Origin of the sequence: Streptomyces sp. V1I1 (assembly GCF_030817355.1) — a bacterium.
GTDB lineage: Bacteria > Actinomycetota > Actinomycetes > Streptomycetales > Streptomycetaceae > Streptomyces.
This window is the reverse complement of the sequence record NZ_JAUSZH010000001.1, coordinates 4,156,850-4,214,520: the sequence shown is the minus strand read 5'-3', so window position 1 is coordinate 4,214,520 and position 57,671 is coordinate 4,156,850. Positions and strand designations below refer to the sequence as shown.

At 69.3% G+C, this 57,671-nt stretch carries 51 protein-coding genes, 2 tRNA genes, 1 pseudogene and 1 riboswitch (2 of these 55 running past the window's edge); of the genes and pseudogenes, 27 read left to right on the top strand and 27 right to left on the bottom strand.

All coding sequences use genetic code 11. The annotated features are described in order from the left end of the window. The 4 genes from QFZ67_RS19795 to QFZ67_RS19780 all read right to left on the bottom strand — a co-directional run. Positions 1-467, bottom strand: the 5' end (the start) of a protein-coding gene (locus tag QFZ67_RS19795; RefSeq protein ID WP_307662415.1) for an acyl-CoA dehydrogenase family protein. Its footprint begins 565 nt before the window's first position; 467 of the gene's 1,032 nt are visible here — the first part of the coding sequence; the start codon lies at positions 465-467; its stop codon lies beyond the left edge, outside the window. Further along, positions 467-1,414 (bottom strand): bifunctional MaoC family dehydratase N-terminal/OB-fold nucleic acid binding domain-containing protein, encoded by a 948-nt coding sequence (locus tag QFZ67_RS19790; protein ID WP_307665898.1) that lies wholly within the window; start codon positions 1,412-1,414, stop codon positions 467-469. Before QFZ67_RS19790 ends, QFZ67_RS19795 begins: the two co-directional genes overlap by 1 nt. Positions 1,415-1,422: 8 nt before the next feature. Further along, a complete protein-coding gene (locus tag QFZ67_RS19785; protein ID WP_307662414.1) occupies positions 1,423-2,613 on the bottom strand; it encodes an acyl-CoA dehydrogenase family protein in 1,191 nt (396 codons plus the stop codon). Between the two features lie 224 nt (positions 2,614-2,837). After that, the gene (locus QFZ67_RS19780; RefSeq protein WP_307662413.1) at positions 2,838-3,143 is read right to left on the bottom strand and encodes a hypothetical protein; all 306 of its coding nucleotides are present in this window, start codon (positions 3,141-3,143) and stop codon (positions 2,838-2,840) included. Positions 3,144-3,456: 313 nt separating this feature from the next. Between QFZ67_RS19780 and QFZ67_RS19775 the strand changes: the two genes are divergently transcribed. Further along, a complete protein-coding gene (locus tag QFZ67_RS19775; RefSeq protein WP_307662412.1) occupies positions 3,457-4,332 on the top strand; it encodes a bifunctional DNA primase/polymerase in 876 nt (291 codons plus the stop codon). 389 nt (positions 4,333-4,721) lie between these two features. Here the strand turns inward: QFZ67_RS19775 and QFZ67_RS19770 are convergent, their stop codons facing one another. Both QFZ67_RS19770 and QFZ67_RS19765 read right to left on the bottom strand, forming a co-directional pair. Beyond that, positions 4,722-5,942 carry an FG-GAP-like repeat-containing protein gene (locus QFZ67_RS19770; RefSeq protein WP_307662411.1) on the bottom strand — a complete coding sequence of 407 codons (1,221 nt, stop codon included), beginning with the start codon at positions 5,940-5,942 and terminating at the stop codon, positions 4,722-4,724. 591 nt (positions 5,943-6,533) lie between these two features. After that, positions 6,534-7,086 (bottom strand): annotated as a pseudogene (locus QFZ67_RS19765) (tyrosine-type recombinase/integrase); the annotation flags it as partial. A gap of 197 nt (positions 7,087-7,283) precedes the next feature. Here QFZ67_RS19765 and QFZ67_RS19760 point away from each other — a divergent pair. Next, a complete protein-coding gene (locus tag QFZ67_RS19760; protein ID WP_373430234.1) occupies positions 7,284-7,481 on the top strand; it encodes a hypothetical protein in 198 nt (65 codons plus the stop codon). 282 nt (positions 7,482-7,763) lie between these two features. On the opposite strand, the gene QFZ67_RS19755 is transcribed toward QFZ67_RS19760, so the two are convergent. Beyond that, positions 7,764-7,850, bottom strand: a tRNA-Ser gene (locus QFZ67_RS19755). Positions 7,851-7,895: 45 nt separating this feature from the next. Beyond that, positions 7,896-9,395 (bottom strand): trypsin-like peptidase domain-containing protein, encoded by a 1,500-nt coding sequence (locus QFZ67_RS19750; RefSeq protein ID WP_307662409.1) that lies wholly within the window; start codon positions 9,393-9,395, stop codon positions 7,896-7,898. A gap of 241 nt (positions 9,396-9,636) precedes the next feature. Between QFZ67_RS19750 and QFZ67_RS19745 the strand changes: the two genes are divergently transcribed. The 3 genes from QFZ67_RS19745 (at position 9,637) to QFZ67_RS19735 (ending at position 12,366) form a co-directional block, all read left to right on the top strand. Beyond that, positions 9,637-10,437 (top strand): glycerophosphodiester phosphodiesterase, encoded by an 801-nt coding sequence (locus QFZ67_RS19745; protein WP_307662408.1) that lies wholly within the window; start codon positions 9,637-9,639, stop codon positions 10,435-10,437. 53 nt (positions 10,438-10,490) lie between these two features. Further along, positions 10,491-11,090, top strand: coding sequence for an ATP-binding protein (locus tag QFZ67_RS19740; RefSeq protein ID WP_307662407.1), 600 nt, complete (start codon positions 10,491-10,493; stop codon positions 11,088-11,090). A 307-nt stretch (positions 11,091-11,397) separates the two neighbouring features. Then, positions 11,398-12,366, top strand: a complete 969-nt coding sequence (locus QFZ67_RS19735; protein WP_307662406.1) for a DUF5926 family protein — start codon at positions 11,398-11,400, stop codon at positions 12,364-12,366. A gap of 195 nt (positions 12,367-12,561) precedes the next feature. Here the strand turns inward: QFZ67_RS19735 and QFZ67_RS19730 are convergent, their stop codons facing one another. Together QFZ67_RS19730 and QFZ67_RS19725 are read right to left on the bottom strand one after the other, a co-directional pair. After that, positions 12,562-13,185, bottom strand: a complete 624-nt coding sequence (locus QFZ67_RS19730; RefSeq protein WP_307662405.1) for a hypothetical protein — start codon at positions 13,183-13,185, stop codon at positions 12,562-12,564. A 190-nt stretch (positions 13,186-13,375) separates the two neighbouring features. Beyond that, a complete protein-coding gene (locus QFZ67_RS19725; RefSeq protein ID WP_307662404.1) occupies positions 13,376-14,059 on the bottom strand; it encodes a bifunctional DNA primase/polymerase in 684 nt (227 codons plus the stop codon). Between the two features lie 454 nt (positions 14,060-14,513). Between QFZ67_RS19725 and QFZ67_RS19720 the strand changes: the two genes are divergently transcribed. Continuing rightward, on the top strand, positions 14,514-16,064 hold the full coding sequence (locus QFZ67_RS19720) for a PP2C family protein-serine/threonine phosphatase (RefSeq protein ID WP_307662403.1): 1,551 nt from the start codon (positions 14,514-14,516) through the stop codon (positions 16,062-16,064). Between the two features lie 88 nt (positions 16,065-16,152). Then, positions 16,153-17,610, top strand: a complete 1,458-nt coding sequence (locus tag QFZ67_RS19715) for an aminopeptidase P family protein (RefSeq protein WP_307662402.1) — start codon at positions 16,153-16,155, stop codon at positions 17,608-17,610. Positions 17,611-17,689: 79 nt separating this feature from the next. Here the strand turns inward: QFZ67_RS19715 and QFZ67_RS19710 are convergent, their stop codons facing one another. Then, a complete protein-coding gene (locus tag QFZ67_RS19710) occupies positions 17,690-18,148 on the bottom strand; it encodes an ATP-binding protein (protein ID WP_307662401.1) in 459 nt (152 codons plus the stop codon). Positions 18,149-18,340: 192 nt separating this feature from the next. On the opposite strand from QFZ67_RS19710, the gene QFZ67_RS19705 reads away from it, so the two are divergent. From QFZ67_RS19705 to QFZ67_RS19665, 9 genes are all read left to right on the top strand, one after another. Continuing rightward, positions 18,341-19,126 (top strand): hypothetical protein, encoded by a 786-nt coding sequence (locus QFZ67_RS19705; RefSeq protein WP_307662400.1) that lies wholly within the window; start codon positions 18,341-18,343, stop codon positions 19,124-19,126. A 97-nt stretch (positions 19,127-19,223) separates the two neighbouring features. Beyond that, positions 19,224-19,970 (top strand): YcnI family protein, encoded by a 747-nt coding sequence (locus QFZ67_RS19700; protein WP_307662399.1) that lies wholly within the window; start codon positions 19,224-19,226, stop codon positions 19,968-19,970. A gap of 44 nt (positions 19,971-20,014) precedes the next feature. Beyond that, positions 20,015-20,668 carry an SCO family protein gene (locus tag QFZ67_RS19695; protein WP_307662398.1) on the top strand — a complete coding sequence of 218 codons (654 nt, stop codon included), beginning with the start codon at positions 20,015-20,017 and terminating at the stop codon, positions 20,666-20,668. Next, positions 20,665-21,144: a copper chaperone PCu(A)C gene (locus QFZ67_RS19690; RefSeq protein WP_307662397.1), complete on the top strand. Its 480-nt coding sequence runs from the start codon at positions 20,665-20,667 to the stop codon at positions 21,142-21,144. Before QFZ67_RS19695 ends, QFZ67_RS19690 begins: the two co-directional genes overlap by 4 nt. A 22-nt stretch (positions 21,145-21,166) precedes the next feature. Further along, complete coding sequence (locus QFZ67_RS19685; RefSeq protein ID WP_307662396.1) at positions 21,167-23,098, top strand: copper resistance CopC/CopD family protein; 1,932 nt, start codon at positions 21,167-21,169, stop codon at positions 23,096-23,098. A gap of 43 nt (positions 23,099-23,141) precedes the next feature. Further along, positions 23,142-24,398 (top strand): iron uptake transporter deferrochelatase/peroxidase subunit, encoded by a 1,257-nt coding sequence (gene efeB / locus QFZ67_RS19680; RefSeq protein ID WP_307662395.1) that lies wholly within the window; start codon positions 23,142-23,144, stop codon positions 24,396-24,398. A gap of 27 nt (positions 24,399-24,425) precedes the next feature. Next, positions 24,426-25,361: a prephenate dehydratase gene (pheA, locus tag QFZ67_RS19675; RefSeq protein WP_307662394.1), complete on the top strand. Its 936-nt coding sequence runs from the start codon at positions 24,426-24,428 to the stop codon at positions 25,359-25,361. A 590-nt stretch (positions 25,362-25,951) separates the two neighbouring features. After that, positions 25,952-27,229 (top strand): serine--tRNA ligase, encoded by a 1,278-nt coding sequence (serS, locus tag QFZ67_RS19670; RefSeq protein ID WP_307662393.1) that lies wholly within the window; start codon positions 25,952-25,954, stop codon positions 27,227-27,229. Further along, positions 27,226-28,029: an HAD family hydrolase gene (locus QFZ67_RS19665; RefSeq protein WP_307662392.1), complete on the top strand. Its 804-nt coding sequence runs from the start codon at positions 27,226-27,228 to the stop codon at positions 28,027-28,029. Before serS ends, QFZ67_RS19665 begins: the two co-directional genes overlap by 4 nt. A gap of 77 nt (positions 28,030-28,106) precedes the next feature. Here the strand turns inward: QFZ67_RS19665 and QFZ67_RS19660 are convergent. Beyond that, positions 28,107-28,194, bottom strand: a tRNA-Ser gene (locus tag QFZ67_RS19660). Positions 28,195-28,474: 280 nt separating this feature from the next. On the opposite strand from QFZ67_RS19660, the gene QFZ67_RS19655 reads away from it, so the two are divergent. Beyond that, the gene (locus QFZ67_RS19655) at positions 28,475-28,642 is read left to right on the top strand and encodes a hypothetical protein (protein ID WP_307662391.1); all 168 of its coding nucleotides are present in this window, start codon (positions 28,475-28,477) and stop codon (positions 28,640-28,642) included. 273 nt (positions 28,643-28,915) lie between these two features. Here QFZ67_RS19655 and QFZ67_RS19650 read toward each other — a convergent pair whose 3' ends face one another. Genes QFZ67_RS19650 through QFZ67_RS19635 form a run of 4 tightly spaced genes read right to left on the bottom strand, consistent with a single transcriptional unit; the run spans position 28,916 to position 32,425 of the window. Beyond that, positions 28,916-29,635: an ABC transporter permease subunit gene (locus QFZ67_RS19650; RefSeq protein WP_307662390.1), complete on the bottom strand. Its 720-nt coding sequence runs from the start codon at positions 29,633-29,635 to the stop codon at positions 28,916-28,918. A 17-nt stretch (positions 29,636-29,652) separates the two neighbouring features. After that, complete coding sequence (locus QFZ67_RS19645; RefSeq protein WP_307662389.1) at positions 29,653-30,564, bottom strand: ABC transporter ATP-binding protein; 912 nt, start codon at positions 30,562-30,564, stop codon at positions 29,653-29,655. Next, a complete protein-coding gene (locus tag QFZ67_RS19640; protein ID WP_307662388.1) occupies positions 30,561-31,463 on the bottom strand; it encodes an ABC transporter permease in 903 nt (300 codons plus the stop codon). Before QFZ67_RS19640 ends, QFZ67_RS19645 begins: the two co-directional genes overlap by 4 nt. Next, positions 31,460-32,425, bottom strand: coding sequence for an ABC transporter ATP-binding protein (locus QFZ67_RS19635; protein ID WP_307665897.1), 966 nt, complete (start codon positions 32,423-32,425; stop codon positions 31,460-31,462). The genes QFZ67_RS19640 and QFZ67_RS19635 overlap by 4 nt, the downstream gene beginning before the upstream one ends. A gap of 279 nt (positions 32,426-32,704) precedes the next feature. On the opposite strand from QFZ67_RS19635, the gene QFZ67_RS19630 reads away from it, so the two are divergent. The 5 genes from QFZ67_RS19630 to QFZ67_RS19610 all read left to right on the top strand — a co-directional run bounded on the left by QFZ67_RS19630 (position 32,705) and on the right by QFZ67_RS19610 (position 37,890). Beyond that, positions 32,705-33,550, top strand: coding sequence for a M24 family metallopeptidase (locus tag QFZ67_RS19630; protein ID WP_307662387.1), 846 nt, complete (start codon positions 32,705-32,707; stop codon positions 33,548-33,550). After that, a complete protein-coding gene (locus QFZ67_RS19625) occupies positions 33,547-35,316 on the top strand; it encodes an SDR family oxidoreductase (RefSeq protein WP_307662386.1) in 1,770 nt (589 codons plus the stop codon). The genes QFZ67_RS19630 and QFZ67_RS19625 overlap by 4 nt, the downstream gene beginning before the upstream one ends. Beyond that, entirely contained in the window at positions 35,313-36,230 is a 918-nt protein-coding gene (locus tag QFZ67_RS19620) for a metal-dependent hydrolase (RefSeq protein WP_307662385.1), read from the top strand. The genes QFZ67_RS19625 and QFZ67_RS19620 overlap by 4 nt, the downstream gene beginning before the upstream one ends. 36 nt (positions 36,231-36,266) lie before the next feature. After that, positions 36,267-37,208 (top strand): MerR family transcriptional regulator, encoded by a 942-nt coding sequence (locus tag QFZ67_RS19615; protein WP_307662384.1) that lies wholly within the window; start codon positions 36,267-36,269, stop codon positions 37,206-37,208. 124 nt (positions 37,209-37,332) lie between these two features. Continuing rightward, complete coding sequence (locus tag QFZ67_RS19610; RefSeq protein WP_307662383.1) at positions 37,333-37,890, top strand: RNA 2'-phosphotransferase; 558 nt, start codon at positions 37,333-37,335, stop codon at positions 37,888-37,890. Between the two features lie 51 nt (positions 37,891-37,941). Here the strand turns inward: QFZ67_RS19610 and QFZ67_RS19605 are convergent, their stop codons facing one another. Next, on the bottom strand, positions 37,942-38,841 hold the full coding sequence (locus tag QFZ67_RS19605) for an LLM class flavin-dependent oxidoreductase (protein ID WP_307662382.1): 900 nt from the start codon (positions 38,839-38,841) through the stop codon (positions 37,942-37,944). 93 nt (positions 38,842-38,934) lie between these two features. Here QFZ67_RS19605 and QFZ67_RS19600 point away from each other — a divergent pair, with 93 nt between their 5' ends. Beyond that, a complete protein-coding gene (locus QFZ67_RS19600) occupies positions 38,935-39,783 on the top strand; it encodes a Cof-type HAD-IIB family hydrolase (RefSeq protein ID WP_307662381.1) in 849 nt (282 codons plus the stop codon). Positions 39,784-39,793: 10 nt separating this feature from the next. Here QFZ67_RS19600 and QFZ67_RS19595 read toward each other — a convergent pair whose 3' ends face one another. From QFZ67_RS19595 to hisC, 5 genes are all read right to left on the bottom strand, one after another. Further along, positions 39,794-40,843 carry a M23 family metallopeptidase gene (locus QFZ67_RS19595; protein WP_307662380.1) on the bottom strand — a complete coding sequence of 350 codons (1,050 nt, stop codon included), beginning with the start codon at positions 40,841-40,843 and terminating at the stop codon, positions 39,794-39,796. Positions 40,844-41,046: 203 nt separating this feature from the next. Next, on the bottom strand, positions 41,047-44,619 hold the full coding sequence (cydD, locus tag QFZ67_RS19590) for a thiol reductant ABC exporter subunit CydD (RefSeq protein ID WP_307662379.1): 3,573 nt from the start codon (positions 44,617-44,619) through the stop codon (positions 41,047-41,049). A 15-nt stretch (positions 44,620-44,634) separates the two neighbouring features. Continuing rightward, a complete protein-coding gene (gene cydB, locus QFZ67_RS19585) occupies positions 44,635-45,636 on the bottom strand; it encodes a cytochrome d ubiquinol oxidase subunit II (RefSeq protein ID WP_307662378.1) in 1,002 nt (333 codons plus the stop codon). A gap of 22 nt (positions 45,637-45,658) precedes the next feature. Then, positions 45,659-47,167 (bottom strand): cytochrome ubiquinol oxidase subunit I, encoded by a 1,509-nt coding sequence (locus QFZ67_RS19580; protein WP_307662377.1) that lies wholly within the window; start codon positions 47,165-47,167, stop codon positions 45,659-45,661. A gap of 246 nt (positions 47,168-47,413) precedes the next feature. After that, positions 47,414-48,493, bottom strand: coding sequence for a histidinol-phosphate transaminase (gene hisC / locus QFZ67_RS19575; RefSeq protein WP_307662376.1), 1,080 nt, complete (start codon positions 48,491-48,493; stop codon positions 47,414-47,416). Between the two features lie 361 nt (positions 48,494-48,854). Between hisC and QFZ67_RS19570 the strand changes: the two genes are divergently transcribed. The 3 genes from QFZ67_RS19570 (at position 48,855) to QFZ67_RS19560 (ending at position 52,342) form a co-directional block, all read left to right on the top strand. Then, positions 48,855-49,967, top strand: coding sequence for a LacI family DNA-binding transcriptional regulator (locus QFZ67_RS19570; protein ID WP_307662375.1), 1,113 nt, complete (start codon positions 48,855-48,857; stop codon positions 49,965-49,967). 173 nt (positions 49,968-50,140) lie between these two features. Beyond that, complete coding sequence (locus tag QFZ67_RS19565) at positions 50,141-51,367, top strand: metallophosphoesterase (RefSeq protein WP_307662374.1); 1,227 nt, start codon at positions 50,141-50,143, stop codon at positions 51,365-51,367. Positions 51,368-51,514: 147 nt separating this feature from the next. Continuing rightward, a complete protein-coding gene (locus QFZ67_RS19560) occupies positions 51,515-52,342 on the top strand; it encodes a hypothetical protein (protein WP_307662373.1) in 828 nt (275 codons plus the stop codon). A 49-nt stretch (positions 52,343-52,391) separates the two neighbouring features. Here the strand turns inward: QFZ67_RS19560 and thiC are convergent, their stop codons facing one another. Beyond that, positions 52,392-54,194, bottom strand: coding sequence for a phosphomethylpyrimidine synthase ThiC (thiC, locus tag QFZ67_RS19555; protein WP_307662372.1), 1,803 nt, complete (start codon positions 54,192-54,194; stop codon positions 52,392-52,394). Continuing rightward, positions 54,187-54,345, bottom strand: a riboswitch (TPP riboswitch). It overlaps the preceding gene by 8 nt. Before the next feature lie 71 nt (positions 54,346-54,416). On the opposite strand from thiC, the gene QFZ67_RS19550 reads away from it, so the two are divergent. Beyond that, the gene (locus tag QFZ67_RS19550; protein WP_307662371.1) at positions 54,417-55,760 is read left to right on the top strand and encodes a YibE/F family protein; all 1,344 of its coding nucleotides are present in this window, start codon (positions 54,417-54,419) and stop codon (positions 55,758-55,760) included. 13 nt (positions 55,761-55,773) lie between these two features. Here QFZ67_RS19550 and QFZ67_RS19545 read toward each other — a convergent pair whose 3' ends face one another. The 4 genes from QFZ67_RS19545 to QFZ67_RS19530 form a co-directional block, all read right to left on the bottom strand. Beyond that, on the bottom strand, positions 55,774-56,205 hold the full coding sequence (locus QFZ67_RS19545; protein ID WP_307665896.1) for an SsgA family sporulation/cell division regulator: 432 nt from the start codon (positions 56,203-56,205) through the stop codon (positions 55,774-55,776). Between the two features lie 119 nt (positions 56,206-56,324). Next, positions 56,325-56,939 carry an IclR family transcriptional regulator C-terminal domain-containing protein gene (locus tag QFZ67_RS19540; RefSeq protein ID WP_307662370.1) on the bottom strand — a complete coding sequence of 205 codons (615 nt, stop codon included), beginning with the start codon at positions 56,937-56,939 and terminating at the stop codon, positions 56,325-56,327. 197 nt (positions 56,940-57,136) lie between these two features. After that, on the bottom strand, positions 57,137-57,349 hold the full coding sequence (locus QFZ67_RS19535; RefSeq protein ID WP_307665895.1) for a DUF5326 family protein: 213 nt from the start codon (positions 57,347-57,349) through the stop codon (positions 57,137-57,139). Positions 57,350-57,476: 127 nt separating this feature from the next. Then, positions 57,477-57,671 carry the 3' portion of a cupin domain-containing protein gene (locus QFZ67_RS19530; protein ID WP_307662369.1) on the bottom strand. It continues 123 nt past the right edge of the window, so the window shows 195 of its 318 coding nt (coding positions 124-318); the start codon falls outside the window, past its right edge; its stop codon occupies positions 57,477-57,479.

Sequence of the window (57,671 nt, the reverse complement as noted above, 5' to 3'; positions counted from 1 at the left end):
CACAGCGCCCGGTCGGCGTCGGGGACCAGCACATGCGTGGCGTCCCGCAGCCACGGCACGAACGGCAGGGCGCCGCTCAATTGCCCCGGCGCGGTGGCCCGTATCCCACCTCCGCGCGCCGGGAACGCCCCGGTCGCCACCGCCGTGCCGTCCCGCAGTGCGGGCAGCAGCCGGACGCGCTGCTCGTCCGTGCCGTGCGCGGCCACCGCCAGCAGTCCGTACACACAGGTCGCCGCGAAGGGCACCTGTGCGGTGGTCCGCCCCTGCTCCTCCAAGAGCAGCACCAGACCGAGCACGCCTATGTCTTCGGCGGCCCCGACAAGCCCCGCCGCACACAGCGCCTTCCACAACTCGGCGTCCGTCCCGCTCCCGGCGGCGGCCAGCCGCTCATGTGTGGAGAGGTCACCGAAGATCCGCGCGGCCAGCTCCTGCGCCGCGGACTGCTCCTCGGTGGGTGTGAAGTCCATCAGCCCGCACCCCCGCCCGAGCCTCTGAAAACCGGCAGCTCCAACTCCTTGTCGACCCGCAGGAATTCAAGCTGAACGGGCATCCCGATCCGCACCTTGTCGTACGGCACGCCGACGACATTGCTGACCATCCGCACGCCTTCCTCGAGCTCGATCAGCCCCACCGCGTACGGAGGGTCAAAGGCGGGGAAGGGCGGGTGGTGCATCACGACGTACGAGTAGACGGTCCCCGCGCCGCTCGCCTCGACCGTGTCCCACTGCGGCGAGCCGCAGGCGGCGCACCCCGGCAGCCAGGGAGAGCGCAGCGCCCCGCACCCCGCGCACCGCTGTATCAGCAGCCGGTGCTCGGCCACCCCGTCCCAGAATCCGGCATTGTCCCGGTTGATCACTGGCCGTGGCCGCTCACCCTTGGTCTTCCCCCTGGGCTTCCCCTTCGCCGCCGGGGCGTACTTCAGGATCCGGAAGCGGTGGGTGCCCGCCTGCTCCCCGTCCGCCCGGACGTCCATCCGTGTCGTGACGAAATGCCCCGTCCCCAGCTTCGTCGTCTTGAGCTCCGACACCGACTCGATCACCGCGTCGAAGGTGATCCGGTCCCCCGGCCGCAGCGGCCGCAGATACTCCTGCTCGCAGTCGGTCGCGACCACCGAGGTGTACCCCGCCCCGTCGAGCAGGGCGAACAGCTCGTCCTGCGCAGCCGACCGGTCCGTGTGCCCGGACAGACCGCCCATCGTCCACGCCTGCAGCATGGTCGGCGGCGCTACTGCGTCAGGGCCGGTGTAGGCGGGGCTGGCGTCCCCCATCGCCTCGCACCAGTGCCTGATCATCGGTTCGTTGACCAGGTCCTTGCCGACGCCCGCCGTGGCCGCGGCCCTCCCCTCGTACGCCTTCAGGCGTCCGTAGAAATCCCCGCTCACCGCTTCCTCGCTCACCACCTGCCCCCTCACCACTTCCCCGCTCACCTCTTTCCCCTCTTCATGCCGAGCCGCATCGTGGCGACGATCTCCCGCTGCACCTCGCTCACCCCGCCCCCGAAGGTGTTGATCTGCGCCGCTCTGTTCATCCGCTCCAGCTCCCCGTCACCCAGAGCTCCGATGTCGAGCGAGCCGGGCGATCCGCCCCGGATCAGCCCCGCCTCCCCCGTGATTTCCTGGCACATTCGATACACCTCGACCGCGGATTCGGTTCCCGCGAACTTCACGCCGCTCGCATCGCCGGGCGCCAGCCGGCCCGCCCCCACATCCCCCACCAAACGCCAGTTGAGCAGGCGCGTTGCCGCCAGCCGGGCGTGCACTTCAGCCGCTCTGAATTGCACCCACGGCTCGTCAATCCGGCGTTCGCCCGTCACTGGATCGGGTGTACGCGCCCGCTCCAGCGCCGCCTCGTAGAAGTCCTCGGCCTGCATCCCGATCGCCGCGAGCGCCACCCGCTCATGGTTGAGCTGGTTGGTGATCAGCCCCCAGCCGCCGTTCTCCTCGCCGACCAGGTTCGCGGCGGGCACCCGTATCCCGTCGTAGTACGTCGACGTCGTGGTCAGCCCGCCCACTGTCTCGATCGGCGTCCACGCGAATCCGGGCGCGTCCGTCGGCACCAGGATGATCGAGATGCCCTTGTGCTTGGGCGCCTGCGGGTCCGTACGGCAGGCGAGCCAGATCCAGTCCGCGTTCTGGCCGTTGCTGGTGAAGATCTTCTGCCCGTCGACGACCCAGGAGTCGCCGTCAGCAGTGCGTTCCCGCACGGCGCGCGTACGCAGCGAGGCGAGGTCCGTCCCGGCCTCCGGCTCGCTGTAGCCGATCGCGAAGACGACGTCGCCGCTGAGGATGCGCGGCAAGAAGTACGACTTCTGCTCCGCGGTCCCGTACTTCATCAGGGTCGGGCCTACAGTGTTCAGCGTCACCATGGAGACAGGCGCACCCGCCCGGTACGCCTCGTCGAAGAAGACGAACTGTTCGTCGGGGCCCCGCCCCTGGCCTCCGTACTCAACGGGCCAGCCGAGTCCGAGCAGCCCGTCCGCGCCGATCCGTCGCAGCAGCCGGCGCTGCCCCGTCTCGTCGTCGGCGGGCGGCGGTCCGTCCGGCATCACATCTCGGAAGTACGAACGCAGTTCGGCGCGCAGCCGCTGCTGCCGCTCCGTCGGGGCGAGGTGCACGGGGGCCGCCTCCCGGGCGTACGGGTCAGGATTTCTGACTGTCCGTCAGATGCGCGCCCGCTGTCAAGGTCGGCGGCCGGACGCGGCCACCCCGTACAGCGGCAGGCACAGCCGCACGCACAACCACAGCAGACGGCCACGACGCACAACCGCCTGCGCGGAGGCACCGAAGTGCCGCCGCGCAGGCAGTCGTTCACCCCTTGATCGAACCCCCCTCGGGCCGGTCACCACCACAGACTCGTGAAGTTCACCACCGTGTTGGACTGGTCGATCGCAGTGAAGCCGGAGCCGTTCACACTGGCGGTGTTGTTCTGGTTGGACGCGCCGGCGCCGCTCGCCACCTGCTGAGTGGTGGTCGAATTGCCCCAGTTGTCGCCGCCTACGCCGCTGACGACCGACGCCACCGTCGCGTTCGATCCGTCGTCCGCGAACGCGCCGTTGTCGGCCTGGGCAACACCCGAGAAGAGGGCGGCAGCGAGTGGCAGGGCGGCGACAGCGGCGATGGCGCGGGCGGTGCGGATGCTTGCCATGTCATTTCCTCCATGAACCGGAACTGCAGAAGTACGGCTTGTTCCAGGGCAGTTGGCCGACCGCCCCGGATCGTGGTCACGACGTCGCGAGATCAGAGTTGCCCACCGAATCCCCGGCGAACCACGCCGGAGCACCCAATTCGCCCTCAAGCGTGATGACATGCCGATAAACCCCCTTCGCGCCCGCAGAGCCCCCAGTTCACATCGGCGCACACCACACAGCCCGGCCAGGACAAGGGGTGAAGCGTTTCGGCATGTTTTCGGCCAGTCTTTCCCTCTTCCCTTCTTCGAACGCTTGTACGAAAATAGAGCCATGGCCATCACCGACCGGCAGACCGCCACCCTGGCCCTCGCCCACGCTCTTTCCGCCGCCGAGCGCGGGCTCCCCGTCATCCCCCTGTCCCCCACCAAGCTCCCCGCCCTGCGCTCACCCCACCGGGGCGACCCCGAGCCGGTCCTGTGCCGCGGAGAATGCGGCCTGCCGGGCCACGGCGTCCACGACGCCACCACCGACCCGGCGGGCATCCGCGCCCTGTTCGCCGCCGCCCCCTGGGCCACCGGCTACGGCATCGCCTGCGGCCGGCCGCCGCACCATCTGATCGGCATCGACCTCGACACCAAGTCCTCGACCGACTCCGTGGCCGCGCTGCAGCACCTGGCCCTGCGCCATCTGTTCACGATCCCGGAGACGGTCACCGTCCTCACCCCGAGCGGCGGCCGCCACCTCTGGCTGACCGGCCCGCCGGACGTCGTCGTCCCGAACTCCGCGAGCCGGCTCGCCGCCGGCATCGACGTCCGCGGCGCCGGGGGCTATCTCGTCGGCCCCGGTTCGGTGAGCGCCCACGGCGCGTACCGACTCGCGCCCGGCACGGCCGAGCTGTCCCCCGCGCCGTGCCCCCGCGCGCTCCTGCGCCTCATCACACCCCCCGCACGCCCCCACCACCCCACGCACGCCGCTCCCTCCCGTCCGTTCCAGGGCCAGGGCCTGGTCCAGTTCGTCCTCGCGGCCCACGAAGGCCAGCGCAACACCCGGCTGTTCTGGGCGGCTTGCCGCGCCTACGAGAACGGCTTCGGCGACGACCTCGCGGACGCCCTCACCGAAGCGGCGGTCCGCGCGGGCCTGAGCGAGCACGAAGCCCGCGCGACGATCGCCTCGGCGGACCGGCTCACCTCGGGCCGGGGCCGCTGACGGGAGGGCACGGGGGCTGGGGAAACGGGGGCTGGGGAAACGGGGGCTGGGGAAACGGGGGAGCTGCGTCCGTTCGTCAGGTACGGAGCCAGATGACCAGGGCCGCCGCCATCGCATTGCCGAGGTAGGCATAGCCGCGTTTGTCGTATGGGGTGGCGACCGCAGGGGCCTGCTTCAAGCGGTTGCGGCGGCCGCCGGCGACCTGGACATCCTGTTGCCGCTGCCGCCACGGAGGCCTTTCCCCTCGATGTGGGTTTCCGCGGCCCGTACGGGCTGCTTGCACTCCTCGGCGTGGTGCAGGCGGGGTGCACCCGAGGTTGGTACCAGCGCGGCCCGGCGCCACACATGCGAAAGGACCTCCACCCGGAAGCGGAGGCCCTTTCCCTCGGTCAGAAGAAGCCGTTCAGGTTCCACCAGTCGGTGGCCGTCTCCTCGCGCGAGTCCAGCGCGCCGTTGCCGCGGCCCGGGTACACGAGCTGGCAGCCGACGCCTCGGCAGCCTTGGCCGACATAGCTGCTCTTGGTGGTGGTGACGAGGTCGGCACGGCCGTCGCCGGTGACATCGCCCAGGCCCAGGAACGTGTCCATGCCGTTCCAGCCGCTGTTGCCGATCAGCACACGGGACCCGAGGGCCCCGGCCTTGCCCGGGTACAGCCACAGCTCCCCGGTGGAGGCCTTGCGGGCGATCAGGTCCGCACGGCCGTCACCGTTCATGTCACCGGCCCCCACCAGGGCGCTCATGCCGGTCCAGCCGCTGCTGCCCATGAGCTTGCGGGCACCGAGGCTGCCGGCGCCGGTGCCGGGGTACAGCCAGAGCTTGCCCGTGGCCTTCTCGACGGCCAGCACATCCGAGCGGCCGTCGCCGGAGAGGTCACCGAAGGCGACGATCCCGCTCATGGCGTTCCAGCCGCCGTTGCCCATGAGCTTGCGCGCACCGAGGCTGCCGGTGCCGGCGCCCGGGTACAGCCACAGCGTCCCGGTGGACGCCTCGCGGGCGATCACGTCCTCGCGGCCGTCACCGCTGAAGTCGCCGTGGCGGACGAGGACGTTCATGGCGTTCCAGCCACTGTTGCCGACCAGCTGCCCGGTGCCGTCGCCGCGCAGGAACCACAGCCGGCCCGCCTTGTCCCGGACGAGGACGTCGGCCCGGAGGTCGGCGTTCAGGTCACCGAAGCCCGCTGCCTGGGGCGCGGTCGTGGCGTACCACTCCGGGTATGCCGGGAGGAAGCACTCCCGCTCGGTGGGGACGAGGCTCACCGAGCTGACGGTGCGGTGGGAGTAGCCCCACTCGGTACCCGCGGGGTCGGGGTCCCAGATGGAGACGCCGCCGTTCCGGCTGTAGTTCGTGTCGTCGTGCAGGCAGGCGAACTTGGACGTGCGGTTCACGACGGACTGGAACGTGTTGTCCCACGTCCCCAGCGTCGCCTTGTTCGCGTTCGTCTTGAACATGGTGCCCGTGCCGTTGTCGGTCTTCCAGGCACAGAAATAGCCCGACGGGCAGTCGCTGATCGCGGCCTGTGCGGGCGCCGCGCCCGCACCGAGGAGCCCGAGCGAGGTGAGCCCCAGCGTCGTGGCCATCGCGGCCAGGCGCCGAAGCAGTGATACACGCATTTCTTCCCTCCCTGACGCGGCGCGGAGAGACGCTCGACGTGCCGCGGGAGGAAGATACCTTGCCGACGTGATCACTCCATCGCGCGCGTCGCCATCTCGTGCGGCAGGCCCGGTTCCACGAACGGATCATGGTCGTAGGGCGGGAACGCCGGTCCAGCGGCCAGGTCGGGCCGTCGAGCACGGGGATGCCGACGAAGGAGGGGCACTCGCACACCTGCCCCGGCCCGTTCTCAAGCGCCGATGCCGCTGATGCGTCGTCCGGCACCGCAAAGAACTCGGCCACGACGATCATCGTGGCCCCCTGCTTGGCGGCCCCACCGCCCTTCACCGTGATCGACAGGACAGGCCCTGGCTGTCGTGCCACTACCGTGCCAGAACCACCGGCTAGTAGCGGTCAGCGGAGGTACGCAACGGGGCCGATATGCCTACCGTGGCTGTGTCGTTCCCCAGGCCCGATGACCTGGGCAGACAATTCAGAGATCATCGCCAGGCTTACAAAGCAGATGTCGGCGGTTCGAAACCGTCCGCGCCCACCAGTGAAAAGGCCCCCAGCCGATCAAGGCTGGGGGCCTTTGACATCTACTTCTGACATCAACTGGGGCGGTCATTCACGACTGGCCGCCGCTTGAGCATCCGGTCCAGGTGGCTCACTGCCTCGCGCTGCGTGTCCTGCATAACGGGCGTGTAGATGTTCAGCGTGACAGCGATCTGGCTATGGCCGAGGATCTCCATTACGACGCGGGGAGCGACGCCAGCAGCGGTCAGCAGAGTCGCGCAACCGTGCCGGGCATCATGCAGCCGGATCACTCGGAGCCCGGCGGTCTGGGCGACGCGGGTGAACGAGCGGTACAGGCTGCGCGGCTCGATCGGCCGGCCGGTGCGCGTCGTGAAGACGTATCCCGTCTCCTCCCGTTGATCCCCGGCGCTCTCGCGCAATGCCGCCTGTCGCATCCGCTGCCACCGCAGGGGAACGACGCAGAGGGCGGACAGGGGCAGGGTCTGCCGACGACGGCGGCCCTTGGGATCGTCCTCGTACGCCTCACCGCGCGCTGCCGCTGTGTACGGACACGGATCTCACGCTTGTCGAGGTCCAGGCTTTCCCAGCGAAGGCCGACGACTCACCGCGGCGGAACCCGAGCAGGATGCGAGCACGAAGGCCGCAGTGACTACTACCCCCTGGAATCGATCACCTAGGCGCTGCACGTCACCGGCGTGGTGCACGTGCAACAGCCCTCTGCCCGGAGACGGCCGGTTGCCTACTGTCTGTCGCCCAAGATGTCTCCATATGCTCCTGACTTGGCCTGCCCGCCCGTCTCAGGAGGTGTCGTGCCGCGCAACACGATGTTTTGCTACACCTGCGACTCCGACGAACCACATCGTCCTCTCACTGCCCTGGAGAAGATCTGGCTCAAGGAGCGCACAAGCCGGAAGAACGTCGAGGGATTCTTCATGTGCAAGGCGCCGGACTGCCGGAACGTGCGTGCCGGCTTCAACAAGCGCCCCTTCGACCCCGTCATCCGTGTTCCCCTGCCCGACTGACCCATCCCGCCAGCCACATGCGTTCGCGAGGCGTCGTCCTTCGCGCATCTCAGGCAGGACGACGCTGTCCCGCTCCCTGGACCAGCGGCCTCCGCTGGCCCACACATGGCCCACATTGCCTGGTGACAGGCCCTGAGCGGGCAGCAATCTGGTCCACGCCTGGTCCACACACGGTGATCCAAAGCGGCACAGGGGCGGTTCAGAGTGAGACAGGGCCCATGACGAAGGGGCGCCCCTGGCACGGGACACCCCTTCTGACCAGCATCTACGCTGACCTGCATGCGGTGGGTGTGGGATTTGAACCCACGGTGACATCGCTGCCACGACGGTTTTCAAGACCGTTCCCTTAGGCCGCTCGGGCAACCCACCCACGCCCCGGCCACCTGCGGCGGAGCGGGCTACAGACTACCGGGATCAGCTGTCGCCCGTGCGCTTGCCCAGGATGACCTCCGCTTTGTACTCCTTGCCGTCGCGCTGGTACGTGAGCGTCACCTTGTCGCCCGGCTTGTGGTTCCAGATCTCGCTGATCAGTGTCGGACCGCTGTCGATCGACTTGCCGTTGAACTTGGTGATGACGTCGCCCGCCTTGAAACCTGCCTTCGCGGCCGGGCCGTTCGGGGTCACCGCCGGGGTTCCGCCCGCGCCCTCGGCGGCGATCTTGGCGCCCGAGTCCTTGCTCGACATGTCGACCGTCGCGCCGATCACCGGGTAGACGGGCTTGCCCGTCTTGATCAGCTGCTCGGCGACGTTCTTCGCCTGGTTGATCGGGATGGCGAAGCCGAGGCCGATCGAGCCCGCCTGCGACTGGCCGAGGCCGTCGCTGCCCGCAGACTGGATCGCGGAATTGATGCCGATCACCGCACCGCGCGAATCGAGCAGCGGGCCGCCGGAGTTGCCCGGGTTGATGGAGGCGTCGGTCTGCAGGGCGCTCATGTACGAGTTCTTGCCGCTGGAGCCGTCGCCCGAGGCGACCGGGCGGTTCTTGGCGCTGATGATGCCGGTGGTGACGGTGTTCGAAAGGCCGAATGGCGCGCCGATCGCGATGGTCGAGTCGCCGACGGCGACCTGCTCGGAGTTGCCGAGGGCCAGCGGGTTCAGCCCTGAGGGGGCGTCCTTCAGCTTCAGTACGGCTACGTCGTAGCCCTCGGCCCGGCCGACCACCTCGGCGTCGTACTTCTTGCCGTTGGAGAAGGTCGCGGACACCGTGCCGCCGTCGGCCGCGGAAGCCACCACGTGGTTGTTGGTGAGGATGTGGCCTTCCTTGTCGTAGACGAAGCCGGTGCCCGTGCCGCCCTCGGTCTCGCCGTTGCCGCCGACGCCGCCCCCCGCCTTCGCCTCGATGGTGACCACGCTCGGCAGCGCCTTGGCCGCGACCGCGGCGACGGTTCCCGGCTCACGCTTGAAGTCCTTGGGCGCGTCCGCCGCGGAAACGGTGGTCGAGCCGGAGGTGTCGTCGTTGCGCTCGGCGGCCCAGTAGCCGATGCCGCCGCCGACGCCGCCCGCTACTAGCGCGGCGGCGAGCACCGCGGCGACCAGTCCGCCGGAGCGCTTGCGCGGGGGCTCGGAGACCTGGGCCGACGCGCCCCAGGCCGGACCGCCGCCGCCCCCGTAGGAGGGGAGTGCGGGCGGGGGCGGCGGCCAGCCGGCTGCCGTGTGGTGCGCGCCTGTCGGCGCGAGGGCGGGGACGGGACCGGGCAGCGGCGCGGTGGCAGGGTCGGGCTGGGGGGAGTGCCCGGGCCGCTCGGCCGCAGCCGGCTGGGTGTAGTGGTGCGCCCCGTCCTGGTGAGCTGATTCGGCTGTCTGCGGCATCTCGGCTCCTGAAGCAGACGCCGGCGTGCCTTCGGGAGCGGCGCCCGGCACAGGAGGTACGGACGGGGCGGCCGGGACCGCAGTGCCCTCGTTCTCGGTGCTCACAGCTCTCTCCTCAGGTTTTCCACAGGTTCCTCGTCAGCGCTCGCAAGTGACTGCCGTCAGCTTTTCCCACCACACGTCAGACCACTGTAAGCAGGACCTGTGTGTATCTCGGCAATCCTTTACGTCCGACAAAACGGACGCATCTCCAAAGCCACCGGAAGGGCCGCCGGACAGCCCTCGAACCAGCTTCCGGACCAGCCCCCTGCACGCGCCTACCCCGCCTCGGTGACACCATGACGCGGTGACTCAAGCACGGCAGCACAACATCCAGGTCGTCGCCCACCGAGGTGCCTCCGAAGACGCCCCCGAGCACACCCTGGCCGCGTACAAGAAGGCGATCGAGGACGGCGCCGACGCCCTCGAGTGCGATGTACGGCTCACCGCCGACGGGCATCTCGTCTGCGTCCACGACCGCCGCATCAACCGCACCTCCAACGGCCGAGGCGCCGTCTCCGCCCTGGAGCTCGCAGATCTCGCGGCCCTCGACTTCGGGTCGTGGAAGGACAGCGAGGAGAGCCCCGACTGGGGAGACCCGTCCTTCACCTCCGTACTCACCCTGGAACGGCTGCTGGGGCTGGTGGCCGATTCCGGCCGCCGCATCGAGCTGGCCATCGAGACCAAGCACCCCACCCGCTGGGCGGGCCAGGTGGAGGAGCGGCTGCTTCACCTTCTCGGGCGCTTCGGCCTGTCCGATCCGACCACGGCCGACGACTCGCCCGTACGGATCATGAGCTTCTCGGCCCGGTCCCTGCACCGGGTCTCGGCGGCTTCGCCGAACCTCCCCACTGTCTATCTGATGCAGTTCGTGACGCCGCGGCTGCGCGACGGGCGGCTGCCGGCCGGCGCGCGGATCGCCGGTCCGGGCATGCGGATCGTCCGCAATCACCCCGGATATATCGCCCGGCTGCACCGTGCGGGCCATCGCGTGCACGTGTGGACCGTCAATGAACCGGAGGACGTCGAGCTCTGCACCCGCCTCGGTGTCGAGGCGATCATCACCAATCGTCCCAAACAGGTGTTGTCCCAACTGGGCCGCCTTTAAGGCTGATTACAGGGAGTGCACCGGCGCGTTCGGTCCGTATTGGATCGTTACGAGTGCGTCACTGGCCCGCGCTTGGCCGGTTTCCGGTCCAGTCCATTGGGGCATTCACACCGTGGCGTGGGGCAAAGGAGGTCTCGGGGGTGGCGTTGGTGGTGGCACAGGAGGTGCCCACGTCGTCGAGCATGGCCGTACCCCATGGCCCTGCGGGCGTGGGTGAGGCGAGACACCGGATGCGTGAGCAATTGCGCCGCAACGGGGTGTCCGAATCGGTCGTCGACGATGCAGTACTGATCCTTTCCGAACTGCTCAGCAATGCCTGTCGGCACGGCAGGCCGCTGGGGCACGCGGAGGTGGGCGACGGCGACATCCGCGCCGCCTGGCGCGTCGAGAGGGCAGGTCGCCTCACCGTCGAGGTGACGGACGGAGGCGGTCCGACCCGGCCGGTTCCAGCCACGCCATCGGTCACCGCGCGAGGCGGCCGGGGGCTCAACATCATCAGCGCGCTCGCCCAGGACTGGGGCGTTCGCGACAGCGCGACCGGTGAGGTCACGGTGTGGGTGATTGTCACCGAAGGGCACCGCCGCGAGGATTTCGCTACGCGCGTCGCAGGCCCCGGCTTCGAGTTCGCGGAGTCGTACGACGACCTCGACTGAGGCCGGCGGAGTTCTACGGAGCCCGGCGGAGCTCAACGGAGAGCCCCGCCGACAGCCGGGCGGAGGGCGCGACAACAGCCTGACCGACAGCCCGAGCGACAGCCGTGCAGCGGGCCCGACCAACAGCACGACCGACAGCCCGACCGACAGCCGGGCGGAGGGCCCGACCGACAGCCGACCGTGCTGTCCCGGGCTCGGCTCAACCCGATGCAAGGCCCAGCCAAGCTGTACTGAACCCGGCCGACGGCTAGGCTCGCGCCCGACGACACAGCACACAGCACCGCCGTAATCGGGAGAAAGCCACACCATGGCCAAGAAGCGACCCCAGACCAAGGCCGGGAAGCCGCAGCTCAGGGACGGAGAGATCCCCGTGGTCGGGGCCCGCGAGCCCTGCCCCTGCGGATCTGGCCGCCGCTACAAGGCCTGTCACGGCCGGGCCGCCGCGCACGCCGTGACCGAGCTGGTCCAGCGCCCGTTCGAGGGACTGCCCGGCGAGTGCGACTGGGTGGCCCTGCGCGAGCTGGTGCCCGCCGCGACCGCCACGCTCACCCTCAAGGGTGGGCTGCCCGAGGACGTGCCGTCCGTGACACTCGCGACCGTACTGCCGATGGCCTGGCCCGCCCTGCGCCGTGACGACGGCTCCGTCCTGCTCGGGCTGCAGAACGACACCTCGTCCGGCGACATCAGCCGCGATCTGGCCGACACCCTGCAGCGCGCGCTTATCGCCGAGCCCGGCACCCCGGTCGCCGCCCAGAGGGTGCCCGCCGACGGTGTGCGGCTGCAGGAGCTGCTCGACGCGGACGCCGACTTCGAGCCGACCGTGCACTCCGGCTTCGAGTTCTGGGTCCCGGACTCCGCGGGAAGCGCCACGCCCGAGGTGTCCGCATCGCTGGAGCGCGCGAACGCCGCCGCGATCCCGACAGTGAAGCTCTCCGGCGTCGAAGCCGCGTATTGGTGCGAGACCCCGGAGAAGAACCACCTCCGCTGGGTCATGCCGCACCCCGAGGAGCACCTCCTGGACGCGCTTGCCCGGCTGCACGCCGCCGGTGCCTCCTCGATCGGCGAGGGGACCAGGCTGGTCGGATCCTTCCGTGCGCACGGGCTGATGGTCCCCGTCTGGGACCTGCCGAGCTCAATGGGTGCCGAGGAGTGCGAGAAGCCGGCCGCCGAGCTCGTCGAGCGGCTCGCGAAGGCTCTCGCGACCGACGGGCCGCTGACCGCGGAGGAGCGCCGGGCGCGCGGCGGGCTCACCAACCGCCAAGTCACCCTCAGCTGAGAGTGACGGTTTCTGTCGACCGATAGGTGACCCCAGTCACAACTCGCCCTATGGGCAGGTAAATCCCTGTCCGAATACCCGAGATCGAATTTGCTAACTGCCGATCTCTTGTTACCGTTCTAGAAGCCCGGTCGCTGGTGCATCCCCCGTCGCCAGCGACCGGGCGCTTCCATTTCTACGGAATGGTGCGTTCCGTCAACGGCCCGCAGGCGACGCGGAGTTGCTCCCGGACCGCAGCAGCAGCGGCCCCTCTCCGACCTCGTCGGCAGTTGCGAACTCCGCCACCGCGGAATACTCCGTGACAGCGCCACGGGAGGCCTCACGGGGCGTTTCGCAGACGTCCGGCTCGTCCCCCACCTCGACCACGCAGTTGATCTGCAGTGTGCGCCCGCCGGGTCCCATCAGAGTGAGCAGGGAAGTCAATTCCTCGCCTGTGGCATTGCGGTAGTACGTACGCGCCCAGGTGTCGCGCCCATCGGTAAGCACGCAGGTCTGGGCTTCGACCCTGTCGGGAGAGGCGAGTTCCGGCCCACATTGCGCGGATGTATGCGCGACGGTGGGCCCGGTCACGCCGACGGCTGGGGATGCTCCGGGCCCGGGCAGCAGACCCGGTTCGGGTTTCGGCCTCGCCCCGTCCGCGAGAGCGGAAGCGGAGTCGGGCGCGGGAACGGGTGCGGAAAGGGCCCCCGGCCCCGGCCGGAGTCCTCCCCCGGAGCCTTCGGCCTGGGAGGTACCCCCAACCGGTCCCGCGGAGGCGGCCAGCGGCAGCAGCCCGGTGAACACCACAACGGCGGCGAGCCCGATCATGCGGAGATTCATGGGCCCACCTGCCGACTGCGCGGGAATTCTGACGGTGGGCCGAAGATATCGACCCGATGCCACCGCCAGTGGAGCCCCGCGCCCAATTCCCGCACAACTCGGGCCGGCCCCTACCCGTACGAGTGACAGAGCCGGCCCGGATCAAGAGAGGGTTCAAGGGCCCGCGATACCGCGGGCCCGGTGCGCACGTTCAGTACGCGAGGCGGCTGCCGCCGTCCGGTGCGCTGGTGCTCGCCTCGACCAGCGCGTCCACCACCGCCTCCACACCCGGCAGCCAGGGAGCCGCGGATCCCGGCAGCGGGGCACGCTCCCAGCGCACCTGGCCCGTCCCCGTCTCGGAGGGCGGCAGCACCAGATAGCCGCCCTCACCGTGGAAGCGCAGCGAACTCGGCACGCAGTCCTTGACGAAGAGCAGTTCGCCGAGCTCCTCAAGGCTGTACGGAGCCACCAGGAGCGACCAGCGCGTGGGCGTCGCGACAACAGGACCGAGCCGCATACCCATCCGGTCGAGCGCCGACAGCGCACGCGCCCCGGCAACCGCGGGCAGGCTCACCGCGCACGGTGCGTGCCCTCCGGTGGCCAGCATGATCGGAGCGGTGGGCCGGTTGGTCCACCACCAGCGCACCATTCGCTCGTCGGTCGTCGCCGCCAGGATTCCAGGGTCGAAGGGGTGCGCGCCGGGCACGACGCACTCGGGGTCGGGGCAGGCGCAGCCGCGCCCGCTGACACCGCGACTTCCGGCCGCCTTGGGTCCCACACCGGGGAGCACCGGCCATTGCCACTCGACGGCGCAGGTGAGCGCCGCTTCGAGCTGTACAGGCCCCCTCTTGCGCCGGAACCCGAGCCTGCGTCGCCTTCCGAGGATCTCGCGCATGAGCGCTCGTTCCTTTCCGTTGAACGCCGAGGTCCACATCACAACATGTGTGCAGCTCTTCACTGTGCGTACAAGTCGGCGTATCACCGCCCCTTGCCGGTGGCATGGGCGACCCCCCGCTTCGCCTGCGACAGGATCGCCGCCCGGGGGCCGAACGTGGGCTGTAGTCCATTAAACGCGTGGCGAGGGGTGGCGCGCGCCTGGCGCTTGCTGTCCCGCTGAACTTTTCCCCGCCACTCGGGGATGGGGCGCGACCTTCGGCTGTTAAGACGCCCAGGCCCACCGCCAGGTTCCGGGGCGGTCCCAACTGCCCCTGGCCATCACCGTTTACGTACCCATCACGCTTGGAATGACGCCCTACTGACCGCCCTCAGTCGACCTCAATCAACCGCCATAGGGTGCATTTTTCAGCCAAGTTAACAGTCTCGTAGACACCACCAATCCCACTGGGGCAATGCTGGACATCCCCTTACGTGTGCGTGTACATGTGGATGCATTGATAGCCGCGCAGAATGACATGGGGGTTTGCGATGCTATTGAGCGAAGTGCACCAGTCGGAAAGCCGGCTGCCATGAGCGCCCCTCACCTGCCGAAAGTGGCTGGAATCGATTCAGCGGTTCCAGCTCCAGCGCACACTTCCTCCCCCCTGCCCGCCCTTCCTGCCTCAGCGGCCCCTCCCGGCGCGGTGATTCAGGACCGGCTGGCCGGCTGGGTCTCCGATCTGACCACCCTCCACGAACTCACCGAACGCCTGGCCAGAACCGCTTCGCTCGACGACGCCCTCCATGAACTGCTGCGCGCGGGAGCCGCCCTGGTCGGCGCCCGCCGAGGCATGGTCGTCCTCGAACCCGCGCCGGGCTCCTGGCGGGCCGACTGTTTCGAGCCCGACCACGGCCCCGCCCTCACCAAGGGCCTCGGGCTCACCCATGCCGAACTTGGCCATATCGAGACGGTCCCGCGCGGCGCGACCGCGTACGGCAGGATCCTGGACGGTCGGCTCCCCGACGGGCGGCCCGGTCCGGGCGGCCTCCCGGAGGCCGTCGCCCACCCCGACCTGCTCGCCGAAGAGACCCTCGACCCCCACCACCGCGACGTCGTCGTCCGCCTCGGCTATGCCGCCAGTTACACCCAGCCGCTCGCCTCCGAAACGGCAGGCACGCTCGGCGCCGCCGTCTGGATGTACGACGAGCCCGCCGCGCCGGTGGAGCGCCAGTGCCATCTCGTCGGGCTCTATATGCGCTACGCCACCGAGCATCTGGCCCGGCTCCTCGAGCTGGAACACGCCCGCGCCACGGTGGCGACCGTCGCCGAGGAGCTGCTGCCCAGCCGGCTGCCCCGGGTGCCGGGCGTCCAGCTCGCCGCCAGGCACCGCACAGGACCGCACGGCGGCGGCGACTGGTACGACGCGCTGCCGCTGCCGGAAGGCGCGCTGGGACTGGCCGTGGGTTCGGTCAGCGGCTCCGGGCCGAGCGCGCTGGCCGCGATGGGGCGGCTGCGGGCATCCCTGCGGGCGTACGCCGTGATGGAGGGCGAGGACCCCGTCGCCGTACTGTCCGATCTGGAGCTGCTGCTGCGGCTGACCGAGCCGGCCAGGACCGCCACCGCGCTCTTCGCGTACGCCGAGCCGGCCAGGAGGAAGATCGTGCTGGCCGGGGCGGGGCACACACCGCCGTTGGTGGTCGGCGAGCGGCGCACCGAGTTCGTCGAGACGTCCCTGTCGGCCCCCCTGGGGATGCTCGCCTGCTGGGAGGCGCCGAGCGTGGAGCTTTCGCCCGAGCCAGGAGAAACGGTGCTGCTGTATACGGACGGGCTGCTGCGGCGTACCGGCGATCCCATGGACCGGGCCTTCGCGCGGCTGCACGCGGCGGCGGCGAGCGTGCCGAATGCCGTACGCCACGACCCGGCGGCGATCGCCGACCATGTGCTGCGCACAGTGCTTTCGGAAGGTCTCGACGAGGCCGACAGCGGTGAGGACGTGGTGCTGCTCGCCGCCCGTTTTGACTGACGTCCCACACGTTTTCCACAGGGCACCGGGCGGTCTTCCCGTCGCACATACGATGGAAGCCGGTCCAGTGTCGTATCGAGGAGAAGACGTGGCTGAGGAGCTCACCCCGGAGACCCCGGAAGAAGAAGAGCAGCCAATCAAGCAGCGCAAGAACGGCCTGTACCCGGGCGTGTCCGACGAGCTCGCCGAGAACATGACGACCGGCTGGGCCGACACCGAGCTGCACGATCTGCAGCCCATCGCCCAGGCCTCGCACACCGCCGCCCGCCGTGCCGCGCTCTCTGCGCGTTTCCCCGGCGAGCGCCTGGTGATCCCGGCGGGCAATCTGAAGACCCGCTCCAATGACACCGAGTACGCCTTCCGCGCCTCGACCGAGTACGCGTACCTCACCGGCGACCAGTCCGAGGACGGCGTCCTGGTCCTGGAGCCGCACGGCGAAGGCCACCGCGCCACCATCTATCTGCTGCCCCGCTCCAACCGTGAGAACGGCGAGTTCTGGCTTTCCGGCCAGGGCGAGCTGTGGGTCGGCCGCCGCCACTCCCTCGCCGAGGCCGAGCAGCTGCTGGGCATTCCCGCCAAGGACGTGCGCGAACTGCCCGAGCAGCTGCGCCAGGCGACCGGACCGGTCCGCGCCGTGCGCGGCCACGACGCCGGCATCGAGGCCGCCCTGACCGACAAGGTCACCGCGGAGCGCGACGAGGAGCTGCGCGTATACCTCTCCGAGGCGCGTGCCGTGAAGGACGAGTTCGAGATCGGCGAGCTGCAGAAGGCGTGCGACTCCACGGCGCGTGGTTTCGAGGACGTCGTCAGGATCCTGGACAAGGCCGAGGCGACCAGCGAGCGCTACATCGAGGGCACCTTCTTCCTGCGCGCCCGCGTCGAGGGCAATGACATCGGCTACGGCTCGATCTGCGCGGCCGGACCGCACGCCACCACCCTGCACTGGGTGCGCAACGACGGCCCGGTCCGCTCCGGCGAGCTGCTGCTGCTGGACGCAGGCGTGGAGACCCACACCCTCTACACCGCCGACATCACGCGGACGCTGCCGATCAACGGCCGCTTCAACGAGCTCCAGCGCAAGATCTACGACGCGGTGTACGAGTCGCAGGAGGCGGGCATCGCGGCCGTGAAGCCGGGCGCCAAGTACCGCGACTTCCACGACGCCGCGCAGCGTGTGCTCGCCGAGAAGCTCGTCGAGTGGGGTCTGCTCGAAGGACCGGTGGAGCGCGTGCTGGAGCTGGGTCTGCAGCGCCGCTGGACCCTGCACGGCACCGGCCACATGCTCGGCATGGACGTCCACGACTGCGCCGCCGCGCGCACCGAGGCGTATGTCGACGGGACGCTGGAGCCGGGCATGTGCCTGACCGTGGAGCCCGGGCTCTACTTCCAGGCGGACGACCTGACGGTGCCGGAGGAGTACCGCGGCATCGGCGTCCGGATCGAGGACGACATCCTGGTCACCGAGGACGGCAACCGGAATCTGTCGGCGGCGCTGCCGCGGCAGGCCGACGAGATCGAGGCCTGGATGGCCTCGCTCAAGGGCTGACCCCCGGACATACGAGGAACACGGCGGAGGACGCGCGGCTCAGGAGTTCTCAAGAGTTCTCAAGAAATCTCAGGAGACCTCAGGAGACCTTGAGCAGCGCGTCCTCCCGCCATTTCAGGATCTTGTCGAAGCTGACCACCGCGCCGTGGCCGGGCCGGTTGCGGAAGTGGACATGGTCGGCGAGCTGCTCGATCAGACAGAGTCCGCGGCCGCTCTCGTCGGTGAGCGCGGCCTGCGGCACGGCGTAGGCGCACCCGCCGCGCCTGGTGGGAAAGCCGGGGCCCGAATCGGCCACTTCGATACGGCACTTCTCGCCGTCCAGATACGCGGTGACGCGGTATGCGGCGGAGGCTTCGCCGGAGCCCTGGCCGCCGCCGTGCTCCACGGCGTTCGCACAGGCTTCGCTGAGCGCGACCGACAGATCGTAGGAGATGTCGGGATCGACGCCCGCGGTCTCCATGGTGCCGAGCAGCAGGCGCCGGGCGAGCGGGACGCTCGCGGCTTCGCGCCGCAAGTGGAGAGACCACCAGATGCTCATGCTCCAGCCTCCTGGCTGCGGCTCGACATACCGATACGTATTGCCGCAAGACGCGGTCCGTAAGCACACAGTTGACGTGATTGCGCTCATTCGGCGGACGCGCGCGGCTCGCGCGGCGATGTATGTCGCCAAAGGGGATCTTCCGGACCTGCCGTACGGCCGCTCCCACCGCAGTGCGATGATGACCCGGCCATGTCGTCCATCCCCGTTGCACGCGCCGGAGCCGGTCTGCGGCTGCTGAGGGCCGCGGTGTTCACCGCGGTCTGCGTCGTGCTGTCCGCGACGGGACATGTGCTGGCCGCCTGTGCGGCCGTGCCCTGGTGGACTCTGGCGGCAGGCTTCATCGGGGTGTTCGCGCTGGTCGCGCCGTTCGCCGGGCGGACGCGCTCGCTGCCCTCCATCGCCGTCGCGCTGACCGTCGGACAGGTCGCTCTGCACGCCCTGTTCGAGGTCGGACAGCACCGGTTGCAGCTGACCCCGACGGCCGACGACGCGCTGATCAGAATGGCCGCGAAGCTGGTGTGCGGGGCGGGCGCAGCGTCGCTGAGCCCCGCGGACGCCCGGCGGATCGTCACCACCGCGGGCATCACCCCGCCGGGGCACGGCACCCACGACCATATGGCGCAGACCGTCGCCGCTTCGCCTCAGCTGCTGCCCAGCCTCCCCATGCTGCTCGGGCATCTGCTGGCCGCGCTCGCGACCGGCTGGCTGCTGCGGCGCGGGGATCTCGCGCTCGTACGGCTGACCCGGCTGTCGGCGGACTCGGCCCATGAGGTGGCCCAGACGGCGTGGCTGCGTTCGCTGCGCGCCGCGCTCACTCTCGTACGGGCGCTGCGAGCCGGTCTCTCGGGGGCGCCCACGGTGGATCCGCGCGCTCCCCGGACGTCGTGCGACCCTCCCGCGCCGGCCGCCGGGGAGGCGCTCCAGCACACGGTGATCAGGCGCGGGCCTCCCGCGGACCTCGCTCTCGCAGCCTGACGCGGCCCACTCGACGGGAGTGGCGGCCGCGGTGCCGGCGCACCCCTGTGTGCGCGGCGCACATCCGCCTCCCATGAACTGTGGAGTGTCCTCTGCCATGAACGTTTCCCGCATCGCTGTCGCGACCGGTATCGCCGCCTCCTCCGTGCTGATCCTGTCCGGCACCGCCTTCGCGCACGTCAGCGTGCAACCGCAGGGCGAAGCCGCCAAGGGCGGCTACGCGACGGTCAACTTCAAGGTCCCCAACGAGCGCGACAACGCCTCGACCGTGAAGCTCGAAGTCACCGTCCCCACCGACCACCCGCTGTCGTCCGTGATGCCGCAGCCCGTGCCCGGCTGGAAGGTCGAGGTCACCAAGTCGAAGCTGGCCAAGCCGCTCGAGGTGCACGGCAAGCAGATCACCGAGGCGGTCTCCAAGGTCACCTGGACCGCGGACGGTTCCAAGATCGCCCCTGGCCAGTTCCAGCAGTTCCCTGTCTCGCTCGGGCGGCTGCCCGAGGACACCGACCAGTTGGTGTTCAAGGCGATCCAGACGTACGACAACAAGGAGGTCGTGCGCTGGATCGAGGAGACCAAGGAGGGCGCTGAGGAGCCCGAGTCCCCCGCGCCGGTCCTGAAGCTGTCTGCGGCCACCGACGATCACCACGGCGGCGGCGCCACGGACGCGGCCGCCAAGGACGGCAAGGACGCCAAGAACGCCGGGCACGACGAGGACGAGAAGACCGAGGCCGCGTCCGACGACAGCAGCGACAGCACGGCGCGCATCCTGGGCATCGTCGGCATCCTCGTCGGCGCCGCAGGCGTCGCCTTCGGCGTCCTGGCCGGACGCCGCCGCACCTCCTGACGCGCCGCCTGACGGTCCGTACACCACATTTGGGACATTTCTCCATGCGTAAGAAGACTTTGTCCGCGGCCGCGCTCGTCGTGGCCGCCGGGCTCACCCTGTCCGCCTGCTCGGGCGGCGACGACTCCGCCAAGGGGCCCGTCGCTGATATCTCCGCCCAGGCGAACCGGCCGGCGACCTTGCTCGACCAGCCGTACGCCAAGCCGAACCTCGTCCTCACGGACACCCACGGCAAGAAGTACGACCTGCGCGAGCGGACCAAGGGCAGGCCGACGCTGATCTACTTCGGCTACACGCACTGCCCCGACGTCTGCCCGCTGACGATGAGCAACCTCGCCATCGCCAAGAAGCAGCTCCCCAAGGCCGACCAGGACAAGCTCCAGGTCGTATTCGTCACCACCGACCCGGAGCGGGACACCCCGGCCGAGCTCGCAAAGTGGCTGCCCAGCGCGGGCGACCCGTCGTTCACCGGCCTCACCGGCGACTTTTCTACGATCCAGGCCGGCGCACGCCAGATGGGCATCGGCATCGACCCGCCGAAGAAGGAGAAGGACGGCACGGTCGTCTCCATGCACGGCGCGCAGGTCATCGCGTTCTCCCCGAAGACCGACAAGGGCTATGTGCTGTACGGCGAGGACACGACAGTGGACGACTACGCCAAGGACCTGCCGAAGCTCGTCCGCGGGGAGAACCCGTGAACCGCCGCACAACCCCCGCCCTCGCCCTGACCCCCGCCCTCGCCTCGGTCATAGCCCTGACCGCGGGGCTGGCGCTGGCGGGTTGTTCCACCTCGTCCGACAACGGGCCGGAGTTGAAGGTCAGCGGCGCGTTCATGCCGCAGCCCGTGGGGGACGACATGGCGGCCGGGTTTCTGACCGTGCAGAACAGCGGAGGCGGCGCGGACAAACTCACCTCCGTCACAAGCGACATCTCGGACGACATCACGATCCATGAGTCGAAGAACCAGAAGATGCAGGAGGTGAAGGCCTTCGACGTGCCTGCGGACGGCGAGCTCGATCTCGAACGCGGTGGAAACCACATCATGTTCATGAAGCTCAAGCAGAAGCCGAAGCAGGGCGAGGAGGTCGCCGTGGAGCTGCGTTTCGAGAAGTCCGGCCCGATCAAGGTCGAACTTCCCGTGAAGGAGCCCACGTACAACCCGATGAAGCACTGAGCACCGAGGGACTGATCACGCCATGACAGCCACCGCCCCGCGCTTCGGCTCTTCCACCGTCCGGCTGCTACTCGCCGCGGCCGTGCTCATCGGCACGCTTCTCGGCGCACTCCTGGCCGGCGCGAGTCCCGCTTCGGCGCACGCCGCGCTGACCGGGAGCAACCCGAAGGACGGGGCGGTGGTCGCCACCGCCCCCAAGGACGTCACGCTCACTTTCTCCGAGCAGGTCGCCATGGGGAACGACTCGATCCGGGTCCTCGAACCCAGCGGCAAACGCTCCGACAAGGCGAAGATCCGTGATCTGAGCACCGGTGGCACGGTCAGCTACGGCGTCGATCTGCTGCCCGGACTGCCCAACGGCACGTACACCGTGGCCTGGCAGGCCGTCTCGGCCGACAGCCATCCCATCTCCGGGGCCTTCACCTTCTCGATCGGAGCGCCCTCCAAAACCACCGTCGCCCTCCCCGAGAAGGAGGCCGGCGGAGGCGTCGTCGGCGTCCTCTATGACATCGCGCGCTACGCCTCGTACGCGGGCTTCGTGCTGCTGGCAGGCGGCGCGGCCTTCGTGCTCCTGTGCTGGCAGCGCGGCGCTTCCGTCCGCCCGCTGCAACGCCTCGTCGTACAGGGCTGGGTGACACTCACCGCGGCCACCCTCGCGACGCTCCTGCTGCGCACCCCCTATACCGGCTCCGGAAAACTGGCGGACGCCTTCGACCTCGGCGGGCTGCGGGACGTCCTCGAGACCAAGACCGGGGCGGCGTTGATCTCCCGGCTGCTGCTGCTCGGGGCGGCCGCGCTGTTCGTCGCCGTGCTCTTCGGGGCGTACGCGAAGCGCGAGGACGAAGCCGAGAAGAAGGACCTCACCTTCGGTCTCGCCATCGGCGGCACGGTCGTCGCGGCCGGGATCGCCGGGACCTGGGCGCTGTCGGAGCATGCGTCGACCGGCATCCAGCCGGGACTCGCGATGCCCGTGGACGTAGCTCATCTACTGGCCGTGGCCACCTGGCTCGGCGGGCTCGCGGCGCTGCTGACCGCGCTCTACCGTGCGCCGTCGATCGAGCGGGCGGCGGTGCGGCGGTTCTCCAGGGTCGCGTTCATCAGCGTCGTCGTGCTCGCCGCGACCGGGCTCTACCAGTCCTGGCGGCAGGTCGGTTCGTGGTCGGCGCTGACCGGAACGTCGTACGGACAGCTGCTGCTGGTCAAGGTAGGGCTGGTCGTCGTCATGGTCGGTGTCGCGTGGATCTCGCGACGGTGGACGGCGCAGCTCGGGGAGCCGACGACGGTGGCGACCGGGGCAACGGAGGAGGCGACGGAGGCGACGGAGGCGACGGAGGCCAACGCCGAGGAAGCAGAGGAAGCGGCAGACTCGTCGGACCCCGAGCGGGCCACTCAACTCGCCCGCCAGAAGGCCGCGGTGGCCACTGCCCAGAAGAAGAAGGCGCGGGACGCCGACCCCTCGCGCTCCGGACTGCGCCGATCCGTGCTGGCGGAGGCCGGTGTCGCGGTGGTGCTCCTGGCCGTGACCACCGTGCTGACAACCACCGAACCGGGCCGTACGGAAGAAGAGGCTGCCCGGTCCGGAGGTGCCCAGGCGGCCGCTCCCGCACCCGCCGGTCCCACCGAGCTCAAGCTGCCCTTCGACACGGGCGGCCAGAACGGCAAGGGGACGGTCCGGCTCAGCCTCGACCCGGCCACCTCCGGCGCCAACGAAATGCACGTGTGGATCTACAACCCGGAATTGAAGCCGATGGACGTGCCCGAGGTGAAGGTTTCCTTCACCCTCAAGGCCAAGCAGATCGGTCCGCTGCCGATCACCCCCGACCGCCTCACCACCGGACACTGGAGCGCGGGCGCGGTCCAGATACCGATGCCGGGCGAGTGGCAGGTCCAGGTGACCGTGCGGACCTCCGACATCGACCAGACCACCATCGACAAGAACGTGAAGATCGGCTGACCTACCCGTGAGTGACTCCGTGAAAGACCCCGTGAGTGCCCCGGTGAGTGCCGCAGTGAGCGACCCCGCGAGCGACAGCGACATCTCGAGGCGGCGACTGCTCGGCACCGTCGGCGCGGCGGGCGCGACCGCGCTGGTGCTGGGGGCTGCGGGCGGCGCCGCCGCGCACGCGGCTGCCTCCGGCGACGCCCCGACCGCGCTGACGACGGTCGGCTCGACCGGCATCGCATTCCACGGAGAGCACCAGGCGGGCATCACCACGCCCCTGCAGGCCCGCGGCCATCTGATCGCCTTCGACCTCGCGCCGGGATCGGGCCGTAAGGAAGCCGCCGCGCTGATGCGCCGGTGGTCCACACTCGCCGCCGAACTGATGGCGGGCCAGGCGGGCGGCGACGGCGACACGGGCGTCGCGCTGGACGCCGGGCCCTCGTCGCTCACGATCACCTTCGGCTTCGGCCGGACCTTCTTCGACCGTACGGGGCTGGTGGCGCAGCGCCCGCCGGAGCTGGACCCGCTGCCCGCCTTCTCCTCCGACCAGCTGGACGCCAAGCGCAGCAACGGCGATCTGTGGGTGCAGATCGGCTCGGACGACGCGCTGGTCGCCTTCCACGCGCTGCGCGCGGTCCAGAAGGCGGCGGGGGAAGCGGCCCGGGTGCGCTGGCAGATGAACGGGTTCAACCGTTCGCCGGGGGCCACGGGCAAGCCGATGACCGCCCGCAACCTGATGGGCCAGGTCGACGGCACGCGCAATCCCAAGCCGTCCGAGGCCGACTTCGACCGGCGGATCTTCGTGCCGTCCGGGACGGAGTACGCATGGCTGGCGGGCGGCTCATACGCCGTCGTACGCAGGATCCGGATGCTGCTCGACGACTGGGAGAAGCTCTCGCTGAAGAAGCAGGAGCTGGTCATCGGCCGGCGCAAGTCCGACGGCGCACCGCTGACCGGCGGCACCGAGACGACCGAGCTCGCGCTCGACAGGACAGGGCCTGACGGGAAGCTGGTGATCCCCGACAACGCCCATGCCCGGATCTCCGCGCCGGAGCAGAACGGCGGTGCCGCGATGCTGCGGCGGCCGTTCTCGTTCCACGACGGGATCGGCCCGGACGGGACGCCGGACGCGGGCCTGCTCTTCATCTGCTGGCAGGCCGATCCACTGCGCGGCTTCGTACCCGTACAGCGCAAGCTCGACCGCGGCGATGCGCTGTCGCCGTTCATCCGGCACGAGGCGAGCGGACTGTTCGCGGTGCCGGGCGGGCCCAAGGAGGGCGAGTACGTGGGGCAGCGGCTTCTGGAGTCGTGAATCATTGCGGCCCATTAGGGTGACGGTATGTCGGCCACGCGCTACACGTATCTCGGTCCCGAGGGCACCTTCACCGAAGCCGCCCTGCGCACGCTCCCCGAAGCCGCCACCCGGGAGCTCGTCCCCATGGTGTCCGTACCGGCTGCGCTCGATGCCGTACGCAACGGGGAAGCCGCTGCCGCCCTCGTACCGATCGAGAACTCCGTGGAGGGCGGCGTCACCGCGACCCTCGACGAGCTGGCCTCCGGCGAGCCGCTGATGATCTACCGCGAGGTGCTGCTGCCCATCGCCTTCGCGTTGCTGGTACGGCCGGACACTAAGCTGTCCGAGGTGAAGACGGTGACCGGGCACCCGGTCGCCCAGCCGCAGGTCCGGAACTGGCTGCGGAACAACCTGCCGGACGTCCTGTGGGAGTCGGCAGCCTCGAACGCGGACGGCGCGCGGCTGGTGCAGGAGGGGCGGTACGACGCGGCCTTCGCGGGCGAGTTCGCGGCGGCGACGTACGGGCTCGAGCCGCTGGTCACCGAGATCCATGACGCGGAGAACGCGGAGACCCGCTTCGTACTGGTGGGCCGGCCCGCCAGGCCCGCGGCACCGACCGGCGCGGACAAGACCTCGGTGGTCATCTGGCTGGGCGACGACCACCCGGGTGCGCTGCTCGAACTGCTGCAGGAGTTCGCTGTGCGCGGGGTCAACCTGATGCTGATCCAGTCGCGGCCGACGGGCGCGGGGATCGGGAACTACTGCTTCGCCGTGGACGCCGAGGGCCATATCGCGGACCGGCGGGTGGGCGAGGCGCTGATGGGGCTGAAGCGGATCTGTCCGAAGGTGCGGTTCCTCGGTTCGTATCCGCGGGCAGGTGTGGCTGTGGGGGACGTACGGGAGCTGCGCGCGGGGACGTCGGACGCGGAGTTCACGGCGGCGTCGGACTGGCTGGCGCGCTCCCAGGACGGCCGCGCCTGAGGGACTGGGCGGCCTACGGGCCCGGTCCTACCTGCAGATTTTCGTCGTCCACAGGACTTATCCACAGGCGCGCTTCTCGACCTGGGGACAAGTCGACAACACAAGCCGACATGGTCGACAAATCTTCTCACTCGCCCCACTTCCGTCCACAGGGCCGCAGGGTGCCCTCTGTCACCTCAATTCCATTGATCAACTCTTTGGAGCGAGGAATTCCCACCCGAATGAGTGTGTGAGGCGGGTTTGGATGGGGAATCCTCCGGCCCACGCACAGTCCTGAAAACGATCTTTTCCGTGGTTTTCCGTGGTCCACAGATCTCGCACACAGCCTGTGGATAACCTTGCGGGAAGCCGCAACCCTGTGGACAAGGGGGAGCCCACCCCCCATCCCCAAAGGCTGTGGGTCAATGCGACCCCTCACCCCATGCCCCATTTCGGCGAATAGCGTCGCGTTTATTGACGCTTGCCCGCTCAACTCGGCACCCGATTTATCGACCCTTATCCAATTCCGGCAATTCGAGCAATCCGGACAAAATTACACGCAAGGCAATATCGGGTGGGGTGCCGTCAGTCCGCACCGGTAGCCTGGTGGGGTGATTGACCTTCGCCTGCTCCGTGAGGACCCCGACCGTGTTCGCGCCTCCCAGCGCGCCCGTGGAGAGGACGTCGCCCTCGTCGACGCCCTGCGCTTGGCCGATGAGCGGCGCAGGTCGTCCGGCCTCCGCTTCGACGAGCTGCGCTCCGAGCAGAAGCAGCTCGGCAAGCTCATCCCCAAGGCCTCTCCCGAAGAGCGCGCCGAGCTGCTGAAGAAGGCCGAGCAGCTGAAGGCCGACGTCAAGGCGGCCGATGCCGCGCAGGACGAGGCCGACGAAGAGACCAAGCGGTTGCTGCTCCAGTTGGGGAACATCGTCCATGAGGACGTTCCGGTCGGCGGCGAGGAGGACTTCGTCGTCCTCGAGACGCACGGCACGATCCGCGACTTCGGTGCCGAGGGTTTCGAGCCCAAGGACCACCTGGAGCTCGGCGAGGCGCTCGGCGCCATCGACGTCGAGCGCGGCGCCAAGGTGTCCGGCTCGCGCTTCTACTACCTGACGGGCGTCGGCGCGCTGCTCGAGCTCGCGCTCGTCAACGCCGCGATCGCGCAGGCCACCGAGGCCGGCTTCATCCCGATGCTGACGCCTGCGCTGGTCCGCCCGCGCGCCATGGAGGGCACCGGCTTCCTCGGCCAGGCCGCTGAGAACGTCTACCACCTGGAGAAGGACGACTACTACCTGGTCGGCACCTCCGAGGTCCCGCTCGCCGCGTACCACATGGACGAAATCATCGAGGCCGACAAGCTGCCGCTGCGGTACGCCGGCTTCTCGCCGTGCTTCCGCCGCGAGGCCGGGACGTACGGCAAGGACACCCGCGGAATCTTCCGGGTGCACCAGTTCGACAAGGTCGAGATGTTCTCGTACGTCGCTCCCGAGGACGCGGAGGCCGAGCACAAGCGGCTCCTGGACTGGGAGAAGCAGTGGCTGACGGGCCTGGAGCTGCCGTTCCAGGTGATCGATGTGGCGACCGGGGACCTCGGCGCGTCGGCCTCGCGCAAGTACGACTGCGAAGCGTGGATCCCGACCCAGGGCAAGTACCGCGAGCTGACCTCCGCGTCGAACTGCGACAGCTTCCAGGCGCGCCGCCTGTCGGTCCGGATGCGCGACGGCAAGAAGGTGCAGCCACTGGCGACGCTGAACGGCACGCTCTGCGCCGTACCGCGCACGATCGTGGCGATCCTGGAGAACCACCAGTTGGCAGACGGTTCGGTGCGGGTGCCCGAGGTGCTCCGTCCGTACCTGGGCGGGCGTGAATTGCTGGAGCCGGTCGCCAAGTGACGTTCCCCTACCGGCTCGTCGCGACCGATCTCGACGGCACGCTGCTGCGTGGCGACGAAACGGTCTCGGAGCGCACGCGCGACGCCCTCGCCGCGGCCACCGCTGCGGGCGCCGCGCACATCATCGTCACCGGGCGGGCCGTTCCGTGGACCCGGCACATCCTGGACGACCTGGGGTACGACGGCCTCGCGGTCTGCGGCCAGGGCGCGCAGGTCTACCACGCGGGCGAGCACCGGCTGCTGACATCCGTGACGCTGGACCGGCAGCTGGCCGGTCTTGCGATCTCCAAGATCGAGGCGGAGGTCGGCCCGCTGGCGCTGGCGGCGAGTCGGGACGGCCTCGACGGCGAGGTGCTGGTCGGCGCCGGCTACCGGGTCCAGGAGAGCCCGCTGCCGGTTGTGGCGTTCGAGGACCCGTCCGAGCTGTGGTCCGCGCCGATCAACAAGGTCTACATCCAGCATCCAGGGCTCGACGACGACGCGCTGGCGAAGGCGGCCAGGGCAACGGTCGGCAGCCTGGTGGACGTGGTGATGGCGGGCCCGGGCGTGGTGGAGATCCTGCCGCTGGGGCTGAGCAAGGCGACGGGGCTGTCGCTGGCGGCGCGGCGGCTTGGGCTGCGTGCGGCGGACACGATCGCGTTCGGTGACATGCCGAACGACATCCCGATGTTCGGGTGGGCGGCGCACGGGGTGGCGATGGCCAATGCGCACGAGGAGCTGAAGGCCGTGGCGCACGAGATCACGGCGTCGAACGAGGACGATGGCATCGCGGTGGTGCTGGAGCAGCTGCTTCAGGGCTGACGCGCTGCGGTGCGAGGGTGTCGCGGTCTGCGGTGTCGCGGTCTGCGGTGCTGCGGTGCTGCGGTGCTGCGGTGCTGCGGAGGATGCGCGGATCGAACGCGCGCGGGGCTTTCGACCCCGACGACGGCTTAGCAAGCCGCTGCCTTACCACTCGGCCAATCCTCCGGGAGGGGGCGGCCCGCGCGGATGCGCGCTCGAAGCGGCCGCCCCCGGGCAGCTGCCTGCGGGCGGCTTCGCGGAGTGGTCGGTGGCTACTCCGCTGCCTGCCCGGCGCTGCCCTGCTGGGAGCTCGACGGACTCGCACTCGTACTCTCGGTCATCGCCGCGCTCCTCTCCCGGTCGGTGGCGTCGGTCGCACTGGCGTGCGCCGGCTCAACTACTGTGCCCCGGGCGGCGCTTCGGTGCCACTGATTTTCGAGTCGGGTCAACCCCTCGGTCATGACGCGTGCTCCTGCCCCGCGCCTCGTACGACATTGAGGTTGAAGGTGTACGTGCCGAGGGCGGCGGCCACGCCGAGAAACAGCAGCGCGAGGTGTTCCTGGCCGCGGGCAGTGGTGATCCCGCCCAGGTCGAGCTGCGACGAGGGCGGCCAGGGCGACTTCCGATGGCATGAGAATGCCTTCCGTTCGCAGAACCGATCATGGACGGCCCTCCTCCCCGGGCCTCAGGGGTGGAGGTCGGCTCACGGTGCTACTCACCCAATGACCGGCCCGGCTTTCGATCCGGCACCGGCAATCCCCGGCTTCACGAACCCTCGTCGCCACGAACTCCAGTTGCCTCCACGCGCAGTGGACAACGAACCGATAAACGTGCAGTCACGCGGATACGCGTCAACCCCCGCCCACCGGACAGGGGTTGACACCCAAGAGACACGGACCCCGCCGCCTCACTCCTCCCCGGCGAGCTTCAGCACCCTCAGCTTCTGCCCCGCGTACCACGTCGCGACCACCGTGACCCCCGCCAGCAGCGCCACCGCTAGCGGCAGCCCCACGTCCGAGCCGATCAGGCCCTCCCCGCCGATCTTCTCGGCGAGCGACAGCGACCACTGCTGGACGCTCAGCGTGCGCGCCCCGGGGACCAGGCTGCCGAACAGCGTTTCCCACACCAGCGCATAGACGAGTCCGATCACCACCGCATGCCGGCTGACCGTACCGAGCAGCAGGAACAGCGCGCTGTACGCGATCGACGCGACCAGAGCCGCCACGGTGTACGCCACCGCGACCTGCTGGCCGTTGCCGTTCAGGATGAAACCGGCGATCAGCGTGGGCACCGCCGAGAAGGCCATCGTGATAGCGATGGCCACGACCAGTTTCGTGACGATGATCGTCGGCCGCTTCACCGGCTTGGCCAGCACATAGACGATCGACCCGTCGTCGATCTCGGGACCGATCGACCCGGTTCCCGCGATCACGCCGATCAGCGGCACCATCGTGGCGATGGCGAACCCGCCCAGGACATCCGCGGCGACCTGGTCGTCCACGCCGTTGAAGCTCCGTACCGCCGCCGCAATGAGCAGCAGCAGTCCGGGCAGTACGAACAGGATCGCTGCCCGGCGCCTGCCGAGCACGGCCCGATAGGTGAGCCGGGCGACTGTGGGGTTGTACATCTGCGTCACAGCTCCTTTCAGGCCGCTACGAGGTAGGAGAAGACCGACTCGAGGGACTCGTCCGAGGGCGAGACCGTGAGCAGCCGGATGGAGTGCTCGCGGGCGACCCGCGGCAGCAGTTCGGTGAACCGGCCGAAGTCGACGGCCTGGATGCGCAGCGCACCCTCGGCCAGGTCGACCTCGATGCCGGCCGTCGACGGGTCGGCGATCAGGGCCGCGGCGAGCGCCCGGTCGTCGCTGGACCGTACGAGATAGCGGTGCGGCCGGTCCGTCATCAGTCGGCGGATCTTGCGGAAGTCGCCGGAGGCGGCGTGCCGGCCGGCCACGATCACCTCGATGTGGGAGGCGAGTTGCTCGACCTCCTCCAGGATGTGGGAGGAGAAGAGGACCGTACGGCCTTCGCCGCCCATCCGGCGCAGCAGGTCCATCAGCTGCATCCGCTGGCGCGGGTCCATGCCGTTGAAGGGCTCGTCGAGCAGCAGCACTGACGGCTCGTGCACCAGTGCCGATGCCATCTTCACGCGCTGCCGCATGCCCTTGCTGTACGTCGCGATCTTGCGGTCCTGCGCGTACTCCATCTCGACGGTGGCCAGCGCGCGCTGGGCCTCCTTGGTGCCCAGGCCGTGCAACTCGGCGTTGGCGACGACGAATTCGCGGCCGGTGAGGAAGTCGTACATCGCTTCCCGCTCCGGTACGACGCCGATCTGCCGGTAGACGGACTCATTGCGCCAGATCGTCCGACCGTCGAGCGTGACGCTTCCCGTCGAGGGGGCGAGGAAACCACCCATCATGTTGATGAGCGTGGACTTTCCGGCGCCGTTGGGGCCCAGCAGACCGGTGACGCCCGGGCCGATCGTCATGGTCACGTCGTTGACGGCCACGACATTTCCGAACCACCGTGAGGTGTGCTCGATGTTGATGGTGGTCACAGCCCGACCTTTCGGTAGCGGCGCATCAGTACGGCGTACGAGCCGAGGACGAGCGCAAGAACGACGAGCAGATAGGCCACGCCCGCACCGGCTCCGGGTCCAGCCTCGCCCGGGAAGGCCGAGGTCGCGCCGAGGAATGCGGTCTGTACGCCGTCGATGAGCGTGACCGGCGAGAAGAGGCCGAGCCACTTGATCACTCCGGGCGATCCGGTCTCCCAGGCGATCGCCTGGACGGTGGAGACGGCGCCGTACGTGATGGTCAGCGTCGCGATCACGGCGGCGACGCCGAAGCCTCGGCGCGGTGTGAGCGCGGCCATCACCAGACCGAGGCCGCCGAAGAGTACGGAGAGGAGCGCCACGGAGACGATGCCCTGCGCGAAGCCCTTCGTCTGGTCCGCGAAGTCCATCTTGGCGAGCAGCGAGCCGATGTAGAGGATGACCAGCGGCGCCGCGGTGAGTACGAACAGCGCTGAGGCCATTGCCCCGTACTTGGCCAGGACGTAATCGATGCGCTCGATCGGGCGCGAGAAGTACAGCGGCACCGTCTTGAAGCGCAGATCGCGCGAGACGGACTGGGGTGCCTGCGCGGCCAGGAAGAGCCCGATGACCGCCTGCGTGACGATCGCATAGCGGGTGTAGTCGAGGGGGAGGTCCTTGAGCTTGGTGGCGACGGCGACCGCGACGATGATCGCCGCGGGCAGGCACATCACCGCGAGGAGGATCATCGGCAGCACCTTGGACTTGGCCGAGCGGCCGAGTCCGTACGCGCCGCGCAGCGACTGCGAGTAGAGGGAGCGGCGCGCGTACGCACGGCCGAGCCGCGGGCCTTCGTAGTTCCGGTATCCGATGTTGTGGATCCGGGTGGTGTCCTTCTGGATCCCGGTGGTCTCGATGCTCATCGCGCCTGCACCTCCATGGGCTGTGCCGCTGCCTCCGGACGGAAGACCTCCGCGATGTGGTGGCGCCGCTGTTCCATCCGTACGAGTCCGAGGCCGAGGCCGGCGACGGTGTCGCGTACGACGTCGTACGTCTCCTCGCCCGTCGCCTCGATGAGCAGGATGTGGCCCGCGCCGGGCAGACCGTCCTCCACGCGCGCGTGGAGCGTGATTCCGGCGGCGGCAAGTGCCTTACGGAGCACGGCGGTGCCGTCGGGATGGGTGTCCGTGTCAGTGACCTCGACCGCGAGGGTCGCGGTGGTCTGGGTGAAGTCGCTGGTGGAGCTGGAGCGCAGCAGGGCGCCGCCGTCGATGACGACGACATGGTCACAGGTGCGCTCGAGCTCGCCGAGGAGGTGCGAGGTGACCAGGACCGAGATGCCGAAGTCGGTGTGAACGCGGCGGATCAGGCCCAGCATCTCGTCGCGGCCCACCGGGTCGAGGCCGTTGGTCGGCTCGTCCAGAAGGACCAGCTTCGGGTCGTGGACCAGGGCCTGCGCGAGTTTGACGCGCTGCTTCATGCCGGTCGAGTAGCCGCCGATGGGGCGGTACCGCTCCTCGTAGAGGCCGACATGGCGCAGGGTGTCCGCGGTGCGCTCGCGGGCGGCCGTCGGCGGCAGCCCGGACATGCGCGCCATATGGACGACGAACTCGGTGGCCGAGACGTCGGGCGGCAGGCAGTCGTGCTCGGGCATGTACCCCACCTGTTCGCGGATGGCGGCGCCGCTCGTGGCGACGTCGAGGCCGAGCACCGCGGCCCGGCCTTCCGTGGCGGGGGACAGACCCAGCAGGATCTTGATCAACGTGGACTTGCCGGCTCCGTTGGCGCCCACCAGTCCGGTCACACCGGGTCCGATGTCCAAGGAGAGCCGGTCAAGCGCGGTCACCCTGGGGAACCGCTTGCTCAGGCTTTCGGTCGCGATCACAGTCACATTTCGAAGGTAGTGGCGCACGACACATGGGGCGTCAGCCCTGGCGGCTGGATCGGTGTCCGACTCGAGAGGTACGGACCCGTAAGGGGCAGCGACGAAAGTGAACAGCGGCGAGGGTGTCCACGGGCCGGTTTGTCCACAGGTCGGTTGTCCACAGGTCGGTTGTCCACAGGTGATGCATGACCCTTGACGCAGCCGCCGGGCATTGTCACATTCATCAGTGTCAAGTTACGGCTACGTACCGCACTCGGGATGGATGGACGGGCAGGTGGCATGACCTCAGCAGCAGCAAGCGAACTGACCGCGGAACTGCGGGGGTTCAGAGAAGTGCAGCGCCTCGCGTACGAATGCGCGGAGGCGGTCGCGGCGCAGCTCAAGCCCGGGGTGACCGAGCGCGGGGCGGCGCGGATGCAGCGCGAGTGGCTGCGGGAGCGGGGTGTGCGCGACTGGTTCCACCTCCCCTTCGCCTGGTTCGGGGACCGCACGGCTTTCGTCGGCTTCCGAGTACCGCTGCAGTTCTTCCCGACCAACCGCGTCCTCGAAGCAGGCATGCCCTTCATCCTCGACATGGCCCCGGTCTACAAGGGCTACACCGCGGACATCGGGTACTCCGGCTGCCTCGGCCCGAGCCCTGTGCACAACAGACTGCTCGCCGATCTGGAGGCGCACCGCGAGCTGATACTGCGCGAGGTGCGGGAGCGGCGCTCGCTGCGCGAGATCTACGAGGACGTGGACCGGCTGATGGTCCGGCAGGGGTATGCCAACCGGCACCGCGCGTATCCCTTCGGTGTGATCGCCCACAAGATCGACCGGGTGAAGGAGCGGCGCTGGTCACCGCATCTCTTCGGGTTCGGCACACAGTCGCTGAAGGGGCTTGCGGGCGATGCGCTGCACGGCCACCGGGACGGCTGGTCGCCGCTGTGGAGTCCGTACAAATTCTCCGACCACCCGCCCCGGCCGGGGCTGTGGGCGGTCGAGCCGCATCTCGGATTCAGGGGTACGGGCGCGAAGTTCGAGGAGATCCTGGTGGTCACCGACTCCAAGGACCCGGAGCAGAGCGCGTTCTGGCTGGACGACGATCTGCCGCATGTGCGGCGCTGGGCGGAGGAGTCGGCGTGAGTCTCAAGGGGGCGCGGGAGCGCTGGGTCCGTACGGGCGGAATCGAGCTCTGCGTCGCGGAGCTGGGTGACGCGACGCAGCCGACCGTGCTGCTTGTGCACGGCTATCCCGACAGCAAGGAGGTGTGGTCGGAGGTCGCCGAGCGGCTGGCTGACCGCTTCCACGTGGTGCTGTACGACGTCCGGGGGCACGGCCGCTCGACCGCGCCGACGCCACTGCGCGGCGGCTTCACCCTGGAAAAGCTGACGGACGACTTCCTGGCTGTCGCGGACGCGGTGAGTCCGGACAGGCCGGTGCATCTGGTCGGCCATGACTGGGGGTCGGTGCAGTCCTGGGAGTTCGTGACCGTGAAGCGCACCGAGGGCCGGATCGCCTCCTTCACCTCGATGTCAGGACCGTCCCTGGACCACTTCGGCCACTGGATCAAGAAGCGGATGAGCCGGCCCACGCCCCGCAGGGTCGGCCAGTTGCTCGGCCAGGGCGCCAAATCCTGGTACGTGTACATGCTGCATACGCCGATGCTGCCGGAGCTCGCCTGGCGCGGGCCGCTGGGCAAACGGTGGCCCAGGATCCTGCAGCGGCTGGAGAAAGTGCCCGGCGGTGACTACCCCACGCCCTCGCTGCCGCAGGACGCGGCGCACGGCGCGTGGCTCTACCGCGACAACGTCCGCGCGCGGCTGCGCCGCCCGCGCTCCGACGCGTACGCCCAGGCTCCGGTGCAGCTGATCACGCCGACGGGTGACATCTTCCTGTCCGAGCGGCTCTATGACGAACTGGGCGAGTGGGCACCGCAGTTGATCCGCCGCTCGCTGCCCGCCAAGCACTGGGCGCCGCGCACCAGACCGGACCAGCTGTCGGCCTGGATCGGCGAGTTCGTCCTGGCCAACGAGGACAGCGCGGCCGGGGTGGCCGCGCGGGAGACCGTGGCCCGCGGCCTGTATGCCGAGCGGTTCGGGGGGCAGCTCGTCCTGGTGACGGGCGCGGCCAGCGGCATCGGGCGGGCGACTGCCTTCGCGTTCGCCGAGGCGGGGGCGCGGATCGTGGCCGTGGACCGGGACGCGGAGGGTGCGGCCAGGACCGCGGAGATGTCGCGGCTGATCGGCGCGCCCGGGGCCTGGGGCGAGACGGTCGACGTCAGCGACGAGCAGGCGATGGAGAAACTCGCCGGCAAGGTCGCCACCGAGTACGGAGTCGTGGACGTCCTGGTCAACAACGCGGGCATCGGCCTGGCCGGCTCGTTCCTCCAGACCAGCGCCGAGGACTGGAAGAAGGTCCTCGACGTCAATCTGTGGGGCGTCATCCACGGCTGCCGGCTCTTCGGCCGGCAGATGGCCGCACGTGGCCAGGGCGGCCACATAGTCAACATCGCGTCGGCGGCCGCCTATCTGCCGTCCAAGACACTGCCCGCGTACAGCACCTCCAAGGCCGCGGTGCTGATGCTCAGCGAGTGCCTGCGTGCCGAGCTCGCCGGGCAGGGGATCGGGGTCTCCGCGATCTGCCCCGGCTTCGTCAACACCAGCATCACCTCCACCGCGCGTTTCGCCGGAGTGGACGCGGTGGAGGAGAAGCGGCGCCAGCGGAAATCCGCCCGGCTGTACGGACTGCGCAACTACCCGCCGGAGAAGGTCGCCGACGCGATCCTGCGCGCCGTCGTGAAGAACCAGGCGGTGGTGCCGGTGACGCCCGAAGCCCGCGGCGCCCACTTCATGTCCCGCTTCATGCCCCGGACGTTGCGTGCGATCGCCCGATCGGAGCCGCCGCTGTGAGCGCCGAGGAGTACATCGGCCGCTACCCCATCACGCCGCGCCGGGTCTCGTTCGACTGGGACAGGACCCCGCTGCACTGGATACCGGACGAGCCCACCGCCACCCATGTCATCAATGTGCTGCATCTGCTGCTGCCGGCCGGCGAGCGGTGGTTCGTCAAGGTCTTCAAGGAGGCTCTGCCGCTGGTCGGCGACCCGGTACTGCGAAAGGACGTCAAGGGCTTCATGGGCCAGGAGGCCACGCACAGCGTGCAGCACGCGTACGTACTGGACCACCTGGCCGCGCAACGGCTCGACACCCAGGGATTCACCAAGTACGTCGAGCTCCTCTTCGAGAAACTGCTCGGCGAGAAGCCACCGTTCGGAGTGCCGATACCGGCCCGGGAGTGGCTGCGCTTCCGGCTGGCGATCATCGCCGCGATCGAGCAGTTCACGGCGGTCCTGGGCAACTGGGTGCTGCATGCCGAGGGGCTCGACCGGGCGGACGCCGACGAGATCATGCTGGATCTGCTGCGCTGGCACGGCGCGGAGGAGGTCGAACACCGAGCCGTCGCCTTCGACATGTACCAGCACTGTGGCGGCGAGGGGCTGCCGCGCTATGCCCGCCGTGTCGAGGGCATGGTCGTCACCGCGCCCGTGCTGCTCTGGCTGTGGGTGTGGGGCACGGCCTATCTGATCCGGCACGATCCACAGCTCGCCGGCCGGCTGCGGTACTCACTGCGCGAGCACAACCGCGCCGTCGGCAAGGGGCTGCTGCCCACCTGGCGGGAGTTGGGCGCGGCCATACCCCGCTACTTCCGGGGGTCGTACCATCCCTCGCAGGAGGGCTCGCTGCGCAAGGCCGTCGACTATCTCGCGACTTCGCCCGCGGCCCGCGCCGCGGCGGGGGCGGTGGGCCGTGCCGCCTTGTCGTAGGCGGCCTGTCATCGAGCTGTCATCCAGGGAGCGGGCTTGTCCGAGCAGCCAGTAGCCGAGTACCGGATCGAGGATCTGGCGCACCACAGCGGCGCCACCGTCCGTACGATCCGCGCCTACCAGGACCGCGGACTGCTGCCGAAGCCGGAGCGGCGAGGGCGGGCCAATGTGTACGGCTCCACACACCTCGCCCGGCTGCGGCAGATCGCAGACCTGCTCGACCGCGGCTACACCCTGGCTTCGATCAAGGAGTTGCTGGAGGCCTGGGACGCCGGGAGGGGGCTCGGTGGGGTGCTCGGCCTGGTCGCCGAGGTGCAGGGGCCGTGGACGGACGAGGAGGCGGCCCGGATCACCCGCGCCGAGCTGGACGGGAAGTTCGGCGGGAAGCCGGACGAGGCGGCCGTCGCGGAGGCGGTGGACCTCGGTGTGCTGGAGCGGATCCCGGGGCATGACGACGAATTCCTGGTGCCCAGCCCTCAAGAGCTCGCGGTGGCGGCCGAGTTGTACGCGGCGGGGGTGCCGCTCTCGGCAATCTCCGGTCATCTGCGGGAACTTCGCGGTCAGGTGGAGCACATAGCGTCCCGTTTCCTGGAGTTCACCACCGAGCATGTCTTCGCCCGCTATCTGGGCCACCGGCCGCCGACCGACGCTGATGCGGCCGAGGCGGCGTCGCTGGTCCGGCGGCTGCGGCCGCTCGCGCAGCAGACGGTTGATGCCGAACTGGCGCGGGCCATGCGGACGTTCGCCACCCGGCATCTGCAGCAGCACCTGGGTGCCGAGGGGCCGCCGCCGACGGACAGTGAGCCGCGCTCGGTGACGCTGCCGCCGGAGACAATCCGGGCGGTACACCGTCTGGTTGGTCAGGAGAACGCGGCCGCCTTCATCACGGCCGCGGCCGAACGAGAGGTACAGGCAAGGACATTGGACGCCCTGACCTCAAAGGACGGTGATTCCAAGCAATTTGACCAAAGGGCTTGAATCGGCGCCGTGTTGTCCACAGAAACACCAATTCCCTTGTGGATAACTACAGTTGGCTGTGGATCAAACCTGTAGCGCGATTTTTTCGGTGGCGCCGGACCGAGCCGACGGGCACGCTGACGACATGAACGCAAGACCCGATGAACAACGCACCGTGAAGGTGTCGAAGTACCTCTCGAAGCATCTGCGGCACCAGCCGGACCGGCTCGGCATCACACTCGACGAGAACGGCTGGGTGGCGGTGGACGAGCTGATGCGGGCCGCGGCCGCGCACGGCTTCCTGTTCACCCGCGCCGAGCTCGACCATGTCGTGGCCGTCAACGACAAGCAGCGCTTCACGATCGACGGCACGCGCATCCGTGCCAATCAGGGCCACACCGTCGAGGTCGATCTGGACCTCCCCCCGGCCGAGCCGCCCGCATACCTCTACCACGGCACCGTGGCCCGCAGCCTGGAGGCAATCCGCGCCGAAGGCCTGCGCCCGATGAAGCGCCACCATGTCCATCTCTCGCCCGACCGCGAGACCGCAACCCGCGTCGGCGCCCGCCGCGGCCGCCCCGTCGTCCTCTCCGTATACGCCGGGGCGATGCATCAGGCGGGCCACCTCTTCCACGTCAGCACCAACGGCGTCTGGCTCACCGAGGCCGTACCGCCGGAGTTTCTGCGCTTCCCCGGCGCGTAGGCCGCCGTCAGGGGGTGGACGCCATGGGGCCGTCCCTCCACGAGGCCCGGCTCAGCGGGTCAGCTGAGCGAGGCCTTCCGTCGCGATCTGCTCGAAGACCGCCTGGTCCGCGGCGAAGTACGAGTCCGGGATCGGAGCGTGCAGCACGATCTCCGTGAAGCCGAGCTCGAAGTGCCTGCCCGCGAAGTCGACGAAGGCGTCGAGGGACTCCAGCACGCGGCCGGGTTCCGGGGTGAAGCCGGTGAGCAGGATCTTGTCCAGCTCGGCCACATCCCGGCCGATGTCCGCACACGCCTTGCCGAGCTTCTCGATCTGCCCGCGGATGGCCTCGACGGACTGCTCGGGCGTGCCCGTCTCGAACAGCTTCGGGTCGCCGGTGGTCACCCATGCCTGCCCGTGATTCGCCGCGAGCTTCAGCCCGCGCGGCCCGGTGGCCGCGACGGCGAAGGGCAGCCTGGGCCGCTGCACACAGCCGGGGATGTTGCGGGCCTCGACCGCCGAGTAGAAGGTCCCCTCGTACGTCACGGAGTCCTCGGTCAGCAGCCGGTCGAGCAGCGGCACGAACTCGCCGAACCGGTCGGCCCGTTCACGCGGTGTCCATGCCTCCTGACCCAGCGCCGTCGCGTCGAAGCCCATGCCGCCCGCGCCGATTCCCAGCGTGATCCGTCCGCCGGAGATGTCGTCGAGCGAGATCAGCTCCTTGGCGAGGGTCACCGGGTGCCGGAAGTTCGGCGAGGTGACCAGGGTGCCGAGACGCAGCCGCTCGGTGGCGGCGGCCGCGGCAGTCAGCGTCGGGACCGCGCCGTACCAAGGGCCGTCGCGGAAGGACCGCCACGACAGATGGTCGTAGGTGTACGCGGTGTGGAAGCCGAGCTGCTCGGCTCGGAGCCACTCGTCGCGGCCACCGTTGTGCCAGGGGCGAACAGGGAGGATCACGGTACTCAAACGCATGCATCGAGCGTACGTGCCCCCGGAGTGCCGCGTGCACACTCAAATGTGCGCCCTGTCGCACGCCCGTGCGCGGGCGTACGGGAGAATGGATCTGTGACCTCAGCTACCGATCCCTTCCCGCTGCCCGCTGCCCCCCGGCTGATCGCCACTGACCTGGACGGCACTCTGCTACGCGACGACAAGTCCGTGTCCGACCGTACGATCGCCGCCCTCGCCGCCGCCGAGGACGCGGGGATCGAGGTCTTCTTCGTCACCGGACGGCCGGCCCGCTGGATGGACGTCGTCAGCGAGCATGTTCACGGCCATGGGCTGGCCATCTGCGCCAATGGCGCGGCCGTCGTGGATCTGCACGCCGGCGGCAAGCTGCTGGAGGTCCGCGCCCTGGAGCGGAGCATCGCCCTCGATGTCGTACGGACCCTGCGCGACGCCGCTCCCGGCACCTCTTTCGCGGTCGAGCTGACAACCGGCATCCACTACGAGCCGGACTACCCGCCCTTCCATCTCGACCCGGGCGCGACCGTCGCCACCGCAGAGAAGCTGCTCGACGAGGACCATCCCGACGCCGGCGCCCCAGTGATCAAGCTGCTCGCCCACCACCCCGAGCTGACGCCCGACGGCTTCCTCACCCTGGCCCGTACGGCCGCCGGCGAGCTCGCGTCCTTCACCCGCTCCAGCCCGACCGCGCTGCTCGAGGTCAGCGGTCTGGGCGTGAGCAAGGCCAGCACGCTGGCGCTCTGCTGCGCCCAGCGCGGGATCTCCGCCGACGAGGTCGTCGCCTTCGGGGACATGCCCAACGATGTGGAGATGCTGACCTGGGCCGGGACCTCGTACGCGATGGGCAACGCGCACCCGGACGTGATCGCCGCGGCCTCCGGACGGACTGTCGCCAACAATGATGACGGCGTGGCGGTCGTCATCGAGCAGATCCTCAAGAACGTTTAGCGGCGACCTGCTAGAGCCAGACGCCGCGCGCGTTCAACCAGGCCACCGGATCCACCCCGGACCCCAGATACGGCGTGAGCCGCACCTCGAAATGCAGGTGCGGCCCCGTCGAGTTGCCCGTGGTACCGGTCTGTCCGATCCACTGCCCGATGCGTACCCGATCGCCCTGGTCGACGGTGACCGCCGCCAGATGCGCGTACTGCGAGAAGTAGCCGCCCGGGTGCTGCACGACGACCTCGATTCCGAAGCCGCCGCCGCAGGAGACGGAGATCACCCGGCCCGCCCCGATCGCCCGCACCGGGGTCCCGATGCCCACCGCGAAGTCCTGGCCGGTGTGCCGCTTCGCCCAGCGCTCACCGGCACTGTTGAACCCGGCGGACAGTTCGTACTTCTCCACCGGCGCCACCCACGCCGCACCCCGCGGCGGCTTGCCCCCGCTGCGGCCGAGCTTTACGGCGCCCGAACACGTGCCTGCCGCTACGCTGCGGTCCGCCTCAGCCTGCAGCTTCCACTGCGCGGCCTCCAGCTTCGCTTCGATGGACCGCTTGATCGTCGCCAGCTGCGCCTCGCGGGCATCGAGCTCGCGCCGGGCGGCCCGGGCCTTCCCCTCGACCAGGGTGAGCTTGCGGTTGGCCTGCCCGACCCGGCCGAGCAACCGGTTCACGGCCAGCCCCGCCTGCCAGGCCAGCCGCCGTCCGCGGAGCATTTCGTCGGGGTTCCTGGCGAGCAGCAGCTGCGCAGTGAGCGCGAGCGTCCCGCCGGTGCGGTACTGGGCGCGGGCGACGCTGCCCACCTCGTCGCGGATCGTTTCGAGTTCATCCCGTTGCTCGTTCAGCTGCATTTGCAGCCCGTCCGCCTTGTCGCGCTGTACCTCGGCCCTCCGCCTGCCCTGCTCGTAGGTCGCGGTGGCCTTCGCCGCGTCCTCGAACAGCTGCGCCACCTCGGCGCTGGTGCTGGCTTGCGGCCCGTCGGACGCCATGGCCTCGGGCGCGCTCGGGCCAAGGAGCGCGCACAGCAGAACCGGGACGAGCAGCAGCCGGTCGCGGTGTCTCAAGCGCATCCTCGGATAATCGCCCGGAGCCGCGGCGATTCCTGGTACCCGTGAGGTGTCGTACCGCCACCTGGCTCAGTTTCCCGCCGACGTGCGGGATTTCCCGCCCCGTCCGGACTAGCGCAGGGCCTGCCAGGACACCGTCGTACCCCCGCCGTCCTCCTTGATCCCCGGGCCGCAGCCGACGGAGCGCATGGCTTCCAGCAGCTCGGTCACCCGGAGGACCGTGTACCGAGCAGGTCCGCCGCCCGCTCGTGCTCCAGCATCCGCCTCAGCAGACCCTCGGCCGCGGCGAGCTCGGCGTAGGAACCGCGCTGCGCGATCCGCCCCGCTTCCAGGACGACGATCTCGTCGACGGCGTCCAGGCCTTGCAGCCGGTGCGTGATCAGCAGCGTCGTCCGCCCCTCGGTCGCCGTCAGCAGATCCGCCGTCAGCGCGTCCGCCGTCGCCAGATCGAGATGCTCGGCGGGCTCGTCGAGTACGAGTACGGGGAAGTCGGCGAGGAGCGCGCGGGCGAGCGCCAGCCGCTGCCGCTGACCGCCGGAGAGCTGCGCGCCGTGCTCGCCGACGAGGGTGTCGAGGCCGTCGGGCAGCGCGTCGACCCACTCCATCAGCCTCGCCCTGCCCAGCGCCTGCCTCAGCTCGTCCTCCGTCGCCGCCGTACGCGCGAGCCTGAGGTTCTCCCGTACGGAACTGTCGAAGAGATGCGCGTCCTGCGCACACAGCCCGACGAAGCGCCGGACCGCGTCCCCGTCGAGCGCGGCCGCCTGCACGCCGCCGATCGTGTACGCCCCCTCCCTGGCATCCAGGAAGCGGAGCAGCACCTGCGCAAGGGTGGTCTTCCCCGACCCCGAGGTCCCGACGACGGCAATGCGCTTCCCCGCGGTCAGCGTCAGATCGACGCCGTCGAGTGCGTCCCGCTCCTGCCCGGCGTACCGGGCCCGAAGGCCCCGCACTTCGAGCGGGAATGCCGTCCCGGGCGGGGTGAGTGGCGACTCCGGTTCGTGTACGGGGACGGGCGCGTCCAGCACCTCGTACACCCGCTCGGCGCTCCGCTTGACCCGCTGCCGGTACTGCACTGCCGTCGGAAGCCCGGTGACCGCCTCGAACGCGGCGAGCGGAGTGAGCAACACGACCGCCAGGGACACCCCGTCGAGCCGCCCGTCACGCACCGCCTGCACCCCGGCGAACGCGGCGCACACGACGGTCAGCCCGCAGGCCAGCGCGGAGAGCCCGCCGCCGAGCGCGGTGGCCGCGGCGCCCTGCGAGGCGATCCGGGTCAGCCACCGGTCGGCCTCCCGCGTCTTGTCCAGCCGGCCCTTCAGCGCTCCGGCGACGGTCAGTTCGGCGGTCCCGCGCAGGAGGTCGACGACCCGGATGGCCAGCGCCCCGCGCGCGGGGGCGAGTTCCCGCTCGGCCCGCCGTGCACAGGTCCCGCTGATCAGCGGGACGGCCACCCCAGCGACGAGGAGGCCGACGGCGAGCACCGCCCCGGCCTCGGGCAGCAGCCACGCCGTGAAGCCGACGGACCCCGCTCCCACGACGACGGCCACGCCCGCGGGCAGCAGCCAGCGCAGCCAGTAGTCCTGCAGGGCGTCCACATCGGCAACGAGCCGGGACAGCAGATCGCCGCGCCGGGCCTGCCGCAGCCCGGCGGGCGCGATCCGCTCGAGCCTGCGGTAGACGGCGACCCGCAGCTCGGCGAGCATCCGCAGCACGGCGTCGTGCGAGACGAGCCGCTCGGCGTACCGGAAGACGGCCCGCCCGATACCGAAGGCCCGGGTCGCAGTCACGGCCACCATCAGATAGAGCACCGGCGGGTGCTCGGAGGCGCGCGAGATGAGCCAGCCGGATACGGCCATGAGCCCCACCGCGGATCCCAGAGCGAGGCTGCCGAGCAGCAGCCCGAGCGCGAAGCGCCCCCGCAGCTCCCCGGCCATCCCCCGTACCCGCGCAAGGGCAGCCAAGTCGGACCCGGAGGGATGCAGTTCCTTGACCCCCTCCGGCGAAGCCGAGGGACACAGCCCTTCGACCGAGCCCCCTCCCGCGCCCTCCGGCGAAGCCGCCGGACGCAGCCCCTCGACCGAGCCCTCTCCCGTACCGTCCAGCGAAGCCGGACGCAGCCCCTCGACCGAGCCCCCTCCCACGGCGCTCACAGGCGCCCGCAGCTCCACCACCCTGTCCGCCACGGCCAGCAGCGCCGGGCGGTGGACCACCAGCAGCACCGTCCGCCCCTCCGCCAGCCGCCGTACCGCGTCGACGATGCCCGCCTCCGTCTCCCCGTCCAGCGCCGCCGTCGGCTCGTCGAGCAGCAGCAGCGGCCGGTCAGCGAGGAACGCCCGGGCCAGCGCGAGCCGTTGCCGCTGACCGGCCGAGATCCCCGCGCCGTCCTCCCCGAGCAGAGTGTCCACACCCTGGGGGAGTGCGGTCACGAAGTCGTACGCGCCGGCGTCCCGCAGCGCTTCCCGCACCGCTGTCTCATCGGCGTCCGGCCGCGCCAGCCGTAGGTTCTCCGCGACCGTCCCCGCGAAGAGATACGGGCGCTGCGGCACCCAGGCGATCCGCTCCCGCCACCGGTCCAGATCAAGACTGGCGAGATCCGCGCCGCCGACCCGCACTCGCCCCTCGGCCGGCTCCACGAACCCCAGCAGTACGTCAAGCAGCGTCGACTTTCCGACGCCGCTCGGCCCGACAAGCGCGACCGTCTCGCCGGGCTCCACCACCAGCGAAGCCGCGTTCAACGACGCCTCGCTGCGCCCCGTATGGCGGACGGTCACCCCGTCCAACTCCAGCCGCAGCGTGCCCGGTTCCCCGGTACCGCCCGCCCGCGGCTCGGTCTCCAGTACCCGGAAGATCTCCTCCGCGGCCGAAAGCCCCTCGGCCGCCGCGTGATACTGCGCCCCCACCTGCCGGATCGGCAGATACGCCTCGGGCGCCAGGATCAGGATCACCAGCCCCGTGTACAGATCCAGGTCCCCGTGGACCAGCCGCATCCCGATGCCGACGGCCACCAGCGCCACCGAGAGCGTCGACAGCAGCTCCAGCGCGAACGACGAGAGGAACGCGATCCGCAGCGTCCGCAGTGTGGCCTGCCGGTACTCCGAGGTGATGGACCGGATCGACTCGGCCTGCGCCTTCGCCCGCCCGAACACCTTCAGTGTCGGCAGACCGGCGACCACATCCAGGAAGTGCCCCGACAGCCGGGACAGCAGCCGCCACTGGCGGTCCATCCGCGCCTGGGTGGCCCAGCCGATGAGCACCATGAACAGCGGAATCAGCGGCAGCGTCACCACAATGACCGCCGCCGAGACCCAGTCCTCGGTCACGATCCGTGCCAGCACCGCCACCGGCACCACCACCGCGAGCCCCAACTGCGGCAGATAGCGCGAGAAGTAGTCGTCCAGCGCATCGACACCGCGGGTCGCGAGCGCCACCAGCGAGCCTGTGCGCTGTCCGCTCAGCCAGCCCGGCCCCAGCTCGGCAGCCCGCTCCAGCAGCCGCCCGCGCAGTTCCGACTTGACCGCCGCGCTCGCCCGGTGCGCGGCCAGTTCGGTCAGCCAGGACACGACTGCCCGGCCGACCGCGACCGCCGCCAGCAGCGCCAGCGGCATACCGAGGCCGGAGGTGGAGAGCCCCTTCTGGAAGGCCCCCACCACCACTTCGGCGATCAGCATCGCCTGGGCGACGACCAGCGACGCCCCGACAAGTCCGAGGAGCACCACCGCGATCAGAAAGCGACGGGTGGCCCGGGCGTACCGGAGCAGACGTGGGTCGATCGGTTTCACGTGAAACATCCCCCACTAATGGGCATCGGCGATGTGCTGCGTACCGATCCGCTTGCGGAACACCCAGTACGTCCAGCCCTGGTAGAGCAGCACCAGCGGCGTGGCGATGCCTGCCAACCAGGTCATGATCTTCAAGGTGTACGGACTCGACGAGGCGTTGGTGACCGTCAGGCTCCACTCCTCATTGAGGGAGGACGGCATGACGTTGGGGAAGAGCGTCAGGAAGAGCATCGCGAACGCGGCCACGATCGTCACTCCCGACAGGGCGAACGACCAGCCTTCGCGGCCCGCCTTGATCGCCACAACGGCCCCGACCAGCGCCAGCACCGCGACGATCATCGCGACCAGACTGCTGCCGTCACCGCGCGAGACCTGGGTCCAGCTCAGGAAACCGAGCGCTAGCGCGGCGGTGAGCAGCCCAAGCTTCAGCGCCAGAGCGCGGGCCCGCATCCGGATGTCCCCCACCGTCTTCAGCGCGGTGAACGCCGCACCGTGGAAGGTGAAGAGGGTCAGTGTGACCAGCCCGCCCAGCATCGCGTACGGGTTGAGCAGGTCGAAGAAGTTGCCGACGTACTCCTTCTGCCCGTCGATCTTCACGCCCCGCACGATGTTGCCGAAGGCGACGCCCCACAGCACGGCCGGCACCAGCGAAGTCCAGAAGATCGCGTGCTCCCAGTTGGTCTGCCACCGCTCCTCGTCCCGCTTGTGCCGGTACTCGAAGGCGACTCCGCGCACGATCAGGCAGACCAGGATGAGCAGCAGCGGCAGATAGAAGCCGGAGAAGAGCGTGGCGTACCACTCGGGGAAGGCGGCGAAGGTCGCGCCGCCCGCGGTCAGCAGCCATACCTCGTTGCCGTCCCAGACGGGTCCGATGGTGTTGATCAGGACCCGCCGCTCGGTCCGGTCCCGGGCCAGCAGCTTGGTCAGGACGCCGACCCCGAAGTCGAAGCCTTCGAGGAAGAAGTAGCCGATCCACAGGACGGCGATGAGTACGAACCAGACGTCGTGAAGTTCCATGCCTCAGCAGCTCCTCAGGGCCTCAGTACGAGAAGGCCATCGGCCGGTCGGCGTCACGGTCGTCGCCGCCGATCTTGGTGGGCGGGTTGAGGTCGGCCTCGGTGAGCTCGGGCGGTCCGGCCTTGATGTACTTCACCAGCAGCCTGACCTCGATGACGGCGAGCACCGCGTAGAGCAGGGTGAAGGCGAGCATCGAGGTGAGCACTTCCCCCTGCGAGACGCCGGGGGAGACGGCGTCGCGGGTGCGCAGCACTCCGTACACGACCCACGGCTGACGCCCCATCTCGGTGAAGATCCAACCCCAGGAGTTGGCGATCAGCGGGAAGAGCATGGTCCAGAGGGCGACGATCCAGTACCACTTGGTGAGCTTGGGGTTCAGCGCCTGGTTCTTGAAGAGCACCAGATGCGGCACTTCGTCCTCGCCCGTCCGCAACCCCGGCGGCAGCATGAACTTTTTCCGGGTGAGCCAGAGACCGATCAGCCCGATGGTGAGGGACGCCATGCCGAAGCCGATCATCCAGCGGAATCCCCAGTACGCGACGGGGATGTTGGGCCGGTAGTCGCCGGGCCCGAACTTCTCCTGCTCGGACTTGTTGACGTCGTTGATGCCGGGGACGTACGAGTCGAAGTCGTCGTTGGCCAGGAAGGACAGCAGCCCTGGCACCTCTATGGCGACCTTGTTGTGGCCGGCGTCGACGTCTCCGTACGCGAAGACCGAGAAGGGAGCCGGCGCCTCGCCGTCCCACAGCGCCTCTGCGGCGGCCATCTTCATCGGCTGCTGCTTGAACATGACCTTGCCGAGAAGGTCACCGCTGACCGCGGTGAGCAGTCCGGCGACCATCACGGTGATCAGCCCGAGCCGCAGTGAGGTGCGCATCACCGGGATGTGCTTCTTGCGCGCCAGATGGAAGGCGGCGATACCGACCATGAAGGCGCCGCCGACGAGGAATGCGGCCGTCATGGTGTGGAAGAACTGGGTGAGCGCGGTGTTCTGGGTCAGCACGTGCCAGAAGTCGGTGAGCTCGGCCCGCCCGCGCTCCTCGTTGATCCGGTAGCCGACGGGGTGCTGCATCCAGGAGTTGGCGGCCAGGATGAAGTACGCGGAGAGGATGGTGCCGATCGACACCATCCATATGCAGGCCAGATGGATCTTCTTGGGCAGCTTGTCCCAGCCGAAGATCCACAGCCCGATGAAGGTGGACTCGAAGAAGAACGCGATCAGCGCCTCGAAGGCGAGCGGGGCGCCGAAGATGTCACCGACGAAGCGCGAGTAGTCGGACCAGTTCATGCCGAACTGGAACTCCTGGACGATGCCGGTGACGACACCCATGGCGATGTTGATCAGGAAGAGCTTGCCCCAGAACTTCGTGGCCTTGAGGTACTTCTCCTTCTCCGTCCGCACCCAGGCGGTCTGCAGGCCGGCTGTGAGCGCGGCGAGCGAGATCGTCAGGGGGACGAAGAGGAAGTGGTAGACGGTGGTGATGCCGAACTGCCATCGCGCCAAGGTTTCCGGCGCCAGAGCTAGGTCCACGTCGTCTTCTCCTTACATCGCCATGGCCACAGCGGCGGTTTACCCCTTTAATCCGACCGATCTCTGGATGATCAGGGCACGCTTGTGAACGCGTTCACATTCACAAGCATTATGGCTCATACGAAATCCGAACCTTCGAGCGGGGGTACCTCTTCGGGTGTCTCTCCCCAAGAACTTCAACAGCTTGCTGGGCCGGCGGGTGCAGACACGTGTCTGATGGCCCGCCGGGCAGCTGCCCTGGACCGGCTAGATCTCCTTGCGGAACGCCTCGGCGGTGTGCAGGAAGATGTCGTTGGCCTCGTTCTCCCCGATGGTGACCCGTACACCCTCACCCGCGAACGGCCGCACCACGACGCCGGCCTTCTCGCAGGCCGCCGCGAAGTCGACCGTACGGTCGCCGAGCCGCAGCCAGACGAAGTTCGCCTGAGTCTCGGGCACGGTCCAGCCCTGCTCGACGAGCCCGTCGTACACCCGCGTGCGCTCGGCAACCAGCGAGCCGACCCGGCCCAGCAGCTCGTCCTCGGCACGCAGCGAGGCGACCGCCGCGTCCTGCGCGAGCTGCGTGACGCCGAAGGGGACCGCGGTCTTGCGCAGCGCGGCGGCCACCGGCTCATGAGCGATCGCGAAGCCGACCCGCAGCCCTGCCAGGCCGTATGCCTTGGAGAAGGTGCGCAGCACCGCCACATTGGGGCGGTTGCGGTAGATCTCGGTGCCGTCCGGGACATCGGCGTCGCGGATGAACTCGCGGTAGGCCTCGTCCAGCACCACCAGGACATCCGACGGCACCCGGTCCAGGAACCGCTCCAGCTCCGCCCGGCGCACCACCGTGCCGGTCGGGTTGTTGGGGTTGCAGACGAAGATCAGCCGGGTCCGGTCGGTGATCGCGTCGGCCATCGCATCCAGATCGTGCACGTCACCGGCGGTCAGCGGCACCTGCACCGGCTTCGCCCCGCTGATCCGGGTGATGATCGGGTACGCCTCGAAGGACCGCCAGGCATAGATGACCTCGTCGCCCGGGCCCGAAGTGGACTGCAGCAGCGACTGAGCGACGCCCACCGAGCCGGTGCCGGTGGCCAGGTGCGTCACGGGCACGCCGAAGCGGTCAGCCAGCTCATTCATCAGACCGGTACAGGCCATGTCGGGGTAGCGATTGAAACTCTGCGCCGCGGCGATCGCGCTCTCCATCACACCCCGAAGCGGCGGATAAGGGTTCTCGTTGGACGACAGTTTGTACGCGACCGGGCCGCCTGCAGCGGCGGGCTTGCCCGGCTTATAGGTGGGAATGCCGTCCAGCTCGGCGCGCAGCTTGGGGCTCGTCTCGCTCACCGCAGGTCCTCCTCGTGCCATCAGTTGCAATCAGCAGCTTCGAATACTTCTCACCTTATGAGGATTCCCGGCCACTGCGAACGGCAGCGTCCGGGAAAGGGGGGAGCGCCTTCTCCCATAGCGTGCGCCGGTAGCTCGCTCCGTGGCGCGCATCGCCCGTACTAGTGAGTTGAGACCTCTTCGCAACATCGACCATTCGAGAGGCCTGCACCTCTCCACACCCGAGACGTTATGGGATGATCACTCAAGTCCCTTGATTTCCAAGGCGGTTGAGTAAGAACGATCATGCAGAAACGTGCCTGTCAACGAGTGAATATGCGACCGGCTCAACCGCCCACGCGAGCCCTACTATCGGCTCGCCATGACAGCAGCAGGGAAGCACCAGGTGAGCCGGACGGAGACATCCCGGCGGGGCAGCAGGCGGAGTCGGGCGGGCATCCGAGACGTGGCCGCCGCAGCCGGAGTCTCCATCACGACTGTCTCAGACGCACTCAACGGCAAGGGCCGGCTCCCGGACGCCACCCGCCGACATGTCCGCGAGGTCGCCGACCGGCTGGGCTACCGGCCCTCCGCCGCGGCCCGAACGCTCCGTACCGGAAAGTCGGGCTTGATCGGCCTGACCGTGACGACGTACGGGGATGAACCTTTCACCTTCACAGAGTTCGCGTACTTCGCCGAAATGGCGAGAGCCGCGACCTCCGCCGCGCTCGCCCGCGGCTACGCCCTCGTCATTCTCCCCGCCACCTCACGCCATGACGTCTGGTCGAACGTCGCCCTCGACGGCACCGTCGTCATCGACCCCTCCGACCACGACCCCGTCGTCACCGAACTCGTCCGCCAGGGCCTCCCCGTCGTCTCCGACGGCCGCCCGGCCGGCACGCTCCCGGTCACCGCCTGGGTCGACAACGACCACGAAACCGCCGTACTCGATCTGCTCGACCATCTCGCCGCCGCCGGCGCCCGCCGGATCGGCCTGCTCACCGGCACCACCACGGACACCTACACCCGCCTGTCCACCACCGCTTATCTGAACTGGTGCGAGCGCGTGGGCCAGGACCCGGTCTACGAGTCCTACCCCGCCCACGACCCGTGCGCCGGCGCCGTCGCCGCCGACCGGCTGCTCGCCCGCCCGGACAGGCCCGACGCGGTCTACGGACTCTTCGACCCCAACGGCACCGATCTCCTCGCCGCCGCCCGGCGGTACGGACTGCGAGTCCCCGACGATCTGCTGCTCATCTGCTGCAGTGAGTCGACCGTGTACGCCACCACCGAGCCACCCATCACCACGCTCTCGCTCAAACCACGCAGAATCGGCACTGCGGTCGTCCAGCTCCTCATCGACGCCATCGAGGGAATCGACGAAGACCGGCCGGTCGAGCAGGTGATACCTACCGAACTGATCGTCCGGACGTCCTCGCAGCGCCGCCCTTCGCGGACGACTGTCAGCCCCCCGCGATCCCCTTCATCGGACTAGATCTTCCCAATCAGGACGAAACAACCGGCGAACCAGGGGTGCAACCGGATTCACCACCCCTGGTGCGTCACACAGCGCGGACCTCATTCCTATGATGGGCGGACGACACCGCGGACCACCCCGACCAGGCTGGGCCGAGAGGTGAACGGCGGCGCGACGGTGTGGAGGGGTCGATGACTCAGGGGGCCGGTCAAGGACCCGTGGTGCGGACGGCAACATTGCGCGACTTCCGCGTTCCGCCGTACGCGCAGGTTCCCGTGCAGTCGCAGGTTCCCGTGCAGTCGCAGGTTCCGGCGCATCCGCAAATTCCCGCACACTCGCAGCTGCCGCCGCAGGAGCACCCGGCTACTACGCCGCACGAGCAGGTGCCTTCGCGGGAGCAGGTGCCGTCGCACACGCAGCCGACGCAGCAGTCCCCGGAATCCCCGGAGTCCGCCCACCCCGGCAACGCCGTCCCGGAGGGCGAGGCTCCGGACGGCTACACCCCCACCGCGCGCGATCTGCCGGTGATCGGCCGCGGCGGTCCGGGCGACACCGTCCAGGTGCAGGTCACACCGGACGAGACGCCCACCCCCGAAGGCCTCGGCCCGCTCTATGTCGTCGGCGACGTCCACGGCTATCTCGACGAACTCGTCGAGGCCCTGGCCGAACAGGGCCTCATCGACGCCGACGGCCACTGGGCCGCGGACCATGCACGCCTCTGGTTCCTCGGCGACTTCACCGACCGCGGCCCCGACGGCATCGGCGTCATCGACCTCGTCATGCGGCTCTCCGCCGAGGCCGCGGCAGCCGGCGGCTACTGCAAGGCTCTGATGGGCAATCACGAACTGCTGCTGCTCGGCGCGAAGCGATTCGGCGACACCCCCGTCAACTCCGGTGCAGGCACCGCCACCTTCCAGGCCGCCTGGCTGCTCAACGGCGGCCAGAAGACCGACATGGACCGGCTGCAGGACGTCCATCTGCAGTGGATGGCACGCCTCGACGCGGTGATCGAGGAGGACGAGCATCTGCTGATGCACTCCGACACCACCGCCTATCTGGAGTACGGCGACACCATCGAGGACGTCAACGACACCGTCCACGCGATCCTCACCCGAAATGACGCCGACGAGTGCTGGGACCTGTTTCGCAAGTTCACCAAGCGTTTCGCCTTCCGCGACGACGCTGGGCCGCAGGCCGTACGCGAACTGCTCACCGCCTACGGCGGCCGCCGCGTCGTGCACGGCCACAGCCCCATTCCGTATCTGCTGGGCGAGGTGGGCACCGAGGACGGCGAGGACGACGCGCGCCCGGTCGTCGAGGGCCCGCATGTGTACGCGGACGGCCTGGCGATCGCCATGGACGGCGGCGTGACCATGGCTGGAAAGCTCCTTGTCGTCCAGCTTCCCCTGTCCAACTGATCCAAGCCCGACAGGCGATTTACTCAAACCCCCTGTCACCCCGTGCCGTAACCGCTCTACCATCGGCTTATCCGTAGCAGGCTCTCCTCCGTTTCTGCCCAACCGCCCGGTCGATGCGGGCAATCCGGCCCTACGGAGCATCGGGGGATGCAGATGAACAGCGCTCCGCACCTGCTGACCGAGGACCGCGCCGAGTACGAGCGCATCCTCGACGACGCACTGCGCAACGCCCATGACCGTCCGGATCTCGCTGCCGTGGGGCAGCGCCTGAACACCGAACAGCTGCGCACGATGGCCCTGAACGCGACGGCACTGATCACCACCGCCGCCGCTGCCGAGTACGAGTACTACACAAAGGTCCGCGAGGAGATGCGAAGCCCCGCGGCCACCGCCTCCATGCACAACTCCGTGCTGTCCCCCGCCGTCGGCGAGGCCTCCGAACGCGGCGCGGGGTTCGCCGCCGTCATAGCCGTGCTCGCCCCGGTGCTCGCCGGGACGGCCGCGGTGATCTTCCTGCTGGTCGGCTACATCCTGAAGATGCTCAGCCCCACGCCGTCGTTCGCGGAGGCCCTGGTTTCCGCGGGCTGGTTCTTCGGGGCTCTCACGGCGGCCGCCATCCTGGTCGCCGCGATCGGGCTGCTGCTCACCGCCCTGCGCAACGGCGCGACACAAGTCCCGGCCGAGGAGTCGACGGGCGAGCTGCCCGACGAGGTGGCGCGGGCCAAGGAAGCCTGGCGGCACGCCCTGCTGGAGCGCGGACTGCTGCCCTTCCTGCGGGCAGCGCTGGCGGACCCCAGCGCCGACCCGACCTCCGCGGACCCGCCGCGCCATGTGAGCCGTATCCCCAAGATCGGCTACAGCGGCCCGGACTACTCAAGCCCGAGCGAGGGCTCGACAGCGGGACAGCGGCCCACCTTCACCAGCCCGGACTTCACCAGCCCGGAATTCGGCGGCCCCGAGCACCAGCCGGAGTGAGCCCCGGCCGGCGCTCGTGGCGGCACGTCATTGCGAGATCACTCCGCCGTCATTCCGCGATCGGAAGATAGACGCGGTTGCCCGCGGCGGCGAACTCCTTGGACTTCTCCGCCATGCCGTCCTCGATCTCCCGCTGAGACTGCTGGGACTGCTCGGACTGCTGCGAGCCGCCGTGCCGCCGCCGGATGTCCTGCGAGATCTTCATGCTGCAGAACTTCGGGCCGCACATCGAGCAGAAGTGCGCGGTCTTCGCCGGCTCCGCCGGGAGCGTCTCGTCGTGGAACTCCCGTGCCGTGTCCGGGTCGAGGGCCAGATTGAACTGGTCCTCCCACCGGAACTCGAAGCGCGCGTCGGACAGCGCGTCGTCCCACTCCTGCGCACCCGGGTGCCCCTTGGCGAGATCTGCCGCATGCGCCGCGATCTTGTAGGTGATGACGCCGGTCTTCACGTCATCACGGTTGGGCAGGCCCAGGTGTTCCTTGGGCGTGACGTAGCAGAGCATCGCCGTGCCCCACCAGGCGATCATCGCCGCCCCGATGCCGGAGGTGATGTGGTCATACGCCGGAGCCACGTCCGTGGTGAGCGGGCCGAGCGTATAGAAGGGGGCCTCCTCGCAGATCTCCTGCTGGAGGTCGATGTTCTCCTTGATCTTGTGCATCGGGACGTGACCGGGTCCTTCGATCATCGTCTGCACATTGAAACGCTTGGCGATGGAGTTGAGTTCCCCGAGCGTGCGCAACTCCGCGAACTGCGCCTCGTCGTTGGCGTCCGCGATCGAGCCGGGCCGCAGACCGTCGCCGAGGGAGTACGTCACGTCGTACGAGGCGAGGATCTCGCAGAGCTCCTCGAAGTTCTCGTACAGGAACGACTCCTTGTGGTGCGCCAGGCACCAGGCCGCCATGATCGAGCCGCCGCGCGAGACGATGCCGGTCTTGCGGCGGGCCGTCAGCGGCACATACCGCAGCAGCACGCCCGCGTGGACCGTCATGTAGTCGACACCCTGCTCGGCCTGCTCGATGACCGTGTCCTTGTAGACCTCCCAGGTCAGCTCCTCGGCCTTGCCGTCGACCTTCTCGAGCGCCTGGTAGAGCGGCACGGTGCCGATCGGCACGGGGGAGTTGCGCAGCACCCATTCACGGGTCGTGTGGATGTTGCGGCCGGTGGAAAGGTCCATGACCGTGTCCGCGCCCCAGCGCGTCGCCCAGGTCATCTTCTCGACCTCCTCCTCGATGGAGGAGGTGACAGCGGAGTTGCCGATGTTGGCGTTGACCTTCACCAGGAACCGCTTGCCGATGATCATCGGCTCGATCTCGGGGTGGTTGACGTTGGCAGGCAGGACGGCCCGGCCCGCCGCGATCTCCTCGCGTACCACCTCGGGGGAGACGTTCTCGCGGATCGCGACGTACTCCATCTCCGGCGTGATCTCGCCACGGCGGGCGTACGCGAGCTGCGTCACCGCCTGTCCGGCCCGGCCCCGTCGGGGCTGGCGCGGGCGGCCCGGGAAGACCGCGTCGAGGTTGCGCAGACCGCCCCTCGGCGAGGTGTGCTTGATCCCGTCGTCCTCGGGGTGGACCGGGCGCCCCGCGTACTCCTCGGTGTCGCCGCGGCCGATGATCCAGTTCTCCCGCAGCGGCGGCAGGCCGCGGCGGACGTCGGTCTCGACGGTGGGGTCGGTGTACGGGCCGGACGTGTCGTACAGCGTCACGTCCTTGCCGTTGGTGAGGTGCACCTGGCGGACCGGCACCCGGAGGTCGGGGCGCGAGCCCTCGACGTATCCCTTGTGCCAGCCGATGGACTTCCCGCCCTCGTCGTTCTGATTCGAGGCAGGCGTGCGTGCGTCCGATACGGTCATGAGACCTACTCCCTACGCCGGCATTACCCGGTAACAGGTTCGGCGGTCGACGCAGCGGCTTCCGTAATCGGCGTACTGGCTTCGGCCAGTCGGCGAATGCGGAGGTCAGCGCCCTCTCAGCCCGGTGCTCCGAGCTCCCGCGTGTGCAAAGGTGACACCACGCTAGCGTCATTTCTGGCGCGCTGAACAGAGGGCCCCCCTCGTTCTTGCGATGATCGGTCGGTGACCTACTCGCCGACCCCCTCGCCGCAGACGCCCGAACCCCACGGCCACTCGCACAGCCATGGGCCCGCCGCGCCTGTCTCACAGCATCTCCGCAAGGTCATCGCCGCCGTGCTGATTCCTTTCGCCACCGCGGTCATCGTGGGCCTTGTCGTGCTCTGGCCGGGCGGTGCGCCCGGGCATGAGCGCACCGGTGTCGGTTTCGACCGGCAGACCGAGCAGGGCAAGGTGGTGCAGGTCGACAAGGTCAACTGCAAGGACGTGAACGCCGCGCAGGTCCCGCCGACCGGCGACACCTCCACGCCCGAGGGGCGCGAGGCGGTCAATGCCCAGCGCGGCAGCTGCGAGAAGGCGACGATCGAGGTCACCAGCGGCAAGGACAAGGGCCGTACGTTCACCGAGATCGTCCAGCCGGACGCGCCGCGGCAGTTGGACAAGGGCCAGGGCGTGGTGGTGGCGTACGCCCCTGACGCACCCCGTGACCTGCAGTACTCCGTGACCGATGTGGACCGTCAGTTCCCGATGCTGCTGCTGGCCGGGATCTTCGCGCTCGCGGTGGTGCTGGTGGGACGGATGCGCGGCGTGATGGCGCTGATCGCACTGGCCGTCTCGTTCGCCGTACTGACCCTGTTCATCCTGCCCGCGATCCTGCAGGGCTCGAATCCGCTGATCGTCGCGGTGATCGGGGCGAGCGCCATCATGCTGGTCTCGCTCTATCTGTGCCACGGCCTCACCGCTCGCACATCGGTCGCGGTCCTCGGCACGCTGATCTCGCTGCTGCTGACCGGGCTGCTCGGCTCGCTCTTCATCGGCTGGGCGAGCCTGACCGGCAACACCGACGACAACACCGGTCTGATTCACGGTCTGTATCCGAACATCGACATGAGCGGTCTGCTGCTGGCCGGCATCATCATCGGCTCGCTCGGCGTGCTCGACGATGTGACGGTGACCCAGACGTCGGCGGTCTGGGAACTGCGTCAGGCGGACCCGGGCATGGGCCCACGGGCGCTCTACCGGGCCGGGATCAGGATCGGCCGGGACCACATCGCTTCCGTCGTCAACACTCTCGTACTGGCCTACGCGGGCGCCGCGTTGCCGCTGCTGCTGCTCTTCTCGATCGCGCAGAGCAGTGTGGGGACGGTGGCCAACAGCGAGCTGGTGGCGGTGGAGATCGTACGGACCCTGGTGGGGTCGATCGGACTTGTCGCCGCCGTGCCGGTGACCACCGCACTCGCGAGCCTGGTGGTCTCCGCCGACCGGCCGGGAACCGCAGCGGCGGACGAATCACCGGCACGGAGTGGATCGCCGGTTCGGGGCGGCAGGGGCCGCCGCCGCAAGAAGTAGCGGCGTCGACTGCTCAGCCGGCGTTCTCCTCGGCGAGGATGCGCCCGAGCGCCACGTCCAGACTGTCCTCGAAGTCGGCGAGCGTACGCTCCTGCCCCAGCGGCACCAGCTTGTCGGTGCGGTCCAGGAAGGCCACGAGCGGGGCCGCGCTCACCCGGAACAGCGCCCGGTCGCCGCCGACTTGGAGCCGGATGGCGACGTCGGACAGCCCCTGACCGGTCGGAGCGATGTGCACATCACCGTCGCCGCTCGGCACATTGATGCCGTCCAGCAGCAACTCGCGCCCGAAAGCCCAGGTCACAGGGGCATCGCCGGGCAGATGGAAGGTCATCCGCACCGCGTACGGATCCCCCGTCTCGTACCGGAGCTCCACCGGGATCCGGAAAGAGAGCTCCTCGGAGACATGGAAACTCATCAGGACCTCGGCCTGGACCGACTCGCGCATCATGTACCCCGCAGTAGATGAAGCAGTGAAGAACTCAGCTGAAAACGGCCAGGAATGATCCCCATGGCCTTTTGACGTAATCGTCCTGTAAGGACTGGCAGATCACAAGGAGTGATTCTTCAGATACTGATAGAGAACGCTATGGAGCCCAGAAGTCCTCCGATGGCGTCACGTAGTTGTTCGACCGCAGGAAGCAACCGTTCTTCCTGGTGGAGCGGGAGCGAAATGCCCATCACGGCGGCACCGGATCCGACCGTGATCGGAATGGCGGCACAGACGGTACCGAGCGCGTACTCCTGTCGCTCCACGACCGTTTGCATCCGCTCCGTCGACGCGAGCCGCTCCAGCAGCGCACGCCGGTCGCTTACGGAACAAGGGGTGACGAGCTGCACGGGGTGGCGGTCCAGATGGTCGCTGCGGCCCTGCTCGTCGAGCTGGCTCAGCAGACACTGGCCGAGCGCATGGGCATGTCCGGTCTCACGGAAGTCGGCCCACTCGGCGACGGCGGGCGCATACGGGGTGTCGGCGACGGCGACGATCTCGATCTCACCCTCGCGGTAGACCGCGAAGTAGACCGGGACTCCGATGGCGTCCCGCCGGTGCGCGAGCGCCTCGCGCGCGAGCTGCTTCGCGGGGGCCACGTCCGGATGGGAGTTCACGGCCTCCAGCAGCCTCATCACCCGTTGCACCGAAACGATCAGGGTAGGGGCAGGAGCGTTCGTAGCCGTGGCCAAAGGTCACCCCCAGGCATGGTGACGGGCAGCGCGCCCGCCTGCGGGGGCCGCCCCCGCGGCCCGCCGCGCGTACTTCCCAAGGGCGGATTTCCCGTGGGGGCGGCAGCGGGGTTGTCACTGTAATGGCCGTCCCCGTGAGGCTGTGGGGGTTTGTCGGAGCGTTCCCCCGCCCGGGCTAACGCCCGGACGGGCACGGGCTACCAGTCGCTGCGTGAGCTCGACGACGACACGAACTTCCGTACGACAAAGACGAGTCCACTGACCAGGGCGACGAAGACAAGGATCTTGAAGAGCAGTCCGATCACAAAGCCGACGACGCTCGTGATCAGTCCTCCGAATACGACAAGGGCGATGACGGGCACCGCGACCCACTTGATCCACCACGGCATCCCCGCGAATACTTCCCGCACAGCCATCGTCCTTACCTCGTTTCATTGGGTTCCTGCCTCGATGCTAGGCGGGAGGGGGTGGTGTGCGGGGGCCCGCGAGCCCTTGATCTCCCCTGACCGAACCCCTAGGGATCGGCGGTGCTTCCGGTCAGCTCTCAGGGGGAGAGAAGACCACCATCACCCGCAGATCCTCGGTGATGTGATGGAACTTGTGGGCCACTCCGGCCGGGACGTAGACCACGCTGCCGCGTCCGACCTGCGTCGTCTCCGTCCCCACCGTGACGGCGGCGCGGCCGCTGACGACGAAGTAGACCTCGTCCTGGCGGTGGGGCAGCTGCGGGTC

Excerpts from the sequence above, each read along its gene's own strand:
- QFZ67_RS19780 (WP_307662413.1), bottom strand. The coding sequence starts at position 3,143 with ATGGCAAGCATCCGCACCGCCCGCGCCATCGCCGCTGTCGCCGCCCTG.
- QFZ67_RS19775 (WP_307662412.1), top strand. The coding sequence starts at position 3,457 with ATGGCCATCACCGACCGGCAGACCGCCACCCTGGCCCTCGCCCACGCT.
- QFZ67_RS19770 (WP_307662411.1), bottom strand. The coding sequence starts at position 5,942 with ATGCGTGTATCACTGCTTCGGCGCCTGGCCGCGATGGCCACGACGCTG.
- QFZ67_RS19760 (WP_373430234.1), top strand. The coding sequence starts at position 7,284 with ATGTTTTGCTACACCTGCGACTCCGACGAACCACATCGTCCTCTCACT.
- QFZ67_RS19735 (WP_307662406.1), top strand. The coding sequence starts at position 11,398 with ATGGCCAAGAAGCGACCCCAGACCAAGGCCGGGAAGCCGCAGCTCAGG.
- QFZ67_RS19730 (WP_307662405.1), bottom strand. The coding sequence starts at position 13,185 with ATGAATCTCCGCATGATCGGGCTCGCCGCCGTTGTGGTGTTCACCGGG.
- QFZ67_RS19725 (WP_307662404.1), bottom strand. The coding sequence starts at position 14,059 with ATGCGCGAGATCCTCGGAAGGCGACGCAGGCTCGGGTTCCGGCGCAAG.
- QFZ67_RS19720 (WP_307662403.1), top strand. The coding sequence starts at position 14,514 with ATGCTGGACATCCCCTTACGTGTGCGTGTACATGTGGATGCATTGATA.
- QFZ67_RS19710 (WP_307662401.1), bottom strand. The coding sequence starts at position 18,148 with ATGAGCATCTGGTGGTCTCTCCACTTGCGGCGCGAAGCCGCGAGCGTC.
- QFZ67_RS19705 (WP_307662400.1), top strand. The coding sequence starts at position 18,341 with ATGTCGTCCATCCCCGTTGCACGCGCCGGAGCCGGTCTGCGGCTGCTG.
- QFZ67_RS19700 (WP_307662399.1), top strand. The coding sequence starts at position 19,224 with ATGAACGTTTCCCGCATCGCTGTCGCGACCGGTATCGCCGCCTCCTCC.
- QFZ67_RS19695 (WP_307662398.1), top strand. The coding sequence starts at position 20,015 with ATGCGTAAGAAGACTTTGTCCGCGGCCGCGCTCGTCGTGGCCGCCGGG.
- QFZ67_RS19685 (WP_307662396.1), top strand. The coding sequence starts at position 21,167 with ATGACAGCCACCGCCCCGCGCTTCGGCTCTTCCACCGTCCGGCTGCTA.
- pheA (WP_307662394.1), top strand. The coding sequence starts at position 24,426 with ATGTCGGCCACGCGCTACACGTATCTCGGTCCCGAGGGCACCTTCACC.
- QFZ67_RS19650 (WP_307662390.1), bottom strand. The coding sequence starts at position 29,635 with ATGTACAACCCCACAGTCGCCCGGCTCACCTATCGGGCCGTGCTCGGC.
- QFZ67_RS19640 (WP_307662388.1), bottom strand. The coding sequence starts at position 31,463 with ATGAGCATCGAGACCACCGGGATCCAGAAGGACACCACCCGGATCCAC.
- QFZ67_RS19630 (WP_307662387.1), top strand. The coding sequence starts at position 32,705 with ATGACCTCAGCAGCAGCAAGCGAACTGACCGCGGAACTGCGGGGGTTC.
- QFZ67_RS19610 (WP_307662383.1), top strand. The coding sequence starts at position 37,333 with ATGAACGCAAGACCCGATGAACAACGCACCGTGAAGGTGTCGAAGTAC.
- QFZ67_RS19605 (WP_307662382.1), bottom strand. The coding sequence starts at position 38,841 with ATGCGTTTGAGTACCGTGATCCTCCCTGTTCGCCCCTGGCACAACGGT.
- QFZ67_RS19595 (WP_307662380.1), bottom strand. The coding sequence starts at position 40,843 with ATGCGCTTGAGACACCGCGACCGGCTGCTGCTCGTCCCGGTTCTGCTG.
- cydB (WP_307662378.1), bottom strand. The coding sequence starts at position 45,636 with ATGGAACTTCACGACGTCTGGTTCGTACTCATCGCCGTCCTGTGGATC.
- QFZ67_RS19570 (WP_307662375.1), top strand. The coding sequence starts at position 48,855 with ATGACAGCAGCAGGGAAGCACCAGGTGAGCCGGACGGAGACATCCCGG.
- QFZ67_RS19565 (WP_307662374.1), top strand. The coding sequence starts at position 50,141 with ATGACTCAGGGGGCCGGTCAAGGACCCGTGGTGCGGACGGCAACATTG.
- QFZ67_RS19560 (WP_307662373.1), top strand. The coding sequence starts at position 51,515 with ATGCAGATGAACAGCGCTCCGCACCTGCTGACCGAGGACCGCGCCGAG.
- thiC (WP_307662372.1), bottom strand. The coding sequence starts at position 54,194 with ATGACCGTATCGGACGCACGCACGCCTGCCTCGAATCAGAACGACGAG.
- QFZ67_RS19545 (WP_307665896.1), bottom strand. The coding sequence starts at position 56,205 with ATGCGCGAGTCGGTCCAGGCCGAGGTCCTGATGAGTTTCCATGTCTCC.